Raw genomic sequence first — 55489 nt, forward strand, 5'->3', positions numbered from 1 at the left:
GGCGGCGTGGTGCTCGCCGGTGACCGCAGGGCCACCATGGGCAACATGATCGCCCAGCGCGACGTCGAGAAGGTCTTCCCGGCCGACGAGTACTCCGCGGTGGGCATCGCGGGCACGGCCGGGCTCGCCGTCGAGCTGGTGAAGCTGTTCCAGCTGGAGCTCGAGCACTTCGAGAAGGTGGAGGGCCATGTCCTCTCCCTCGAGGGCAAGGCCAACCGGCTGTCCACCATGATCCGCGGAAATCTCGGCATGGCCTTGCAGGGCCTGGCCGTGGTGCCGATGTTCGCCGGGTACGACCTGGAGCGCGAGCGCGGCCGGATCTTCTCCTACGACGTCACCGGCGGCCGTTCCGAGGAGCTGGGCTTCGCGGCCGTCGGGTCCGGTTCGATCTTCGCCCGGGGCGCGCTGAAGAAGCTGCACCGCGAGGACCTGACGGAGCGGCAGACGGCCACGGTCGTGGTGCAGTCGCTCTACGACGCGGCCGACGACGACTCGGCGACGGGCGGTCCCGATCTCGCCCGCCGGATCTTCCCGATCGTCACGGTGATCACCGAGGATGGGTTCCGCCGGCTCGGCGAGGCGGAGGTATCCGAGATCGCCAGGACGGTCACCGAGGGCCGTCTCTCGCAGCCGAACGGCCCGCTGGCCCCGGTGCTCTAGCCGCCATCGCGGCACACCGAAGATTTCCGACGGACAGGACAGGAAGGGACGAGTAGCCGGTGTCGACGCCGTTCTATGTCTCACCCCAGCAGGCCATGGCGGACCGCGCCGAGTATGCCCGGAAGGGCATCGCGCGCGGGCGTAGCCTGGTCGTGTTGCAGTATGCCGACGGCATCGTGTTCGTCGCCGAGAACCCCTCGCGGGCGCTGCACAAGGTCAGCGAGATCTACGACCGGATCGCCTTCGCCGCGACCGGGAAGTACAACGAGTACGAGAGCCTGCGCATCGGCGGCACCCGGTATGCCGACCTGCGCGGCTACACGTACGACCGCGAGGACGTGACGGCCCGCGGGCTGGCGAACCTCTACGCCCAGACGCTGGGCAACATCTTCTCCAGCGCCGCCGAGAAGCCCTACGAGGTGGAGCTGCTGGTCGCCGAGGTCGGTGAGACCCCGGCCCACGACGAGATCTACCGCCTGCCGCACGACGGCTCGATCATCGACGAGCACGGCTCGGTCGCCGTCGGCGGGAACTCCGACCAGATCGGCAGCTATCTCGACCAGCGCCACCGCGACGACCTCAGCCTGGGCGAGGCGCTGCGGCTTGCCGTCGAGTCGCTCACGCGCGACAGCAACGGCGGGGAGCGGGAGTTGACCGCCGATCAGCTCGAAGTCGCGGTCCTCGACCGGAACCGCGCGCAGCAGCGGAAGTTCAAGCGGGTGTCGGGACCCCAGCTGGCCAGGCTGCTCGACGAGGGCCAGACCACCCCGGCCGCCGAGGAGTCGCCCGACAGCGCCCCCGAGGACGGCGACGACGACGGGAAGTGACCGCGGGGGATCCCGCCCGTGACCCCCCTGACGCCCCGGTGCCCTACGGCGCCGGGGCGTTCGTCCGTCCTGGGGCAGGCGGGGCCGGTGGCGGCGGCGCGGTCGAGCCGCGCGGGGTCAGCGTGACGGGCAGTACGGTCGTTCCGCCGCGCTCGCCCGCGAGGGCCGCGAGCAAGGCCCGCATCCCCGCCGCCCCCAGCTCATCGGCGGGCAGGGAGACGGTGGTCAGCTCGGGCTCAACGGCGGTGGCCACGGCCAGGTCGTCGAAGCCCGTGACCGAAAGATCGTCGGGGATCCGGATGCCGAGGCGCCTGGCGGCCTTGCAGGCGCCCGCGGCCTGGAGGTCGTCGTCGCACACGAGCGCGGTGGGCCGGTGCGCGACGGCGAGGGCGCGCTCGGCGGCGACGAGGCCGCCCGTGACGTCGATGGGGGCGCGTTCCGTGGTGACCAGGCGCGCCCCTGGCACCGCGGCCAGCTCGTCGGCCAGCACCCGGGCCCTGACGCCGAATGTCCAGGACGGCACGTCGGCCGCGACATGGGCGAAACGCCGGTGGCCCAGGTCGAGCAGGTGCCGGACGACCAGCCGCATGCCGGTGGCGATGTCGGGGTTGACCGTGGCGGCGGCGCCGTCGCCCGGCTCGCTGTCCAGCATCACCAGCGGCATGCCGTCCCCGCTGAGCGCGGCCAGCGCGTCGGCGGCCATCGAGGACGCGAGCACCCCGTCGAGGGTCGCGCCGGCCGAGGCGAACGGGTCGGCGGCCCGGCCGATGCCGGTGGGCGGGGAGTAGAGCACCACCCCGACGTCGTGCTCGGCGGCGACCCTGACGGCGCCCGCGTGCATGCGGGCGAAGAACTCGTTGGTCAGCGCGGGCACCACCACGAGCGCCGTGCGGCTGCGGCCGAGCCTGAGGGTCCTGGCGGCGAGGTTCGGCCGGTACCCCAGCTCGCGGGCGGCCTCGCGCACCGCCGCGGCGCGGGCGGGCGAGACCCGGCCGCGCCACCGCTCGCGCAGCACGAGCGAGACGGTCGCCTGGGACACCCCGGCGCGCCGGGCGACGTCCCGGCTCGTCGGCCTCGTCGGCCTCGTCGGCTTCGACGGCATCGCGTTGCTCATGGCCGGCTCCTGTCGTCCTTGGCCCCCTCCGACCCCCCGCGATCTCCCGGAGCGTGCCCATCGTACGTACAATCAGCAGGCGTTATACGTAAAACTTCTCTGAGGGGCGGGCCCATGGCCACGGGCTATCTGGAGCTGCTGCGGTCACGGCACGTGCTGCGGCTGCTCACCGGCACCCTGGTCGGGCGGCTGCCGCACGGCACGGCGGCGCTGGCCATCGTGCTGTTCGCCCGGGCCGAGGGCGGCGGGTACACGCTGGTCGGCGCGCTGTCGGGCCTGCACGGCCTGGCCACCGCGATCGGGCAGCCGCTGCTCGGGCGGCTCGTCGACCTCTACGGGCAGCCCCGCGTGATGGTGCCAGCCGCGCTGGTCTCGGCCGCCTCCATGGGCCTGCTCGCCGCCGTCGGGATCGAGCCGCTTCCGCTGGCCTGCGCGGCGATCCTGATGGCCGGGCTGACCACCCCGCCGCTCGAGGGCGGCCTTCGGGCGCTGTGGTCGAGCGTGCTCGGCGACCCCGAGCGCGTGCACCGCGCCTACGCGCTGGACGCGGTCGCCCAGGAGCTGATATTCGCCGGGGGACCGCTCGCGGTGATGCTGCTCGTCGCCACGTGGTCCGAGGCCGCGGCCCTGCTGGTGATCAACGCCGTCGGCGTGCTGGGGGCGTTGTCCGTGCTGCTCTCCGGGCCGTCGAGGCGGTGGCGGGGGGCGCCGCGGGAGGCGCACTGGCTCGGCGCGCTGCGCTCGCGCGGGCTGCTGGCGCTCCTCGGCTGCTTCTTCTTCGTCGGGGGCGCCCTCGGCGCCATCTCCGTGGCCGCCGTGGCGTACGCGGACGCGAGGGGCGACGAGCTGGTGGCCACCTATCTGCTCTCCGCGCTCGGCGGCGGCGCCCTGGCGGGCGGGCTCTGCTACGGGGCGAGGCACTGGCCGGGCGGACCCGAGCGGAGGCTCGCGCTGCTGGTCACCGCGCTCGCCGTCGGCTATCTGCCGCTTGCCCTCGTACCCGCATCCGTGCCGGTGATGACGCTGCTCCTCGGGGTCGCGGGGATCTTTCTCGCGCCCGCGCTGGCCTGCGCTTTCGTGGTCATCGACCGGCACGCGCCGGCCGGGACCGTGACCGAGGCGTTCTCCTGGATGGTGACCACGTTCGGCGTCGGCGCCGCGCTCGGCACCGCCGTGGTCGGGCCCGCCATCGAGTGGGGCGAGGACGCGGCGGGGTTCGCCGTGGCGGGCGGCTCGGGCCTCCTCGCGGTCGCCGTGCTGGCCGCGACGCGGCGTGTTCTCGCAGCTCCCGGGGGTGTCCCCGGGCCCGCCGCCGGATCGCAAAATGATCGAAACGCCGCACTCGAACCCGGTTTCAGAAGCGGGCATCGGGCGTAATGTTCACTCATGGACCGCCGAATCTTCGGGCTGGAGAATGAGTACGGCGTCACTTGCACGTTCCGTGGCCAGCGCAGGCTGTCTCCGGACGAAGTGGCCCGTTACCTCTTCCGCCGAGTCGTGTCATGGGGCCGGAGCAGCAATGTGTTCCTGCGCAACGGCGCCCGGTTGTATCTGGATGTCGGTTCGCACCCCGAATACGCCACCCCCGAGTGCGACAACGTCACCGAGCTCATCACCCACGACAAGGCCGGCGAGCGCGTTCTCGAAGGGCTTCTCGTCGACGCGGAGCGGCGCCTGCACGAAGAGGGGATCGCCGGCGACGTCTACCTGTTCAAGAACAACACCGACTCCGCTGGCAATTCGTACGGCTGCCACGAGAACTATCTGGTGGCCCGACACGGGGAGTTCTCGCGGCTCGCGGACGTGCTGATCCCGTTCCTCGTCACCCGGCAGGTGATCTGCGGCGCGGGCAAGGTGCTCCAGACGCCGCGCGGCGCGGTCTTCTGCGTCAGCCAGCGCGCCGAGCACATCTGGGAGGGGGTCAGCTCGGCCACGACCCGCTCCCGGCCCATCATCAACACCAGGGACGAGCCGCACGCGGACGCCGAGCGGTACCGCAGGCTCCATGTGATCGTCGGCGACTCGAACATGTCGGAGACGACGATGCTGCTCAAGGTCGGGGCCACCGACCTGGTGCTGCGGATGATCGAGGCGGGCACCGTGATGCGCGACCTCACCCTGGAGAACCCGATCCGGGCCATCCGCGAGGTGAGCCACGACATCACGGGCCAGCGCAAGGTGCGGCTGGCCACGGGGCGCGAGGCGTCGGCGCTCGAGATCCAGCAGGAGTACTTCGAGAAGGCCCTGGACTTCTGCGAGCGGCGCGGCATGCGCACCGGGGTGACCGAGCAGGTCCTCGAGCTGTGGGGCCGCGCCCTCGAGTCCATCAGGGCGCAGGAGCTCGACAAGATCAACACCGAGATCGACTGGGTGATGAAGTACCAGCTGATCGAGCGGTACCGGGCCAAGCACAACCTCACGATGTCGCACCCGCGGGTCGCGCAGATAGACCTCGCGTACCACGACATCCATCGCCGCCGCGGGCTCTACTACCTGCTGGAGCGCAAGGGCCAGGCGCAGCGCATCTGCAACGACCTGAAGATCTTCCAGGGCAAGTCGGTCCCCCCGCAGACCACCAGGGCACGGCTGCGCGGCGACTTCATCCGCCGCGCCCAGGAGCAGCGGCGCGACTTCACCGTGGACTGGGTTCATCTGAAGCTGAACGACCAGGCGCAGCGGACCGTGCTGTGCAAGGACCCGTTCCGTTCGGTGGACGAGCGGGTCGAGAAGCTGATCGCGGGGATGTGACCGGCGTCCGGCGGCGCGCCCGCCGGCGTCGCGCGCGAAGGCCGTAGGGTGGGGCGGGACCAGTGGGGTCCCGCCCCCGCCCTCGTCTATCCCGAGTTGGACTCATGATCCCGATCGAACGAGCGCGCCGCCTCGTGGTGGTGCTTGCCGTACCCGCCCTGCTGCTGACCGCCGCCTGCGGCTCCGACGACGGCGGGTCGGAGTCCTCCGATCCGGAAGGGCCGGTGGCCACCGTCACGGGGGAGGCTGGCGAGCCGCCGGAGATCACGCTCGAGGACGGGGCCCAGGCGGGCTCCGAGTCCGTCGTGGAGGTGCTTTCGGAGGGGGACGGCGACGAGGTCCAGGACGGGGACTTCCTTCGGGTGGATGTCGTCGGCAGGGTCCTCGAGGCCGACATGGAGCTGCTCAACACCTGGAACGGCAACCCCCAGGCGCCCGAGGACGCCCCCAGGACCCAGTTCGTGGTCCAGGTGGGCGCCGCCGCGTCGATGCCCGAGGCCGCGACGACGCCCCTGGTGGGTACGAAGGTCGGCAGCCGGGTCCAGGTCGAGGGTCCGGTCTCGGACATGCTCGGCCCCGGCGCGGCGCAGGCGGGGATCGAGGAGGACGACGGGGTCGTCTGGGTCTTCGACATCGCGGCCGCGTCCGACGTCGACCCGGCCGCGCACGCCGAGGGCGACCAGGCGGCGGTCGATGAGGGCCTGCCCGAGGTGGAGGTCGGCGACGCGGGCCCCACGATCACCGTTCCCGAGGGCGAGGACCCGCCGTCGGAGCTGCGGCAGCAGACCCTCATCGAGGGTGAGGGGCCCGTGGTCGAGGCCGGGGACGGGCTGATCGCCCACTACACCGGCGTGCTGTGGGACGGCGGGGAGCAGTTCGACTCGTCGTGGGAGCGTGAGATGCCCTCGGGCTTCCAGATCGGCACGGGCTCGGTCGTCCCTGGCTGGGACGAGGGGCTGGTCGGCAAGAAGGTGGGCGACCGGGTGCTGCTGGTGATCCCGCCCGACCTGGGCTACGGCGAGCAGGAGGCGGGCAACGGGGCCATCCCGGCGGGCTCGACCCTGGTGTTCGTCGTGGACATCGTGGGCCTGGTCTGACGCCGCGCGCGTCCACCGCCCGCGAGACGTACGAGAGTCCGACAGGAGAGTTGTGGTGAACATCGACAAGCCCGAGGTGGACTTCCCCGGGGGCGAGCCGCCCGCCGATCTGGAGATCAAGGAGATCTGGGAGGGGGACGGGCCCGTCGCCGAGGCGGGGGCCGAGGTCTCCGTGCACTACGTCGGGGTGGCGTTCAGCAGCGGCGAGGAGTTCGACGCCAGCTGGAACCGCGGCACGCCGCTGCGCTTCCAGCTGGGCGCCGGGCAGGTCATCCCGGGGTGGGACCGCGGCGTGCAGGGCATGCGCGTCGGCGGGCGGCGGCAGCTGACCATCCCGCCGCACCTGGCCTACGGGGACGCGGGCGCTGGCGGTGGCCGCGTCAAGCCGGGGGAGACGCTGATCTTCGTCTGCGACCTGTTCTCGGTCTGAGCCGATCGTCACAAGCGGTACGGTGGGCCCATCCCTTCGGGGGTGGGCCCACCGCGTTGAGGAGAGAGGGCGACGCGTCGATGGCGATTGCCAAGGCCGAGCGGCTGATGAACCTTGCCCTGTGCCTCCTGGGATCCGGACGCCCGCTGAGCAAGCGGGACCTGCGTACCTCGATCGAGGCCTATCTCGAGGTGACGTCGGAGGACGCGTTCAACCGCATGTTCGAGCGTGACAAGGACGACCTGCGCGAGCTCGGCATGGTCATCGAGACCGTCGAGAGCGTCGAGGGCGACATCGGCTATGTCGCGCGCCGCGACCGGAACCAGCTGCCGCCCGTCACCCTGGACGCCGAGGAGGCGGCCGCGCTGGTGCTGGCCGCCCGGGTGTGGCAGCAGGCGCGGCTCGCGGGCGCGGCGAGCGGGGCGTTGCAGAAGCTGCGGGCCGCCGGGATGCCGCTGGCCGAGGAGGAGCCCGAGGGGTACGGCGCGCTGGAGCCGCGCGTGCCCGCGGGGGAGGCCGCGTTCGAGCCGCTGATGATCGCGTGCCGGGACCGCAGGCCCGTGACGTTCGCCTATCGCAAGTCCAACGCCGCCAAGCCGGAGAACCGGCAGGTCGAGCCGTGGGCCCTGGAGTGCTGGCGCGGCCACTGGTATCTGGCGGGCTTCGACCGCGACCGGGGCGCGGTGCGCGTCTTCCGGCTCTCCCGGATCGTCGGGCGGGTCAAGTCGCGGCTCGGGACGTTCACCGCCGAGGTGCCGGGGCAGGTGGCCGTCAGGGAGAGCGTGGCGCGCTGGGCGGGGGAGCACGCCACGGGGCAGGCGCGGATCCGGCTGCGCGCCGACGCGGGATACCCGCTGCGCGCCCGGGCCACCGAGGCGACCCCGGTGAACGGGGAGTGGGATGAGCTCGAGATCCCCTACGGGCACGGTCTCGGCGCCTGGCTCGCGGAGTTCGGCCCCGATGTGATCGTGCTCGAGCCCGCGGAGCTGCGGGCGGACGTGGTGGACCGGCTGCGGGCCGTGGCCAAGGGCTAGGGAGTGAGTGACTGACATGGCGACGACCGCCATCGACCGGACCCGGCGGATGCTCTCCCTGGTGACCTATCTGAGGGAACGCCCGGGCGCGCGCGTCGACGAGGTGGCGCGGGCGTTCGGCATCTCGTCCGACGAGCTGATCTCCGACCTCAATGTGCTGCCCATGTGCGGCACCAGCTTCAGGGGCGGGGACCTGCTCGACATCGACACCGACGGCGAGCACATCTGGTGGCACAACGCGGACGCCGTAGGCTCGGGCACCGGGCAGCCGCTGCGGCTCGCCGCCGACGAGGCGACCGCGCTGCTGGTCGCCGCGCGCGCCGTGGCCACGCTGCCGGGGCTGCGCGACGGCGACAGGGACGCGCTGCTGCGGGCCACCGCCAAGCTGGAGACGGCCGCGGGCGAGAGCGCGGGGGCCAGCTCGCGCCTCTCGGTGACGTTCGAGGCGGAGGGCGGGGTCTTCGCCGACGTGGACCGGGCCATCACCGAACGCCGCAGGCTGCGCATCAGGTACTACTCGCCGGGGCGCGACGAGCTGACCGACCGGGAGATCGACCCGATCCGGCTCTTCGCGGTCGGCCACACCTATGTCGAGGCGTGGTGCCGCAGGACCGAGGCGCGGCGGACGTTCCGCCTCGACCGGGTGGCCAGGATCGAGCTGCTCGACGTGCCCGCCGACCCGCCGCCCGTGGAGCCCCGGGATCTGAGCGAGGGGCTTGTGCAGCCCGCGCCCAGCGATCCCGAGGTGGTGATCGAGGTCGGCCCTGGCGGGCGCTGGGTCGCGGAGTACTACCCGCATGACGCGGCCGACGAGCTGCCCGACGGTGGCCTGCGCGTGACGCTGCGCACCCCCGACCCGGCCACGCTGCGCCGGCTCGCGCTGCGGCTCGGCGGCGACGGGCGGATCGTCTCGCCGCCCGAGCTCGCGGACAGCGCGCGGGAGGCGGCGCGGGCCGCGCTCGAGCTGTACGGGGAGGTGGCGTAGCGGTGTTCTGGCCGATGACGCAGCTGGTGCTCGCGTTCTGCGGGGTGGCCGTGCTCGGAGTGCTCGCGGTGCGCGTGGGGATCGAGGTGCGGCGCTTCGCCCGCGCGGTGGGCGAGGGCGCCGAACGGATCGGCGCGGCGGCCGACCGCCTTGAGCGCTCGGCGCGGCCGCTTGCGGCGCGCGGGGGGAGTGTACGGCGGACGTACGGCGGGAACAGCCCGGAAGAATAGGCGGATGCGCGGGCATTGCTTTGCGTTCACCCTTGCGCGTTAAGATTGCTGCTCGTGTGTCGGCCGATCCGGAATGACCGTGTCCGGGCGGCACGAAGGTCATTCCCCGGATGAGAGAGTAGACGGACGATATGGGCTCGATCTCACCTTGGCACCTGCTGGTCGTCTTCCTCGTCGTCGTGATCGTCTTCGGGTCCAAGCGGCTGCCGGACACCGCGCGCTCGCTCGGCAAGTCGATGCGCATCCTCAAGAGCGAGACGGCCGCCCTGAAGAAGGACGGCAAGGCGGGCGACGCCGGGGAGCCCGCGGACGCCGCGCCGCTGGCGCAGCGGACCATCCAGGCCGCCCCAGGGGACACCGAGAGCGCCCGCCCCGTGGACGAGCCGAAGCGCAGCGCCCAGGGCTGACGCCCCACCGGTGGCAGGAGTGAGGTCGGGCGGCCGGACGGGTTCCGGCCGCCCCTTGAGGTGAGGACGTGCCGGTGCCCAAGGCCGCGCGGAAGAAGCAGAAGGACCCCGAGGGGCGGATGCCCCTCACCGAGCACCTGCGTGAGCTGCGCAACCGGCTCGCCATCTCGGTGGGCGCGGTGCTGGCGATCACCATCGTGGCGCTCTTCTTCGCCAGGGACATCATGGAGATCCTCACGGATCTGATGCCCGACTGCGAGGAGGTCAACGACACCGCGGACGCGGTGCGGCAGTGCGACACCCAGCTCACCCAGCAGGGCCTCACCTCGCCGTTCGCCACCTACTTCCGGGTCTCGCTGCTCGTCGGCCTCATCGGCGCCGCGCCGGTCTGGCTCTACCAGGCGTGGGCGTTTATCGCGCCCGGCCTGCACAGGAACGAGAAGAAGTACGCGCGTGCGGTCGTCGGCGTCGGCGTGCCGCTGTTCCTGAGCGGCGTCTACTTCGCCTACTGGCTGCTGCCCCGGGCCATCCCGGTGCTGCTCGGCTTTAGCCCCGACGGCGTGCAGAACCTCGTGACCGTCGAGGAACTGCTCGACATCACGATCCGGATGGCGTTCGCGTTCGGACTCTCCTTCGAGCTGCCGCTGCTGCTCGTCCTGCTGAACCTCGGCGGCGTCGTCACCGGCAAGCGGATGCTCGGCTGGTGGCGCTGGATGGTGCTCGGCATCGCGATCTTCGCGGCCGCGATCACCCCGACCGACCTGATGTCGATGATCGCCCTCCAGGTCCCGGTCACCGGCCTCTACTTCATCGCCTGCGGCATCGCCCTGCTCAACGACCGGCGTCGCCAGCGCAACGACCCCGACGCCGAGCTCGACGACGACGAGGCGTCCGACCTCGACCTGACCCCGTCGGCCATCGAGCCGGTGGAGTCGGTGTCGGCGTCGCGCGACGACGGGGGCTCATCCCGGGTCAACGGGTTCGACGACGCGACCTGACGCGCGTGGGCGATGACATCACGCTGCTGGTGAATCCGGCGGCGGGCCGGGGCGGTGGCGCGCGCGCCGCCCTCGGCGCGGCCCGCGTGCTGCGGGCCGCGGGGTTCTCGGTGCGCGCCGTGACCGGCGAGGACGCGCCCGACGCGGCGCGCCGCGCGCGGGAGGCGGTGGCCGACGGCACGGGGGCGCTCGTCGCGGTCGGCGGGGACGGCGTGGTCTCGCTCGCGCTCGGCGCCGTCGCGGAGACCGCCACGCCGCTCGGCATCGTCGCCGCGGGCACGGGGAACGACACCGCACGCGCCTGCGGGCTGCCGATACGCGCCCCCGAGGCCTCGGCCACCCTGGTGGCCGAGGCCCTCGCGGCGGGCGCGAGCCGCCGCGTCGACCTGGGCCGGGTGGGGGAGACGTGGTTCGCCGGGGTGCTGGCCGCGGGCTTCGACTCCCGCGTCACCGACCGCGGCAACCGGATGCGCTGGCCGCGCGGCAGGCTGCGGTACGACGCGGCGGTGCTCGCCGAGCTGGCCGCGCTGCACGCGGTGCCCTGCCGGATCCGCCTGGACGGCGGTCCGTGGTGGGAGCGGGACATCACGCTGGTCGCCGTGGGGAACGGGCCGAGCTACGGCGGCGGGCTGCGGATCTGCGCCGGGGCAAGACCTGACGACGGGCACTTCACGGTGACGGTGGTTGGCCCCGTCAGCAGGACCACGCTGGTGCGCGTCTACCCCCGCGTCTACCGGGGCACCCACCTCGGCCACCCCGCGGTGTCCGTGTTCACCGCCACCCGCGTGGAGCTGGACGCCCCCGGCGTCACGGGCTACGCCGACGGCGAATCGCTCGGCCCGCTGCCGCTCGCGGCCAGGTGCGTGCCCGGCGCCCTGCGGCTGCTCGCGCCGCCCCCGGGGGCGGGCTCGGGGGGGTGAGAAGTCCTCGGGTCGGCGGGGGGTGGGGCCGGTAGGCTCGTAGGCACAATGACCGACCACCTTTCCCCTGCGCAGCGGTACGCCGCCGCCAAGCGGCGCGCCGCCGAGCAGGCCACCGCGCTCGCCCCGTTCCGTGAGCTCTACGACTTCGGTCTTGACGCGTTCCAGATCGAGGCGTGCCAGGCCCTCGAGGCGGGGAAGGGCGTGCTGGTCGCGGCGCCCACCGGCTCGGGCAAGACGATCGTGGGCGAGTTCGCCGTCCACCTCGCGCTCGACCAGGGCCGCAAGTGCTTCTACACCACGCCGATCAAGGCCCTGTCGAACCAGAAGTACGCCGACCTGGTCAAGCGGTACGGCGCCGACCGCGTCGGCCTGCTGACGGGGGACAACAGCGTCAACGCCGACGCCCCCGTGGTCGTGATGACTACCGAGGTCCTGCGGAACATGCTGTACGCGGGCTCCTCCGCGCTGACCGGGCTCGGCTATGTGGTCATGGACGAGGTGCACTACCTGTCCGACCGCTTCAGGGGCGCGGTGTGGGAGGAGGTCATCATCCACCTGCCCGAGTCGGTGACGCTGGTGTCGCTCTCGGCGACCGTCTCCAACGCCGAGGAGTTCGGCGACTGGCTCGACACCGTCCGCGGGGACACCGAGGTGATCGTCTCCGAGCACCGGCCCGTGCCGCTGTGGCAGCATGTGCTGGCCGGGCGGCGGCTGTACGACCTCTTCGAGGAGTCGGGCGAGAAGCGCGAGGTCAACCCCGACCTGCTGCGCATGGCCCGCCTGGAGAACACCAGGACGTGGGGCGCGCGCGACCGTTACCGCAACGGCAGGGACCGGCGCAGGGCGGCGGACCGGGAGCGCGAGCGGCGGCAGCGCGCGCGGGTCTACACGCCGAGCCGGGTCGAGGTGATCGACCGCCTCGACGCCGAGGGGCTGCTGCCCGCGATCACGTTCATCTTCAGCCGCGCGGGCTGCGAGGCGGCGGTGCAGCAGTGCCTGCACGCCGGTCTGCGGCTCAACGACGCGGTGGCGCGGGCGCGGGTGCGGGAGATCGTGGAGCGCAGGGCGGCGGCGATCCCTGACGAGGACCTGCACGTCCTGGGGTACTTCGAGTGGCTCGAGGGTCTGGAGCGCGGCATCGCGGCGCACCACGCGGGGATGCTGCCGACGTTCAAGGAGATCGTCGAGGAGCTGTTCGTCCGCGGGCTGGTCAAGGCGGTCTTCGCGACCGAGACGCTGGCGCTCGGGATCAACATGCCCGCGCGTTCGGTCGTGCTGGAGAAGCTGGTCAAGTGGAACGGCGAGCAGCACGCGGACATCACGCCGGGCGAGTACACGCAGCTGACCGGGCGGGCAGGGCGGCGCGGGATCGACGTCGAGGGCCACGCGGTGGTGCTGTGGCAGCGGGGGATGGACCCGGCGGCGCTCGCGGGTCTCGCCGGGGCGCGGACGTATCCGCTGCGGTCGTCGTTCAAGCCGTCGTACAACATGGCGGTCAACCTCGTGGGGCAGTTCGGGCGGCACCGGTCGCGTGAGCTGCTGGAGACGTCGTTCGCGCAGTTCCAGGCCGACCGGTCGGTGGTCGGGATCTCGCGGCAGGTGCGGCGGAACGAGACGGGTCTCGCCGGGTACCGGGAGGCGATGACGTGCCACCTGGGCGACTTCGGTGAGTACTCGCGGCTGCGGCAGGACCTCAAGGACCGGGAGGCGGAGCTGGCACGGCAGGGCGTGGCGCAGCGCAGGGCGGCGGCGCACACGTCGTTGGAGCAGCTCAAGCCGGGGGACATCATCCATGTGCCGACCGGGAAGTTCGCCGGTCTGGCGCTGGTGCTCGACCCCGGCATCCCGGCGGGGCGCAGCGCGGGGCGGCGCGGGATGGAGTTCCACGAGGGGCCGCGCCCTCTGGTGCTGACCGAGCAGCGGCAGGTCAAGCGGCTGGCCTCCATCGACTTCCCCGCGCCCGTCGAGCCGCTGGACCGGATGCGGATCCCGCGCTCGTTCAACCCCCGCAGCCCGCAGTCGCGGCGCGATCTCGCCTCCGCGCTGCGGTCCAAGGCGGGGCACGTCGTGCCGCGGCGGCACCGCAAGCAGCGGGCGGCGGCCGCCGACGACCCCGAGATCGCGCGGCTGCGTGCGGCGATCAGGACGCATCCGTGCCATGGCTGCGCCGAGCGCGAGGACCATGCGCGCTGGGCGGAGCGGTACCACCGTCTCGCGCGGGACACCCGTCAGCTCGAACGGCGGATCGAGGGCAGGACGAACACCATCGCCCGGACGTTCGACCAGGTGGCGGCGCTGCTGTCCGAGCTGGGGTATCTGCGGGACGACGAGGTGACCGAGGACGGCAGGCGGCTGGCCAGGCTCTACGGCGAGCTCGACCTGCTGGCAAGCGAGTGCCTGCGGGACGGCGTCTGGGAGGGCCTGGGGCCCGCGGAGCTGGCGGCGTGTGCGTCGGCGCTGGTCTACGAGGCGCGGTCGGCCGACGACGCGCCCGCGCCCGAGCTGCCGGGCGGGCGCGCGCGGGAGGCGCTGGCCGACATGGTGCGCATCTGGGGTCGCCTCGACGCCCTGGAGGACCAGCACAGCATCAGCCAGGCCACGGGCGTCGGGCAGCGGGAGCCGGATCTGGGCTTCGCGTGGCCCGCCTACCGCTGGGCGCGCGGGCACGGCCTCGACGAGGTGCTGCGCGACGCGGACATGCCCGCGGGCGACTTTGTGCGCTGGTGCAAGCAGGTCATCGACGTGCTGGGGCAGATCGCCGCCGCGGCGCCCGAGGGCGGCACCGTGCGGGGGAACGCCCGCAAGGCCGTGGACGCGATGCTGCGGGGCGTCGTGGCGTACAGCTCGGTGGGCTGAGCCGCGCGCCTTCGCGCCCGCCGGCGGTCGGGGTCAGCGGCGCAGGGCCGCGAGCAGCCGCGTCAGCGAGCCGCCAAGGCCCCAGCGCGCTGCCAGGGCGTCCAGGGCCCGCGGATCGCGCGGGGCCCCGGGCAGCGCGGCGTCGTGGTCGGCCAGCGGGACGTCGTCGGCGACCCTGATGACCCGGGGGGCGACGGCCAGATAGGGCTTCGCCTCGGTGAGCCGCCTGCGCTGGGCCGGGGTGAGCGCCCGGTCCTGGGTGTCGAGGGCGGCCAGGATCCCCGCCAGGTCGCCATAGCGCGCGAGCAGCCTGGCCGCGGTCTTCTCGCCGATGCCGGGCACGCCGGGCAGGCCGTCGCTTGGGTCGCCGCGCAGCAGCGCCAGATCGGCGTAACCAGGGCCGTCCACGCCGTACTTCTCGCGCAGCGCCGCCTCGTCGAAGGACGCCAGGGTGCCCATGCCCTTGACGGGGTAGAGCACGCGGACGCCGCGGGCGTCGTCGATCAGCTGGAAGAGGTCGCGGTCGCCTGTGACGATGTCCACAGGGCCCCGCGCGCGGCGGCTCAGGGTGCCGATGACGTCGTCGGCCTCGAATCCCGGGGCGCCGAGCCTGGCAATGCCGATGGCGTCGAGCACGTCCTCGATGACCGGCACCTGGGGGGAGAGCGTGTCGGGCACGGTCTCGGTGTCGGGGCCTTCGAGGGCCGCCTCGGCGACCCGGTGCGCCTTGTAGCTGGGGATCAGCTCCACGCGCCAGGCCGGGCGCCAGTCGGCGTCCATGCAGGCCACCAGGTCGTCGGGCCTGTGGTCGGTGACGAGCCTGGCGATGAAGTCGAGCAGCCCGCGCACGGCGTTCACCGGGGTGCCGTCGGGGGCGCGCACGGAGTCGGGTACGCCGAAGTACGCCCTGAAGTAGAGCGAGGCGGTGTCGAGGAGCATCAGTCGTCCGGTCACACCCCGGATCATGCCGCACGGCACTGACAGGCGGACGGGCACCGCTGTTCCCACATACTTTCGTTTGGTAAGCTAAATATTGACACTTTCTTGACGCTCCCTTGACCGTCATGTCGTGACCGAGCCATCCGACCGCCAAGGAGTGCGCCATTGGGACACGCCGACACGCTGCTCGCCATGGGCGGGGCCTTCGTGGCCGCCGCCTTCCTCGCCCGCCTCGGGGGCCGCATAGGTCTGCCGACGATTCCGCTGTTCATCCTGGCCGGCATCCTGCTCGGCCCCAACACCCCCGGGTATGTGCTGATCGAGGACGCACACGACCTGGAGATGCTCTCCGCCCTCGGCCTGGTGCTGCTGCTGTTCTACCTGGGCCTCGAATTCCACATGGACGACCTGAGGACCGGCGGCCGCAAGATGGCCATCGCGGGCTCGGCCTATCTGCTGCTGAACGTCGGGGCAGGACTCGGCTTCGGCTTCGCGCTGGGCTGGGGCACCTCAGAGGCGCTGGTGCTCGCCGGCGTGCTGGGGATCTCGTCGTCCGCGATCGTGACCAAGATCCTTGTCGACGCGGGCCGTATCGGGAACAAGGAGACCCGGCCCATCCTCGGCATCATCGTGGTCGAGGACATCTTCCTCGCCCTCTACCTGGCCGCGCTCCAGCCGGTGATCTCGGGCGCCGACGGCGTCACGGGGACACTGCTCGACATCGGGCAGGCGTTCGGCTTCCTGGTGCTGCTCGCGGTGGCGGCGCGCTGGGGGACCGGGCTGATCGGGCGGCTGTTCGCCACCAAGGACAACGAACTGCTCGTCATCTCCTTCCTCGGCGCGGCCGTGCTGGTGTCCGGGGTGGCCGAGAAGGTCGGGGTCGCTGACGCGATCGCGGCGTTCATGGTGGGCCTGATCCTGGGCAACACCGGATCCGGCGACCGCATCAGGGACCTGGTGCACCCGCTGAGGGACGCGTTCGCCGCGATCTTCTTCTTCGCCTTCGGCCTGTCCATCGCCCCAGGCGACCTGCCGCTCGTCATCTGGCCGGTCCTGATCGCCGTCGCGATCACGGTGACGATGAACGTGCTGGCCGGGCTGTTCACCGCGCGGATCTACGGCTTCGGGCCGCAGCCCACGGCCAACGTCGCCACCACGCTGCTCGCGCGCGGCGAGTTCGCGCTGATCCTCGCCACCATGGCGGCGGCGGCCGGGCTCGACAGCCGGCTCTCGCCGTTCATCGCCGGGTATGTGCTGATCCTGGCGGTGGTCGCGCCGCTGGCCGCAGGGCGCTCGCACTGGCTGGCGCGCTGTCTGCCGGGCGGCAAGGCCGCCGCGGCCGAGGGGCGGGAGGAGGATGAGCCCGCGGAGGAGCTCGCGGGAGCCGGGAAGGAGCGGTGAGGCGCCGAGGGGCGCGCGGCGCCTCGTCCCGCTCGTCCCGCTCGTGCCGCTCGTGCCGTCGCTGAGCGAGGCGCAGGGCGCCGCGTTCGCCGAGCTGGAACGCGCGCTGGTCGCCGGGTGCGGGCTGCCGCGCCCGGCGTGGCCCGCGGAGGCGGCGGAGGCGTTACGGGCGCGACCCGGTGCAGTGCGACCGGTGCGACCGCGTTTTCGACGGCGGCCGCGGCGTCCGACGTGTGCGCGGCTGAGGCGCCGCTCGCACGGATTCAGACCGTGGCCGCCCTCGTCAGGGCGCGGACCACGGAGGCGTCGGCCCCCGCCTCCGGGTGCCACTGGATCGCCAGCACGAAGCCGTCGCCGCCCGGGCGTTCGACGGCCTCGACCGTGCCGTCCTCCGCGAACGCCGAGGGGATCAGCGACTCCCCGAGGGCGTCGACCGCCTGGTGGTGGTACGCGGGGACCGAGACGGGGGCGGGGTGGACCTGGGCGAGCGCGGTGCCGGGGACCGGGGTCACCTTGTGCTCGGTGAAGGCGCCAGGGGCGCCCGTGTGGCCCGCTATGTGCTGGCGCAGGGTGCCGCCGAGCGCCACGTTGAGCAGCTGCATCCCGCGGCAGACGCCGAGCAGCGGCAGCCCGCTGGCCAGCGCCGCCTCGATCAGCGCGAGCTCCCACGCGTCGCGCTCCGGCGCGGGCGGGCCCGTGCGCGGGTCGCGTTCGGCGCCGTAGCGCGCCGGGTCCACATCGGGCCCTCCCGCGATGACCAGGCCGTCGAGGCGCGCCACCAGGGACGCCGCCACCGCGGGCGCGTCGTCGGGCGGCAGCAGCGCCGCGACGCCGCCCGCCCGCTGCACCAGCCGGTGGTAGGCGGCGGGCAGCAGGGCCGCGGGCTGGCGCCACACGCCCCAGCGCGCGTCGTTCTCCAGATAGGTGCTGATGCCGATCAACGGGCCGCTCACGGGCGGGACTCCCTTCAGTCGCGGGCCAGCTCGGCCTCGGCCGCGGCGAGCGCGGCGAACTCCTCCTCGGGGGCTGCGGCCACCAGCCGGTGCCTGCTGTAGAAGGCGAAGTACCCCGCCGCCACCGCGTACACGCCGAGCGCGATGAACGCCGCGTCCCGGTCCACCAGGAACGTCGCCACCAGCGCGGCGAGCGCGAGGACGAACGCGACACCCGAGGTCACCGCGCCGCCCGGCGTCCGGTAGGGGCGCGGCAGCTCGGGCTCGCGGCGGCGCAGCACGATGTGCGAGAGGGTCATGAAGGCATAGGAGATGGTCGCGCCGAACACCGCGACGTTGAGCATCCGCGCGCCGTCGCCGGTCGCCGCGGCCAGGCCGAAGCCCAGCGCGCCCGGGATCAGCAGGCCGAGGTAGGGCGACTTGCGGCGGCTGGTGAGCGACAGGAAGCGCGGCAGGTACCCGGCCCTCGAGAGCGCGAACAGCTGGCGCGAGCCCGCGTAGACGAGCGAGAAGAACGAGGCCACGAGCCCGGCGAGGCCCGCGTAGTTGACGAAGCGGCTCAGCGCCGTCGTCTCCCCCTCCGGCTCGAGCGCGGCCACCAGGGGGTTGCCCGCGTCCTGCACCGCCGTGGAGCCGCGCGCCCCGGCCGCGGCGAGGAAGGTCAGTACGGCCAGGACCAGCAGGATCCCCATCGCCCAGGCCATCGCCCTTGGCAGGGTGCGCGCCGGGTCCCTGGTCTCCTCGGCGGCCAGCGGCACGCCCTCGACGCCGAGGAAGAACCACATGCCGAACGGGAACGCCGCCCAGATGCCCATGAGCCCGAACGGCAGCCACGCGCTCGACCCGAACGCGTCGCCGTCCACCGGTATGTCGTCGAGACCCGACGCGTCGAACTCGGCGAACGCGCCGATCGCGAAGATCAGCAGCGCGGCCACGGCGATCGCGGTCACCACCAGGCTGAAGCGCAGCGCCTCGCCGACGCCCCACAGGTGGATGGCCAGGAAGACGACGAAGCAGCCCAGGTAGACGGGCCAGCTCGAGGTGAGCCCGAAGAGGTCGAGCGACTCGACGTAGTCGCCGATGAAGATGGAGATCGCCGCGGGGGCCAGCACGAACTCGATGAGGATCGCCGTCCCGGTCAGGAAGCCGCCCCAGGGGCCGAGGGCGCGCCGCGCGAAGCCGTAACCCCCGCCCGCCGTGGGCAGGATGGCCGCGAGCTCGGCCAGCGCGAAGACCATGCACGTGTACATCAGGCCCATCAGCACGGCGGCGATGGCCAGGCCGCCGAAGCCGCCCTCGGCCAGGCCGAAGTTCCAGCCCGCGTAGTCGCCCGAGACGACATAGGCCACGCCGAGGCCGGTCAGCAGCAGGGGGCCCGCGCTGCCCGCGCGCAGCGCGCGGCGGCGGAGATAGGCGTCCTCAGGGGTGTCGGTCATGGCCGCTCCTGCCTCGCTCCGCGACGCCGCGCGATGGATGGGGAACCCAGGGGGGTGGGTCAATGGTTTGGGCGCATACCATTGCGGCTCGCCAGCCGCGGCGCAAGACCCGGGGCGTTAAGCGGCGGTTACGGCTCGCCGTGGGAGCGCCGGACGGCTCAGGAGAGAAATCCCCGCAGCAGCGCGGCCGTTCCGGCGCAGTGCTCCCGCATCACCTCGCGCGCGCCGTCCGCGTCGCCCTCGGTGACCGCGTCGACGAGCGCGGCGTGCTGGGCCTGGGAGTGCTCGAGGTTGCGCACGAGCAGCGGGATGCGGTCGAGCAGCTCGTTGAGCGTCGCGCGCACCGCCGCGTACTGGGCGGCCAGCGAAGGCGATCCCGAGAGCTCGGCGAGCGTCAGGTGCAGCAGCGTGTCCGCGCGCCGGTACTCCGCGGGGCGCGCCTCACCCGTCGCCGCGAGCGCGGCCCGCAGCCTGCGCGCCGCCTCGGGGCTCGGCCCGTCGTCGGCGCACAGCCCGGCCGCGCCCACGTCGAGCACCTCGCGCAGCCGCAGCGTGTCCTCCATGTCCACGCCGACGTCGACCCCCGCGATCCGCCCTCGCCAGGCCGGGGACCCGCCGCCCGCCGCGCCACGGCCGCGCACGAACGTTCCTCCGTAGCGGCCGCGCCGACTCTCCACCAGGCCCTCGTCGGCGAGCGCCCTGAGCACCTCGCGCAGCGTCACCCGGCTCACCCCGAGCCGCGCGGCCAGCTCGCGCTCCGCGGGCAGCCTGCCGCCCTCGGGCACGAGGCCGAGCCGCAGCACCTGGAGGATCTGGGCCAGCGCCTCCTCGAAGCCGTTCCCCGCGCGCACCGGGCGCAGCGCCCCCGCCAGGCGGTCGGGCGGCGGCGCGTCCCCGCCCTCGTCCGTTCGACGTCTCCCAGCCATGCGCCCGCGCCCGCCCTCCTTCCCAATCAATGGTCCGCATGGATACCTTATGGCCTCAGGGCGAACCGACAGGAGGCCGCTGACGTGGCGAACGACGTGGCGAGGCGCACGCCCCCGCTGTCCACCGACAAGCTGCGGGTCCTCGTCGAACGCGGCGAGATCGACACCGTTGTCCTCGCCTTCACCGACATGCAGGGCCGACTCCAGGGCAAGCGGTTCGCCGCGCCGTTCTTCCTGGCCGAGGTCCTCGACCACGGCACCGAGGGCTGCAACTACCTCTTGGCCGTCGACGCCGACATGAACACCGTCGACGGCTACGCCATGGCGTCGTGGGAGCGGGGCTACGGCGACTTCGCGCTGCGCGGCGACCCGGCGACGCTGCGCCGTGTCCCCTGGCACCCCGGCACCGCCATGGTCACCGCCGACCTCGCCTGGCACGACGGCTCGCCCGTCACCGCGTCGCCGCGCCAGATCCTGCGCCGCCAGCTCGACCGCCTCGCCGAGCGCGGCTGGACCGCGTTCGTCGGCACCGAGCTGGAGTTCATGGTCTTCACCGACACCTACGAGCGCGCCTGGGACACCGGCTACCGCGGGCTCACCCCGGCCAACCGGTACAACGTCGACTACTCGATCCTCGGCACCGGCCGCGTCGAGCCCCTGCTGCGCCGCATCCGCAACGAGATGGGCGCCGCGGGACTGACCGTCGAGTCCGCCAAGGGCGAGTGCAACCTTGGCCAGCACGAGATCGCGTTCCGCTACGCCGACGCGCTCACCACGTGCGACCAGCACAGCGTCTACAAGACCGGCGCCAAGGAGATCGCCGCGCAGGAGGGCGTCGCGCTCACGTTCATGGCCAAGTACGACGAGCGCGAGGGCAATTCGTGCCATGTCCACCTCTCGCTGCGCGACGCCGATGGCGCCCCCGTCTTCGCCGACCCCGCCGCGCCGGGCGGGATGTCGGACACCATGCGCCACTTCCTCGCCGGACAGCTCGCCACGCTGCGGGAGTTCAGCCTGCTCCACGCGCCGAATATCAACTCCTACAAGCGCTTCCGCCCCGGCTCGTTCGCCCCGACCGCCGTCGCCTGGGGCCCCGACAACCGCACATGCGCGCTGCGCGTCGTGGGACATGGCCCGTCCCTGCGCCTGGAGAACCGGCTGCCAGGCGGCGACGTCAACCCCTACCTCGCCGTCGCAGGAATGATCGCCGCGGGCCTGCACGGCGTCGAGCGCCGCCTCGAACTCCCCGAGCCCTGCACGGGGAACGCCTACGCGTCCGACGCCGAGCAGGTCCCCGCCACGCTGCGCGACGCCGCCGCGCTGTGGGCCGGGAGCGCGGCCGCGCGCGCGGCGTTCGGCGACGATGTGGTCGACCACTACCGCACCATGGCCCGCGTCGAGCAGGACGCGTACGACACCGCCGTCACCGACTGGGAGCGCTACCGCTCCTTCGAGCGCATGTAGAGGACCAGCGACGCCCGTGAGGACCAGCAACGCCGTGCCGCGGAAGACCGAAGCGCCGGGGACCACCGAGGAGCCGAAGGCCCGCGAGATCGTCAACCCCACCACCGAGCGCGTCATCGCCACCGTCCCCGACACCCCACCGGCCGAGGTGGACGCCGCGGTGCGCCGCGCCGCCGAGGCCCAGCGCCGCTGGGCCGCGCTCGCCCCGGCCGAACGCGCCAGGCAGCTGCGCCGGTTCGCCGTCGCCGTCGACGAGGCGCGCCACGACCTCGCCCGCACCGAGGTCGAGGAGGCGGGGCACCCCGTGGCCGACGCCCTGGGGGAGGCGGAGAACGTCCGCGACCTGCTCGACTACGCGGCCGGGGGAGTGGAGCGGCTGACCGGGCGCCAGATCCCGGTGGCGGGCGGCGTGGACATCACCTTCGCCGAACCCCTCGGCGTCGTCGCGGTGATCGCCCCGTGGAACTTCCCCATGCCCGTCGCCGCCTGGGGCACCGCGCCCGCGCTCGCCGCGGGGAACGCCGTCCTCCTCAAGCCCGCGGAGGCCACCCCGCTCACCGCGCTCGCGCTCGAAGTGCTCGCGCAGGCAGCCGGGCTGCCCGACGGGCTCTTCCAGGTCCTGCCGGGCCCCGGGCCCGTCACGGGCGAGGCCCTGGTCGACCACCCGGGCGTCGCCAAGGTCGTCTTCACCGGATCGACCGCCGTGGGCAGGCGCATCATGGCCCGCTGCGCCGCCCAGGTGAAGCCCGTCACCCTCGAACTCGGCGGCAAGAGCCCCAACATCGTCTTCGCCGACGCCGACATCGAGGCCGCGGCGGCCGCCGCGCCCGCGTCGTTCCTCGACAACGCGGGCCAGGACTGCTGCGCCCGCAGCCGCATCCTGGTGCAGCGCCCGGCGTACGACCGCTTCCTCGCCCTGCTCGAACCAGCCGTGCGCGCCGTCACCGTGGGCGACCCCGCCGACCCGGCCACCGCGATGGGCCCGCTCATCTCCGCCGCCCACCGCGAGCGCGTCCGCTCCTATGTCCCCGATGACGCGCCGGCCGCCATCCGCGGCGCCATCCCCGAAGGCCCAGGCTACTGGTACCCGGCCACCGTGCTCGAGGCCCACACGGCGGGTGAGCGGGCCGCCGCCGAGGAGATCTTCGGCCCGGTCGCCGTCGTCATGCCGTTCGACGACGAGGAGGACGCCGTCCGCCTGGCCAACGCCACCGACTACGGCCTGGCCGCCTCCCTGTGGACCCGCGACATCGGCCGCGCCCTGCGCGTCTCCCGCGCCGTCGCGGCCGGGAACCTCTCGGTCAACTCGCACGCCAGCGTGCGTTACAGCACGCCCTTCGGCGGCTTCAAACGGTCGGGGCTCGGGCGGGAGTTGGGCCCCGACGCGCTGGCCGCGTTCACCGAGACCAAGAACGTCTTCCTCGCCACCGACGCCTGACGGACGCCCGACCGAAGGCCCAACCCCCGAGCGCTAGCCAAGGAGAAGACCCACGTGACACACCCCACCGCCGTCTGCCGCAGGCTGGTCGGCCGCACCGCCGTGGTCACCGGGGCGGGCAGCGGCATCGGCCTGGCCTCGGCCCGCCGACTGGCCGCCGAGGGCGCCCACGTGGTGTGCGCCGACGTCGACGCCGCGCGCGGCGAGGCCGCGGCGGCCGAGGTCGGCGGCCTGTACGTGCACGCCGACGTCACCGAGGCCGAGCAGGTCGAGGCGCTGTTCAGGACGGCCGACGAGACCTATGGCTCGGTGGACATCGCGTTCAACAACGCCGGGATCTCGCCGCCCGACGACGACTCGATCCTCACCACGGAGCTCGACGCTTGGCAGCGGGTCCAGCAGACCAACCTCACGTCGGTCTACCTGTGCTGCAAGGCGGCCATCCCCTACATGCGGCGGCAGGGCAAGGGGTCGATCATCAACACCGCGTCGTTCGTCGCCGTCCTGGGCGCGGCCACGTCGCAGATCAGCTACACCGCGTCCAAGGGCGGGGTGCTCGCGATGTCCCGCGAGCTCGGCGTGCAGTTCGCCAGGGAGGGCATCCGCGTCAACGCCCTGTGCCCAGGCCCTGTCAACACCCCCCTGCTGAAGGAGCTGTTCGCCAAGGACCCCGAGCGCGCCGCGCGCCGCCTGGTGCACGTCCCCGGCGGGCGCTTCGCCGAGCCCGAGGAGATCGCCGCGGCGGTGGCGTTCCTGGCGAGCGACGACTCCTCGTTCGTCAACGCCGCCGACTTCCTTGTGGACGGCGGGATTTCGGGCGCATATGTAACGCCGTTGTAGTCCGGGGTGGTGGCCGGAACGGCGGCGGTGTGAGAAGTTCACTGCGTGAGCGCGACGACTCCGCCCGGTTGGTATCCGGACCCAGGTCACACCGGCGACGGGCCCGCACCGGAACGCCGTTGGGACGGCACCGCCTGGACCGGTCAGACCCGGTCGGCCCGCGACGTCACCGTCGTGGACGGCGTTCCGACGCCGCCCCCCGAGCCCGCTGAGCCCCCCGAGCCCGCTGAGCCCCCCGAGTCCGCCGCGCCCGGCGACACGGCCCGCATGGCGACCCTGCCGGGCGAGAAGCCCCTGGCGCCGCCGCCCGCGGCGCCCCCCTCGCCGTACGCCACCGCGCCCTACGGCGCGTACGGGCAGGGCCCGGCGCCCACCCCGTATGGCGCGCCCCCCGGTGGCTACGCACCCCACCCGCCGCCCGCGCCCCCGGGCGGTGGGCAGCGCACGGCGCTCATCGCGGGCGCGATCGTGGTGGTGGCCGCCCTCGCGGTCGGCCTCGTGGTGCTGCTCGGCGGCGGCGATGACGAGGAGCCCGAGGGCCGCGGCCCGGCGCCGAGCGCCAGCGCGGAAGACCCGCGGGGCGAGCCCGCACCCGACGAGGACGACGGCGCGCCGCCCGACGAGCCGCCGCCCGCGGAGCCCGGCGAGCCCGGCGAGCCCGCCGACCCGGAGGAGGACCCGCGCGGAGACGGCGGCGGGAACGGCGGCGACGGGGGGCTCACCACGGCCACCGCGGGCGGCCTGGTCCTCCCGCTGCTCGACGGCTGGTCGGAGAGCCAGTACGACGGCGGCTTCGCCGTGACCACGGGGGACCACCCCTGCCCCGGCGACTCGGCCATGAACTGCGTGCGCGCGGGCGCGTTCGTCAGCATCGTGCCGGGCGCGGGCGACGTCCCCGCGCAGGACTACGTCAGCGCGGACATAGGCGCCAACGAGAGCGAGTCGTACAGCCCCGAGACCTATGGCTCGGTCACCGAGCGCGAGGAGGTGTTCTCCCGGGCCGTCACGGTCGCAGGACAGGAGGGGTATCACATCCGCAGCCGCATCGAGACGGCGTCGGGTACCGCCGCGTTCGTCGAGTCGGTGGCCTTCCCCGCCCCCGACGGCTCGGGCGATCTCGTCGTCCTGCGCCTCGGGTTCGACATCGGGGACGAGTCGCCCCCCGAGGAGGACATGGACCGCCTCGTGCAGGGCGCGGCGGCGACGTCCGCCCAGGGACCCGGTACCCGGGCCTGAGAACGCGCCCGTAAAGTGACCGGAGTCGAGCTGACCAGCGGGGCGTCAGGTGGCCGGGGAGTGTGCGGATGAACACCGAACAGGGACCGCGGCGTTCGCCGTTGCCGCCCCTGACCCCTCGAGGCGCGGCGGCTCCCACGAGACCGGGCGCGCCCCCGAGGCCCGCGGTGCCGCCACGGCCCGCCGCCCCGCCGCGCCCCTCGGCACCTCCCGACATCCCCGCGCAGCGCGCCGCGCCGCCGCCCGAGGGCGGGCCGCGCGGCGTCACCGCCCGCGCGTCGCTGCGCCTGGCCACCGCGGTCACGTGCCTGGTGCTCGGCACGGGCCTGCTCGGCGGCGCCGCGGCCGGGGCATGGCTCGTCGGCGACGGCGACGACCACTCGTCCGCCGCGGCCGCCCTCGACGAACGGCGCGACCTGTGGCGTGAGATACCCGTGGACGTGCTGTTCCCGCCCGAGATCACCGGCGAGGGCGCGGGCCCCGGCGGCTCCGACCGACTCTGGATACGCGTCGCCGTCGCCCCCGACGCGACGTGCGCCGAGGCGTTCGACCCGCTGCTCGCCGACGTCCTCGCCCCCGTCGGCTGCCACCGGCTGCTGCGCGCCACCTACGCCGACGAGACCCAGACCACCGTCACCACCGTGGGGCTGATGTTCACCGAGGCGGGGCCCGCCCGGATGGACGCCCTCGCCGCCCGCCTCACCACCGAGGGCCTCGACGCCCGCGCCGACCTCATGCCCCGCCCGTTCGCCGCGCCCGGCACCCCCGCCGAGGACTTCGGCGACGAGCAGCGCGGCGCCTGGACGATCAAGGCGCTGCCGGGACTTCCCGTCGTCGCCTACGCCGTCACCGGCTTCGCCGACGGCCGCCCCCTCACCGACCCGCGACCCGCCGCCGAGGCCACCGCCGAGGGCCAGGACACCACCGTCGCGCTCGCGGGGCTCGGCCATGACGCGGCGGGCATCGCCGAACGCGTCGAACGCGACCTGCGCGCGACCGCCGACCAGCGAGTCGAGGAGCACTGACCCCGTGACCGCAGAAGCGAACGCCGCAGGCCCGGCCACCGCCGCCCGGCGCGCCGTCCCCGCCCTGGCCACCCTGCTCGCCGCCGGGCTGCTGCTGCCGACGGCCGGGCCCGCGCGCGCCGACGCGATACGCGACCAGCAGCAGTGGGCCCTCGACGCCGTCAACGCCCCCGCCGCGTGGGAGACCACCCGCGGCGGGGGCGTCACCGTCGCCGTCCTCGACACCGGCGTCGACCCCACCCACCCCGACCTGGCGGGCGCGATCCGCCAGGGCCGCGACATGGTGGGCATGGGCGCGGGGCCGGGCGACGAGGAGTGGGCCTCGCACGGCACGGCCATGGCGGGCATCATCGCGGGCCGCGGCCACGGCGCCGGGCGCGGCTCCGGCGTGATGGGCGTCGCGCCCGAGGCCGAGATCCTGCCGGTGCGCGTGCTGCTCGAGGACGACGACCCGGAGCGGGACACGGCGCGCGAGACGCGTTCGGGCGCCCTCGCCGAGGGCATCCGCTGGGCCACCGACCAGGGCGCCGACGTCATCAACCTCTCGCTCGGCGACGACAGCGAGTCCGCCCACCCTGACCCCGATGAGGACGCCGCCGTGCGCTACGCGCTCTCCCATGGCGCGGTCGTCGTCGCGTCCGCGGGCAACGGCGGCGAGAACGGCGACCCCGTGTCCTACCCCGCGGGCTACCCCGGCGTGATCGCCGTCGCCGCGGTGGACCGGGGCGGCAGCCCCGCGGAGTTCTCCACCGAGCGCTGGTACGCGACCCTGTGCGCCCCCGGCAAGGACGTCATCGTGGCCGACCCCGACCGCGACTACTACACCGGCTGGGGAACGTCGGCGGCCGCCGCGTTCGTCTCCGGCTCCGTGGCGCTGCTGCTCGCCGCCCACCCCGATCTGACCCCGGCGCAGGTGCGGGACGTGCTCGTGGAGACGGCGGCGCACCCGCCGCCCGGGGGCCGCGACGACGCGCTGGGCAGCGGCATGGTGGACCCGGCCGCGGCCATCGCCGCGGCCGCTGGCCTGACCGCCAGGCCCCTGGCGCCCGCCGCTGGCCCCTACGAGGGGGAGTTCTTCGGGCCAGGGCCGAGCGACGGCGGCGACGGCGCGGGGCGCTCGGCCTGGCTCGCGCCGCTCTCGGGCGCGGCGGGGGTGGTGCTGCTCGCCGCGGCGGCGGCGTTGATGGGCGGCGGGACCGCCCGGATCAGGGAGCGGGTCAGACGCCTGACCGCGGGGCCTGGTCGGCCCTGACGGCCGACAGCGCGGCCTCGGCGGCGGCCTCGACCACGGCGACGCCCGCCTCCCACGAGAGGTGGCCGTCGGAGACGACGGCCACCAGATAGGGGCGCCCCTCCACGGTGACCCGGCCGATGCTGTTGACGTCCCACAGCCCGGTGCGGGTGCGCGGCAGCCAGCCGTTCTTCAGCTCGAAGCCCCCGTCGGCGCCCCCGTCCGCCGCGGCCGATATACCCCAGCGCTGCTCGGGCACCACCGTGGCCATCAACTCCCTGATGTACGCCTGGGAGTCGGCGTGCAGCGGCGTCCGCGCGCCATGGATCGCGCGCAGCAGGGCCAGCTGGTCGACGGCGGTGGTCTGGGTCAGGCCCCAGTGGCCCGCGGGGCCCGCCGAGGTGGCGACGAGGCCGAGCCGCTCGTTGGCCGCGTCGAGCCCGGCGCCCCCGCCGATCGCGAGCCACAGCTCGTCGGCCGCGTCGTTGTCGCTGCGCTGGATCATGACCTCGGCGAGCAGCCGCTCGCGCGCCGTCAGCTCGCGGCCCTCGTCCTGCGCCTTGAGCAGCAGGGCGGCCAGGATGTCGACCTTGACGATGCTCGCGGTGTCGAAGTGGTCCGCGCCGTACGCCGCGGCGACCTCCCCGTCGAGCGAGGTCACGGCCACCGAGAGGCGCGGCGGCGGATCGCCCACGAGGCGCGGCAGCGACTGGGCGAGCAACGCGTCCCGCACCGTCGAGCTGGGCACGTAGGGGGACGAACGGCCGCTCGTCCCGCCGTCCGGGCTCACCCCGCTCCCCTCCGTCCCCGCCCCCACGGCGCCCAGGTCGTCCACCGGTCTCTCCACCGCCTGCGGACCCCCCGCGGGAGGGACGGAGTCCCCGGCCGCGGTGACGGCCAGCAGCGAGCTCGCCAGGGCGGCGTTCACCATCAGGGCGGGCCGTATTCGCCGCGACAGTCTCATAACCGCACGGTATCCCGCACATGTGCACGAGTCATCGCCCGCTGAATGAAGAACGCGTAACAGTCGGTGACAGTAGTTCCGCAACGCCCGTGCCCCGGGGGCGCGTTGGGCCGCCCACGCGCCCCGCGCACGCCCCTCGCGGCCGCCCGGATACCCTCGACGCGTGCCGCTGAACATCCCCAGGCCCGCCTTCGCCGCCGACGACGGCACCGCCGATCCCGCCCTCGCCCGCGCGCTGGCCGACTGGGCGCGCGACCCCGGTACCGAGCCCGCCGTCCTGAGCGCGCTCGGCGGCGCCAGGCTGCTGGTCCCCGTCGTCGCCGTGCTCGGCGAGGCCGAGACGGGCGAGGACGGGCTGCGCAGGGACAAGAGCAGCGAGATGGCCGTGCTCACCCTCGCGCTCCCGGGCGGCCGCCGCGCGCTCCCGGTCTTCACCGCCACCGAGACCCTGGCCCGCTGGCGCTCCGACGCCAGGCCCGTGCCCGTCACCACGCGCCAGGCCCTGGCCGCCGCGGTGCAGGAGGGCGCGGGGGCGCTCGTCGTGGACATCGCGGGGCCCGTCGCCTACGAGCTCGCCGGGGCCGGGCTGCGCGCCGTCGCGGGCGGCGGCTCCCCGGCCTCCGCCCCCGCCGTGGCCGAGGCCGTGCGCGCCGTGCTGGCCACCGAGCCCGCGGTGGCCGCCGCCCACCTGGTGCCGGGCGGCGACGCGGACGCCACGCTGGCGCTGCGCCTCGACGGCCGGGCCGACGCCGCCCCCGCCATGACCCGGCTCGCCCGCGCGCTGGCCGGTGACGAGGTGCTGCGCGCCCATCTGGTGCGCGGACTCCAGCTGGCCGTGCTGCCCCCAGGCGCCGCGCTGCCAGGGGAGCCGACCTACCACCGCTGAACGCCGCCGCCTCCCGCCGCCGGAAGGCGTCACTCGCATGGCCCGGTCGGCGTGCGGGCGCCCGGCACGCGCCACAGACTGCGACGAAAGCCGTCGTCAGCCACGGGAGGGCGCCATGTCCGCCGAGACCGAACCCCAACCGCTAGCGGCCGAATGCGTGGGAACGCTGCTGCTCGTCTTCTTCGGAGTCGGCGCCGCGGTGGTGGCGGGCGAGTTCATCGGGTCGATGGGCATCGCCCTCGCGTTCGCCTTCGTACTGATCGGCCTCGTCTTCGCGTTCGGCGCGATCTCGGGCAGCCATCTCAACCCCGCGGTCACGCTGGGCATGCTGCTGGCCGGGCGCATGTCGCTCCAGAGCGCGATCATGTACTGGATCGCCCAGTTCGTCGGCGCCATCGCGGGCGCGGCGCTGCTCTTCCTGGTGGCCAAACAGGTCCCGGGGCTCGACACGAGCGAGGCGTTCGGCACCAATGGCTTCGACGACCGGTCAGCGGTCGGCCTGTCGCTCGGCGGCGCGTTCGTCGTGGAGATCATGCTGACGTTCCTGCTGGTCTTCGTGTGGCTCTCGGTGACCAGCACATCGCTGCTCAAGGGCTGGGAGGGCGTCCCCGTCGGGCTCACCCTCGGCGCGGTCAGCCTCGTCGGCATCCCGCTGACCGGCGCGTCGGTCAACCCCGCCCGCAGCCTGGCGCCCGCCCTCTTCGCCGCGGGCAGCGCGCTGGCGCAGCTGTGGCTCTTCATCGTCGCCCCGCTGGTGGGCGCGGCGGTCGCGGTGATCGTGCACCGGATCGTCCACCCTCAGCCGGACGAGTGGCTCACCGACTGGCGCCGCGCGGTGCCGGGGCGGCGACCGGCCCCGTGAACGCCTCCCCAGGACCCTGGCCCGGGTCGTCCGGCACCGCCGACGCCTCCCTGAAGGCCAGTTGCAGCGACTTCAGCCCGTCGCGCAGGGGCGCGGCGTGGTAGGAGCCCACCTCGGGGGCGGCCGCCGTGACCAGCCCGGCGAGCGCGGTGATCAGCTTCCGCGCCTCGTCCAGGTCACGGTGCCGCTCGCCGTCCTCGGCAAGACCCAGGCTGACCGCGGACGCGCTCATCAGGTGCACGGCGACCGTGGTGATCACCTCCACCGCGGGCACGTCCGCGATGTCCCTCGCCATGTCACCGACATTCGGAGTCATGTCACCGACGTTGGGGGTCATGCCGCCGATGTCGGGTCCCGCCTCGCTCATGCGGACCACCCTATGCGCCCGGTGGGGGGTGTCCCACGGCGGGTCGGGAGCACACCGCGCGGTGGTTCCGCAAGGGTGCTGTACCATGGAGGGTGACCGGCCGGACATCCGTGTGCCCGGCCCGCAAGTGGAGGCTCCGCTCTCCCACCTGATCGACCCCAGGGTCGGCAGGTCACCGGTCCTTTCGCGCCCCGCGATCTGCCGCGGTGGTGCTCCAGGTCTGTGTGGAGCCCCGCCTGTGCGTCGCCCGGGGCGTTTTTTCACGCCGCCGTGCGGCGGTCCACCAGACCTATTCCAGCACGGCTGCCCGCCAGGCATCCGTGCGGCGCAAACCGAGGAGGCCCCATCAGCGCCGAGCCCCGCATCAACGACCGGATTCGCGTCCCCGAGGTGCGACTCGTCGGTCCCAGCGGCGAGCAGGTCGGCATCGTGCCGCTTGCCAAAGCCCTGGAGCTTGCACAGGAGTACGACCTGGACCTGGTCGAGGTCGCGGCCAACGCCCGCCCGCCGGTCTGCAAGCTCATGGACTACGGAAAGTTCAAGTACGAGTCGGCCATGAAGGCCCGTGAGGCGCGCAAGAACCAGGCGCACACGGTGATCAAGGAGATGAAGCTCCGGCCGAAGATCGATCCGCACGACTACGACACCAAGAAGGGTCACGTCGTCCGGTTCCTCAAGCAGGGGGACAAGGTCAAGATCACGATCATGTTCCGCGGTCGTGAGCAGTCCCGCCCTGAGCTGGGCTACAGGCTGCTGCAACGACTTGCCGAGGACGTCCAGGATCTGGGCTTCGTGGAGTCCAATCCCAAGCAGGACGGGCGGAACATGATCATGGTTCTCGGCCCGCACAAGAAGAAGACCGAGGCCATGGCGGAGGCCAGGGAGGCCCAGGCCGCCCGCAAGGCCGAACGCCAGCAGGGGAAGGCGTCCGCCTGAGGCAGGGCGCCGCCCCCGGCGGCACGTGACAGTACGAAGGACGAGGAGAGAACGGCGACATGCCGAAGAACAAGACGCACACCGGCGCCAGCAAGCGTTTCAAGATCACTGGTTCCGGCAAGGTGATGCGCCAGCGCGCCGGTCGCCGTCACTACCTGGAGCACAAGCCGTCGACGCTGACCCGTCGCCTTGCCGGCACGACGGAGACGGCTCCGGCCGACGCCAAGAGGATCAAGAAGCTTCTCGGCAAGTGACCCGGGCGCCCTCCGCGCGCCGCGACGGCGGCGGAGCGCCCGAGAGCCGACCGGACCCCATCCGTTCCGGGCCGCGTGAGCATCCCGCGGCCCCCCTGCAAGGAGTACACACGTGGCACGCGTCAAGCGGGCAGTCAACGCCCACAAGAAGCGCCGGGCGATCCTCGAGCAGGCCAGCGGCTACCGCGGCCAGCGCTCCCGCCTGTACCGCAAGGCGAAGGAGCAGGTCACCCACTCCCTCGTCTACAACTACAACGACCGCAAGAAGCGCAAGGGCGACTTCAGGCAGCTGTGGATCCAGCGGATCAACGCCGCCGCCCGCGCCAACGGCATCACCTACAACCGGTTCATCCAGGGCCTGAAGGCCGCGGAGATCGAGGTGGACCGCAAGATGCTGGCCGAGCTCGCGGTCAACGACCCGGGCGCGTTCGCCGTGCTGGTCGAGACGGCGCAGAAGGCGCTGCCGAGCGACGTCAACGCCCCGAAGGCCGCCTGAGCCGCGTTCCACAACGCGACCGGACCCGCAGGCCGCCCGCCTGCGGGTCCCGTCGCGTTATCCCGCCCTCCCGCCGCGTGTCACGCCCCCTTCGAAGTGAGCCGCCTCCCATGGGCCCCGCCGCCGAGCTGATCTCCCCCCGTGCCTCCCGGGTCGCCGCCGCCAAGCGGCTGCTGCGGCGCGCCGCCCGCGGCAGGGAGCGGCGTTTTCTGGCCGAAGGCCCGCAGGCCGTGCGGGAGGCCGTGGCCCATAGGGACGGCGACGTGAGCACGCTCGTCGAGCTGTTCGCCACGCCCGAGGCAGCCGAGCGGCACCCCGACGTCGTCGCGGCGGCGCGTTCCGCCGGGGCCAGGGTCCACCTCGCGGCGCCCGCCGTTCTCGCCGACCTCTCCGGGACGGTCACCCCGCAGGGCCTGGTCGGCGTGTGCCGCTTCCTCGACCGGCCGCTGGCCGAGATCACCGCCGCCGCGCCCCGGCTGGTCGCCGTGCTCGCGCACGTCCGCGACCCGGGCAACGCGGGCACCGTGCTGCGCTGCGCCGACGCCGCGGGCGCCGACGCCGTCATCCTCACCGACGCCTCGGTGGACCTCTACAACCCCAAGGCGGTGCGCGCCTCCGCGGGCAGCATCTTCCACCTCCCGGTGGCCCTCGGCGTGCCCGTCGACGAGGCGGTCGCCGCGCTGTCGGGCGCCGGGGTGCGGGTCGTCGCGGCCGATGGGGGAGGGGAGCGCGACCTCGACGCCGAGCTGGACGACGGCGCGATGGGGCGACCCACCGCATGGATCTTCGGAAACGAGGCGTGGGGGCTTCCCGCCGGGACCCGCGCGCTGGCCGACGCGGTGGTCAGGGTGCCGCTGCACGGCCGCGCCGAGAGCCTCAACCTGGCCACCGCCGCCGCCGTGTGCCTCTACGCGTCCGCCCGCGCCCAGCGCGCCCCCGGCGGCTGCCGCTCCGCGGCCCGCGCCTGAACGGCCGGAAGGCGACCGCCCTTCGATGGCGGGCCCCGTGGCCCCAGGGCCTGTCTGATAATTCCGGTGGATCAGCGAGCGGCGGATGGCGCCCGCCTGGCAAGGCGCCGGATCGCGGCTCGTACGGTGGGGGCACCCCCGGACGGAGTCCGGGGGAGGTACTCGCGCGATGCGGCAACGCAGCCTGGGGGTCCCCCGGACGAACTCTGGGGGAGGGATGCCGGTCGTCGCGGGCCCGCCGGGGATGGTCAGACAGGCCCTAGTAGGGTGACCCGCACGGGAGAGGGGCGAACGGGGATGGACACCGCGCACGGTGCCGGGGAGCTCGATCTGGGGCCCGATGACCTTCCCGATGGTCTGGTGGTCGCCGACAGGCTCGGCCTGGTCAGCTGTTTCAACGCCGAGGCCGCGCGGCTCACCGGGCGCGGCGCCGAGGAGTCCATCGGCCGGCCGATCGAGTCCGTTCTGCCCCTCGAGGACCCCGAGGGCCGCCCGTGGTGGCGCCTGACGGACCCCTACCACGGCCTGGCCACCCGCTCGGGACAGCCGGAGCGCAACCTCCTGCTGCCCGGCGGGCGCGAGGTGCTGGTCGCCGCGCGCTATGTGCGCGTCGCCCCGGGGGGCGCGGTGCGGCGCCTGGTGGTGACCCTGCGCGGCACCGACGCCCGGCGGCGCACCGAGCGCAGCAACGCCGAGCTGATCGCCACCGTCGCGCACGAGCTGCGCTCGCCGCTGACCTCGGTCAAGGGGTTCACGGCGACCATGCTGGACAAGTGGGACCGCTTCACCGACGAGCAGAAGCGGCTCATGCTCCAGACCGTCGACTCCGACGCCGACCGCGTCACGCGGCTGATCACCGAGCTGCTCGACGTCTCACGGATCGACTCGGGGCGCCTGGAGATCCGCCGCCAGCCGGTCAGGCTCGACGAGGCGGTCCGCCGCCATGTGAAGACCATGATCAACGGCGGCTGCCCCGCCGAGCGCTTCGAGCTGCGGCTGAGCGAGCAGGTCCCCGGGCTGTGGGCGGATCCCGACAAGGTCGACCAGGTGCTCGGCAACCTCCTTGAGAACGCCGTGCGCCACGGCGGCGGAACCGTCACCATCGAGATGCACCACGTGCCGCCCACCCGTACGCGCCAGGAAGGCATGGCCGTGACGGTCAGCGACGAGGGCCCCGGCATCCCCGAGGAGGCGATGCACCGGGTCTTCACGCGCTTCTGGCGCGGCAGCGAGCGCGGCGGCACCGGGCTCGGCCTCTACATCGTCAAGGGCATCGTGGAGGCACACGGCGGCACCGTGACCGTCGGCAGGTCCGACGGCGGTGGCGCCCGCTTCCGGTTCATCCTGCCCGCGGGCACACCGGCGTTCCTCTCCTGAGCCTCGAAGCCCTGGAGCCTCCTGGCCGCCCGAGGAGCCCCGCCCGCGGGCGTCCACCGCGTACACGCGGCCGCGCGCGCCCCCTTAGACTCGGTCCCTGACCCCGGGAGCGCGGCGGGTCACGCCAATCGGAAGCACGGGAAGAGATGTCGGCACCCAACAAGTCGTACGACCCTGTCGAGGTCGAGGCACTGAAACCGGAAGAGATCGACCGCGTGCGGGACGAAGCCCTCGCGGCGTTCGCCGCCGCGGACAGCCTCGACGCGCTGCGGGAGGCCAAGGTCGCCCACGTCGGCGACCGCTCGCCGCTGGCCCTGGCCAACCGGGAGATCGGCGCCCTGCCCCCGCAGGCCCGCGCGGACGCGGGCAAGCGCGTCGGGCAGGCCAGGGGCGCGGTGAACAAGGCGCTCGCCGCCCGCCAGGCCGAGCTCGAGGCCGAGCGCGACGAGCGCGTCCTGGTCGATGAGGCGGTGGACGTCACGCTGCCGCACGACCGGGTGCCGCCGGGGGCGCGGCACCCGTTGACCACGCTCTCCGAGCGCATCGAGGACATCTTCGTGGCCATGGGCTACGAGGTCGCCGAGGGGCCCGAGGTCGAGACCGAGTGGTTCAACTTCGACGCCCTCAACATCGGCCCCGACCACCCCGCCAGGTCGACGCGCGACACCTTCTTCGTCGAGGGCGCCGCTGGCGGCCCCGACCTGGTGCTGCGCACCGAGACGTCATCGGTGCAGATCCGTTCGATGCTGGAGCGCACGCCGCCCATCTATGTGATCTGCCCGGGCCGCGTCTACCGCAGCGACGAGCTCGACGCCACGCACAGCCCCGTCTTCCACCAGGTGGAGCTGCTCGCGATCGACGAGGGCCTGACCATGGCGGACCTCAAGGGCACGCTCGACCACATGGTGCGCTCGCTGTTCGGCGAGGGCGTGCACACGCGGCTGCGCCCGCACTACTTCCCGTTCACCGAGCCGTCCGCCGAGATGGACATGCTCTGCTTCCGCTGCCGCGGCGAGTCCGCGGGGAACCCCGACCGGCCCTGCCGCACGTGTTCGAGCGAGGGCTGGGTCGAGCTCGGCGGCTGCGGCGTGGTCAACCCCAAGGTGCTGACCGCGTGCGGCGTGGACCCGGAGAAGTACAGCGGCTTCGCGTTCGGCTTCGGCATCGAGCGGCTGCTGATGTTCCGCCACAACGTCGAGGACATCCGAGACATGATCGAGGGTGACGTGCGGTTCACCCGCCCGTTCGGGATGGAGATCTGATGCGCGCCCCGCTTTCCTGGCTGCGGGAGTACGTCGACCTGCCTGCCGGGGTGACCGGCCGCGAGGTGGCCGAGCGGCTGATCGCCGCGGGCTTCGAGGTCGAGGCCGTCGACCGGCTGGGCGCCGACCTTTCGGGGCCGCTGGTGGTCGGCCGGGTGCTGGCCATCGAGGAGCTGACCGAGTTCAAGAAGCCCATCCGCTACTGCCAGGTGGACGTGGGCGCGGCCAACGGCACGGGCGAGCCGCAGAACATCATCTGCGGCGCCCGCAACTTCGCGGTGGGCGACAAGGTCGTGGTCGTCCTCCCCGGCGGCGTGCTGCCCGGCGGGTTCGAGATCACCGCCCGCACGACCTACGGCCGCGTCTCCGAGGGCATGATCTGCTCGGCGCGCGAGCTCGGCATGGGCGACGACCACGGCGGCATCGTCGTGCTGCCGCCCGAGTACGAGGTCGGCATCGACGCCATCGCGCTGCTTGAGCTGGTCGACGAGGTCCTCGACATCGCCGTCACATCCGACCGCGGCTACGCCCTGTCGATGCGCGGCCTGGCCCGCGAGACGGCCACCGCGTTCGGCCTGCCGCTGCGCGACCCCGCGCTGCTCGACGTCCCCGAGGGCAACGGCTCCGGCTACCCCGCCGTCGTCAGCGACACCGTCGCGTGCGACCGCATCGTGCTGCGCACCGTCACCGGGGTGCGGCCCGAGGCGCGTTCGCCGCTGTGGCTCCAGCGCCGCCTCCAGAAGGCGGGCATGCGGCCGATCTCGCTCGCCGTGGACATCACCAACTACGTGATGCTGGAGATCGGCCAGCCGCTGCACGCCTACGACCGCACTCGGCTCTCGGGGCCCATCGCGGTCCGCAGGGCGAGGGCGGGCGAGAAGCTGACCACCCTGGACGGCACCGCGCGCACCCTCGACCCCGAGGACCTGGTGATCGCCGACGACAGCGGCCCCATCGGCCTCGCGGGCGTGATGGGCGGCGCCGACACCGAGATCGCCGAGGTGGCCGATCATCCCCCAGCCCTGACGGCTGGGAGGGGCCCCCAGACCGAGTGGCCCGTGGGGACCACCGAGGTCGTCCTGGAGATGGCGCACTTCGACCAGGTCACCGTGGCCCGCACCGCGCGCCGCCACAAGCTGGGCAGCGAGGCCGCCCGCCGTTTCGAGCGGGGCGTGGATCCCGAGGCGGCCGCCGCCGCGGGCCAGCGGGCCGTCGACCTGCTCGTCCTGCTCGCGGGCGGTACGGCCGACCCCGGCGTCACCGTGGTCGCCGAGCCGCGCGAGCCGCGCACCGTCACCATTCCCGCCGACCACCCCGACCGGGTGGCGGGCATGGCGTACGGCAGGGAGGCGGTGGTGCGCCACCTCCAGGAGATCGGCTGCGAGGTGGCGGGCTCCGACGAGCTGACCGTCACCGTTCCCACGTGGCGCCCCGACCTGGCCGAGCCCAACGACCTGGCCGAGGAGGTCATCCGCCTCGCCGGGTACACCGCGCTGCCCGCGACGCTGCCGCGCCCGCCGGCCGGGCGTGGGCTGACCGCGAGGCAGCGGCTGCACCGCAGGGTCGGCAGGGCGCTCGCGGGGACGGGCCATGTCGAGGTGCTGAGCGCGCCGTTTGTCGGGCCCGCGCAGCTCGACGGGCTCGGGCTGCCGGACGACGACGCGCGCCGCCGCGCCGCGCGCCTGGTCAACCCCATCTCCGACGAGACGCCCTGGCTGCGCACCACGCTGCTGCCCGGGCTGCTCGACGCCCTGCGCCGCAACGTCGGCAGGGGCAGCGGCGACCTGGCGCTGTACGAGACGGGCCTGGTGTTCCGGCCCACCGGGGCCGAGGCCCCCGCGGCCCGGCTTCCGGTCGACGCGCGGCCGACCGACGAGCAGGTCGCCGAGCTGGAGGCGGCGCTGCCCGCCCAGCCGCGGCGGGTCGCCGTCGCGCTGGCCGGGGCCCGCGAGCAGGCGGGCTGGTGGGGCGGTGGCCGCCCCGCCGACTGGGCCGACGCGGTCGAGGCCGCCCGCACGGTCGCCCGCGAGGCGGGCGTCGAGCTGGCTGTGGAGAACGACCGGCACGCGCCGTGGCACCCGGGCCGGTGCGCCGCGTTGTACGCCTCGGTCGACGGGGCCAGGACCCTGGTCGGGCACGCGGGCGAGCTGCACCCCAGGGTGGTCAAGGCGCTGGGCCTGCCGGAGCGCACATGCGCGATGGAGGCCGACCTCGATCTGCTGGAACGCGCCACCCCCGGGCTGGTGGCGGGGCCGCGCGTCTCGTCGTTCCCCGTGGCCACGCAGGATGTGGCGCTGGTCGTGGACGCGTCGGTGCCCGCGGTTGACGTCGAGGCGGCGCTGCGCGCCGGGGCGGGGGAACTGCTCGAGTCCCTGCGGCTTTTCGACGTGTTCACCGGCGAGCAGGTGGGCCAGGGCCGCAAGTCGCTGGCCTACGCCCTGCGCTTCCGCGCGCCCGACCGGACGCTGACCGCGGATGAGCTGACCGAGGCGCGCGAGGCCGCGGTGGCCGCCGCGGTGGAGCGGACCGGGGCGACGCTGCGCGGCGGCTGATGGCCGGCTTCCCGCGCTGACGCGAGGGCCGCCTCACCGTCAGGTGCGGCGGCCCTCGCCGCGTTCGGGCAGCGGCCGGGCCGCCGACGCGCGCGTCAGGTCGCGCATCAGCTCCCCGCGCTCCGCGAGGCGGCGCGCGATGTCGGCCATGCGGATGTCGAGCGACGCCGGGTCGCCCCCCTCGGCCACCTCGTCGAGCTCGTCCCAGCCCACGGGCGCGGAGACCGTGGGCGCGGGGCGGGCGCGCAGGGTGTAGGGGGCGGCGGTCGTCTTGCGGGCGGCGTTCTGGCTGTGGTCGATGAACACCTTGCCAGGGCGCAGCCGCCTGGCCATCTCGCCGATCGCCAGCCCCGGCAGGGCGCGCGCCGCCTCGCGCGCCAGCTCCTTGGCGTAGTCGGACGCGCGCGCCGAAGGGGTGGGGCGCAGCGGGCACAGCACGTGCAGCCCTTTGGACCCCGAGGTCTTCGCGCAGGCCGCGAGGCCGTCCGCGGCCAGCCGCTCGCGCAGCCACAGCGCGACCCGGCAGCAGTCGGCGATCGTCGCGGGCGCCCCGGGGTCGAGGTCGAGGACCAGCCGGTCGGCCACCCCGGGGGCCTGGGCCCGCCACTGGTAGGTGTGCAGCTCGGTGACCAGGTTGGCCGCCCACATCAGCCCCGGCAGGTCGTTGACCACCACCTGCCGCAGCGGCTCGCCGCCGCCGGAGCGCGGGACATCGGCGACGTTCACCCAGTCGGGGGTGCCGGGCGGGACGTTCTTGGTGAAGAAACGCTGCCCCGCGGGCCCGTCGGGGTAGCGCAGCAGGCTCAGCGGCCGGTCGGCGAGGTGGGGGAGGAGCGCGTCGCCGTGGCTGGCGTAGTAGTGCAGCAGCTCGCCCTTGGTCGTCCCGTCCGGGTAGATGACCTTGTCCAGATTGGTCAGCGTCAGACGCCGCCCCTCGACGGTCACGACCGGCATACCCTGAGAGTGGCACGAAAGGGGCAGATGATGCGAACGGTATGGAAGGGGTCGATCTCCTTCGGTCTTGTCACCATCCCCATCAAGGTCGTCAGCGCCACGGAGAACCACTCGGTGTCCTTCCGCCAGGTCCACACGTCCGACGAGGGCAGGATCCGCTACCGGAAGGTGTGCGAGATCGACGGCGAGGAGGTGTCGGGCGAGCAGATCGGCAAGGCGTACGAGACGGCCGACGGCTCCCTCGTCCAGCTGACCGACGCCGACCTGAACGCCCTGCCGCTGCCCACCGCGAGAACGGTCGAGATCCTGGGCTTCGTTCCGGTCAGCAGCATCGACCCCTATCAGCTCGACCGCTCGTACTACCTGACCGCCGACGCGGGGGCGGCCAAGCCCTATGTGCTGCTGCGCGAGGCGCTGCGCCGCGCCGACAAGGGGGCGATCGCCAAGCTCGCGATGCGCGGGCGGGAGACCCTCGCGCTGGTGCGCGCGCTCGACGACGATGTGCTGGGCATGCACACGCTGCTGTGGCCCGACGAGATCCGCTCGGCGGGCGGGCTGGCGCCCGGTGAGCAGGTCACCGTCAGGGACGCCGAGATCGACCTCGCCTACACGCTGATGGACACCCTTGGCGAGGTGGACATGGCCGAGCTGCACGACGAGTACCGCGAGGCGGTGGAGGCGCTGGTCGACGCCAAGCTCACGGGCCGGGCGCCCGAGCTCGCCGAGGAGGGCGCGCCCGGCGGCGGCAAGGTCGTCGACCTGATGGCCGCGCTCGAGGACAGCGTGCGCAACGCCCGCCAGGGCCGTGGCGAGGGGGAGGCGGCGGCCGAGGGCGGCGAGGAGGCGACCGTCACGCCGATCAAGAAGACCGGCCAGAAGAAGGCCGCCCCGCGCAAGGCCCAGGAGAAAAAGGCGGCGGCGCGGAAGACCGCGGCGAAGAAGACCGCGTCCCGCGAGGAGGCGGAGGGCGGACAGGGTGCCGCCGAGAAGGCCCCAGCGAAGAAGGCGCAGGCCAAGAAGACTCAGGCCGGGAAGGCCCAGGCGAAGAAGGCGGGCGGGCGCAAACGCGCCTCCTGACGGCGTTCAGCGCTGGGCCTCGTACGCGTAGAAGCCCGCCCCCGACTTCCGCCCCAGGTGCCCGGCCGCGACCATGCGCAGCAGCAGCGGGGGCGGCGCGTAGAGCGGCTCCTTGTGTTCGGCGTACATCGACTCGGCGATCGAGGCGATGGTGTCGAGGCCGATCAGGTCGGCCGTGCGCAGCGGCCCCAGCGGGTGGGCGCAGCCGAGCTCCATCCCCTTGTCGATGTCGTCCCTGCTGGCCGCGCCGGTCTCCAGCATCCGGACGGCGGCCAGGAGATACGGCACGAGCAGCGCGTTCACCACGAAGCCCGCGCGGTCCTGGGCGCGGATCGCGTGCTTGCCCAGCACCCCGGAGACCAGCGCCTCGGCGCGGCGCACCGTCTCCTCGTCGGTGGTGAGCGCGGGGATCAGCTCCACCAGGCGCTGCACCTGCGCGGGATTGAAGAAGTGGATGCCGAGCACGTGCCCGGGGCGTGAGGTGGCCATGGCCAGGTTGACCAGGGGGATGGCCGAGGTGTTGGACGCCAGGATGGCGTCGGGGCGGGTCACCACCTGGTCGAGGACCTGGAAGATCTCGGCCTTGACCTGCTCCTGCTCCACCACTGCCTCGATCACCAGGTCACGGTCGGCGAACGTGCCGAGGTCCGTGGTGAACGTGATGCGTTCGAGCGCCGCGTCGCGCTCGTCCTCGCCGATCTTCCCGCGCTCGGCCGCCCTGGCCAGCGACGCCGCGAGCCGTGTGCGGCCGATCTCCAGGGCCTCGCCGGTGGTCTCCGCGACCCGGACGTCGAGCCCGGCCCGCGCGCAGACCTCCGCGATGCCCGCGCCCATCTGCCCGCTGCCCACCACGCCGACGCGCTCGATGTCGGTCACCTCATGCCCCTTCGCCGTTCCCTGAAGCACCGGACTCACCCGGACTCACCCGGACTCACCCGGACTCACCCGACGGTACCGTCCGGTAGGAAGCGGGGGACGACCGGCCGGTCGACCGGTCATCCCCGGGGCGCGCTCGGTCATCCGCGCCTGACGTGCGCCGTTCGGCCCGCGGTGGGTGTGTCGCGCGGACGTCGGGCGGGGACTTGGTCACTCTGTGCGGGGTAGGTGTGACATGGAGAGACGACAGGGGGCACACGATGGGACGAATCACCCGCAGGCGTCTGGCGTCGGCCGCGGTCGGCACGTTGGCAGGGGCCCTGACGCTCACTCAGGCGTCCGCCTCGGCGCGGTGGACGGAGCGCGCGCCGGCGCGAACGGGCGCGAACGGCGCGGCCGCGGCGCCGACAGGGACGCGCGGCATGTGGATCGCCACGGTGGCGAACATCGACTGGCCAAGCGCCGCGGGGCTCTCGCCCGACGAGGCGGGGGCCGAGCTGGCCGCGCTGCTCGACGTGGCCGTGGAACGGCGGTTGACGACCGTGTTCCTCCAGGTCAGGCCGACGGCGGACGCGTTCTGGCCGTCGCCGTACGAGCCGTGGTCGGCGCTGCTCACCGGCACACAGGGGCGCGATCCCGGGTGGGATCCGCTGGGCTTCGCGGTGCGGGAGGCGCACGCGCGCGACCTGGAGCTGCACGCGTGGTTCAACCCGTACCGGATCGCGCAGCACGGCGACCCGGGGCGGCTGGCGCAGGGGCACCCGGCCAGGGTCCACCCCGAGTGGGTGGTGCCGTACGGCGGGCAGCTGTTCTACAACCCCGGGCTGCCCGAGGTGCGGGCGTTCGTGCAGGACGCGATGATCCACGCGGTCGAGTCGTACGCGATCGACGGGGTGCACTGGGACGACTACTTCTACCCGTATCCGGTGGCGGGCGAGGCGTTCGACGACGCGGCGGCGTTCGACGCGCACGGCGGCGACTTCGACGACCTGGGCGACTGGCGGCGGCACAACATCGACCTGCTGGTGCGGGAGATGCGCGAGCGGGTGGCCGAGGCGCGGCCCGGGATCCCGTTCGGCGTCAGCCCGTTCGCGGTGTGGCGCAACAAGAGCACCGACCCGCTCGGCTCCGACACCCGCGGCGGCGTGCAGACATACGACGACCTGTACGCGGATGTGCGCACATGGGTCAGGGAGGGCTGGATCGACTATGTGATCCCCCAGGTCTACTGGCACATCGGCTACGCCGCGGCGGACTACGCGACGCTCGTGGCGTGGTGGGCCGATGTCGCGGAGGGCACGGATGTGGCCCTGTACATCGGCGAGGCGGTCTACAAGGTCGGCGACCCGGCCCAGCCCGAGGCGTGGCAGGACGCGGCGGAGCTGTCGCGGCACCTGACGCTGTGCGCCGAGCACCCGCGGGTGGGCGGGAACGTCTTCTACTCGGCGACGCAGGTGGCCTCCGACCCGCTGGGCGCGATGAGCCGGGTCGTCGACGATCACTACCGGGATTGACGCCGACTACCGGGATTGACGCCCACTATCCGGATTGAGCGGGGCGCCGGGTGGCGTGCGGGTCCGGCGTTGTATACGAAACGGCTGGGTGGCGGGGGGCGCGCTGGGTGATCGCGATGCAGGCCAGGACCGCGATCGCCGTGAGGGGGGCCGCCGCGGGGAGGGGTTCGGCCAGGAGGGCGGTGGACCAGACGAGGGTGAGCAGGGGCTGGGCGAGCTGGAGTTGACTGGCCCTGGCTATCCCGGCGCGGGCGAGGCCGCCGTACCAGACGAGCATGCTGAGGAAGCTCGCGCCCGCGGCCAGCCAGAGCACGGCGGCGAGCGACGACGCGGTGGGGCGGGGCGGCTCGGCCAGTAGCGCTACCGTGAATCCCGGCAGGGCGAGCGGCAGGCTGGCGACCAGGGCCCAGGAGATCACCTGCCAGCCCGGCAGCCGCCCGGCGAGGCGGCCGCCCTCCGCGTAGCCCGCCGCGCACAGCAGCAGGGCGGCGGCGAGGTAGAGGTCGCCGCGCGCGGGCGAGCCGCCGCTGTCCACGGCGGCGAACGCCACGACCGCCGCGGCGCCCGCCGCCGCGGCGGCCCAGAAGACGGGCGAGGGGCGCGCGCCGGTGCGGGCGGTCGCGTAGATCGCCGTCGTCAGCGGCAGCAGCCCGGTCACCACGGCGGCGTGGGCCGTTCCCGAGGTGGGCAGGGCGAGGGCGGTGAGCAGCGGGAAGCCGAGCACGCAGCCCGCGGCCACCAGCGCGAGCCCCGGCAGGTGGCGGCGCTCGGGCGGGGGGACCCGGGCGGCGGCCAGCGCGCAGGCGGCGATGAGGGCCGCGACGACCGTGCGGGCGAACGTCACGGTCCAGGGGCCGAAGCCTTCGAGCGCCCATGTCGTGGCGGGGAAGGTCAGGGAGAACGCGACGACGGCGAGCGCGGCCATCGCCAGGCCGCGGCCCACCGGAACCGCTGCTGTCCCCGAATCGATAGCGCTATTCTGTGCTCTCATGAATCAGAGTAGCAGTGACGTCCGGTTGGCCGCTTCCTTGCGTGAGGAGCTGAAGCGCTACCCGGCCGGGGGGAAGCTGCCGTCGAGCCGTGAGGTGATGGCCCGTTACGGGGTGGGCCCTGGCACCGTCGCGCGGGCGCTGGCCGCGCTGGTCGCCGAGGGGCTGGTGGTGACCAGGCCGGGGGCGGGCGCGTTCCGGGCCGAGCCGCGCGCCCTCCGCCCCCCGGTGGGCGATCCCAGCTGGCAGGAGATCACCCTGAGCGCCCGGCCCGCGCCCGACAGCGTGCCGCGCGCGGTGGACGCCGGGGGAGTGCTGGCCACCCTGCCCGCCCCGCCGCCCGGCGTGATCGAGCTCAACGGCGGCTATCTCGGGCCCGCGATCCGGCCCGAACGCGCCCTCGCCGCCGCGCTCGCCAGGGCGGGGCGGCGGCCGAGGGCGTGGGACCGGCCGCCCATGGCGGGACTCGGGGAGCTGCGGGCGTGGTTCGCGCGGTCGATCGACGGCGGCTCGGGCGCCCTCGCGCCGTCGGATGTGACCATCACCGCGGGCGGGCAGAGCGCGTTGAGCACCGCGTTGCGCGCCCTCGCGCCCCCCGGCGGCTCCGTCCTGGTCGAGTCGCCCACGTATCCCGGGATGCTGGCGTCGGCCCGCGCGGCCGGGCTGCGGCCCGTGCCCGTGCCCATGGACGCCGACGGCGTGCGCACGGAACTGCTGGAGCGTGCCTTCGCGGACAGCGGCGCGCGGGTGTTCGTGTGCCAGCCGCTGTTCCAGAACCCGACCGGCGCGGTGCTCTCGCCCGCGCGTCGGCGCGCGGTGATCGACGTGGCGCGCGCGGCGGGCGCGTTCGTGATCGAGGACGACTTCGCGCGCCGCCTCGCCCACGCCGACGCCGGGCCGCTGCCCGGACCGCTGGCCGCCGACGACCCCGACGGCACCGTGGTCCACGTGTGCTCGCTCACCAAGGTCACCTCGCCGAGCCTGCGCGTGGGCGCTCTCGCCGCGCGCGGGCCCGTGGTCGAGCGGCTGCGCGCGATCCAGATCGTCGACAGCTTCTTCGTCGCCCGCCCGCTCCAGGAGGCCGCGCTCGAACTGGTGGGCTCTCCGGCCTGGGACCGTCATCTGCGGGCGGTGGCACGGGAGTTGGCGGCCCGCCGCGACGCGCTGACCGCGGCGGTGGCCGCGGGGCTGCCCGCGCTGGCCGCGCCCCTGGTGCCCCGGGGCGGCTATCACCTCTGGCTGGGGCTGCCGCCGGGCGCCGACGAGACGGGGCTCGCGGCCGCCGCGCTGCGCGCCGGAGTGGCCATCGCCGCGGGGCGCCCCTACTTCGCCGCCGAACGCCCCGCCCCCCACATCCGCCTCAGCTTCGCATCGGCCGCCGGCGTGGGGGAGATCGCGGAGGGCGTGCGCCGCCTGGGACGCGCCTGGCGCGAGACCCAGGACAACGCGCCCGACACGCTGCCGTGACCACCGGTGACCCAGGGCCCTCGCGCCGGGTGAACGGGCGGGTGCCCTACCGCCGTCATATTTACCCCGCGGTAGTGGTGCGGTAATTCGCCTGCTCGTACGATCGCGCCATGCTGCTCACGCTGATAGCGGCTGCCCGCAGCTCAGCTGTCCTCGACACGCGTTTCGGCGACGACCGTCCGCTCGACGCCGCGGGCTGGCACGCGCTCGAACGGGCCATCCCGGTCCTGCTGCCGCTGGCCGCGGCCGAGCTGCGCTACTGTTCGCCGACCCCGAGCAGCAGGCAGACGGGCGACGCCCTCGGCCTGGCACCCCTCGCCCAACCCGCCCTGCGCGACTGCGACATGGGTCGCTGGCACGGCATGACCCTCCAGGAGGTCGCCGCCCGCGAGCCAGCCGCCGTCGAGGCATGGCTCGCCGACCCCAGGTCCGCGCCGCACGGTGGCGAGCCGCTGCTGGCGTTCGTCTCCCGCGTGGGCGGCTGGCTCGACACCCGGCCGCTCGGGGGCGAGGGGCGGATCGTCGCCGTCACCGAGTCCTCCGTGATCAGGGCCGCCATGCTCTACGCGCTCAAGGCCCCGCCGCAGTCGTACTGGCGCACCGAGGTGCACCCCCTGTCGGTCGTAAGCCTCAGCGGCCACCCTGGCCGTTGGAGCCTGCGGCTCGGCTGACCCGTTCGACGGTGCCGAGCGGCGCGGCGATCCCGCCGCCGCGCCCCGAGGGGGGCGCCCGACGGCGGCCGCGGGGCGCGCGGCACCATGGGGGCATGCGAACGCTACCTGTGCTCGTGTACGACGGGGACTGCGCGTTCTGCACCAGCTGCGTGCGGTTCGCCGAGCGGCGGATCGGGCCGCGCTGCGAGGCGACGCCCTGGCAGTTCGCCGACCTGGCCGCCCTCGGCACCGACGAACGGCGGGCCTCGCACGAGGTCCTGTGGATCACGCCGCCCGGGCGCGTCCACGGGGGCGCGCGTGCCGTCGCGAAGCTGCTGCTGAGCGCCGGGGGGCCCTGGGCGGTGCTGGGCGCCGCGCTGACCCTGCCGCCGATCAGCTGGGCGGCGCGCGGCGTCTACCGCCTGGTCGCGAACAACCGGCAGCGCATGCCGGGCGGCACCCCCGCCTGCACCGTCCCCCCGGCCCGCAGGCCGCCCGCCGACTGAACGGCCCGCGGCGCGGGCGGCGTTCGGCCCGTGGCGTTCGGCCGGTCAGCCGGTCAGCTCCTCGGCGAGCAGGTCCATCAGCAGCCCGTCGTGCCAGGTGCCGTCGGCGCCCCGCTCGTACCGGCGCATGACGCCGACGCCGCGGAAGCCCACCTTGCGGTAGCACGCGATCGCCGCGGCGTTGTCCGCGGCCGGGTCGATCGAGAGCCGGTGGTGGCCATGGGCGTCGACCAGGTGCCGGGCGAGCGTTCTGAGGGCGTCGGTGCCAAGGCCCAGGCCGTGCACGGCGGGGTCGATGAAGATGTCGATGCTCGCGTGCCGGTAGTCCGGGTCCTCCTCGGCGCTCCACTGGATCAACCCGACCGTGGCCCCCGCCCGTTGGATCACCAGCCGCTCGGCGTCCGGGTCGGCGAGCTCGTCCGCCACCTCGGCGGCGAGGTCGTCGCCGCCCCGCCACCACCGTCTGACCTCGGGCGTCGCCCGGATCCTGGCCAGCTCGGGCACGTCGTCAGCGGTGGCGGGCCGCAGGGTCACCAGGGCCCCGCGCAGTGTGGTCCGCATGGCGCTCACACCGCACCGCTGTCCGCGCGGCGGCGCGCCACCCAGATCTCCTCGCTGGGCCACCGTCGCGCCCAGTGGGCCGACACCTCGGCGTAGCCGCGGTGCGCGGCCCGTGGCGCCCGGATCTCGACCAGGTCGAGCACATCGAAGCCGCTCGAGCGCAGCAGGCGCAGCATGTCGCCGTGCGGCAGCACGAACTCCACCCGGTCGCCGTGGTCGATGCGGCGCATGCCGAACAGGTCGCGTCGCAGCTCGGCGGCCGCGGGCCCCTCGGGGCGCGCGCACAGCGCGAACAGCGGGGAGTAGCGCCCGAACACCAGCCGCCCGCCCGGCACGAGCAGCCGCGCGGCCTCGGGGATCCAGCGGTAGGGGTCGCACCACAGCGACGCCCCGAACTCGCTGATCGCCAGGTCGAACGACCCGTCCCCGTACGGGACTTCCTCCGCCGAGGCCCGCACGAGCGGGAACGCGACGCCGAACCCCTCCTGCATCGCCCGCGCCGTGGCCAGCTGCTCGGCCGAGATGTCGACGCCCACGGGGCGCCCCCCGCGCCGCGCGAGCCACGCCGACACATACGCCGTGCCGCAGCCGAGCTCGACCACCCGCGTCCCCGTCAGGTCGTCGGGCAGCAGCCGCAGCTCCGACTCCGGGGTGGCCCACAGGCCCCAGCGCGGCTCGCTGGCGGCCCACTGGTCACGGGCGAGCGGCCCATGGGCGGCGCCCCCCGCCCCGTCCCAGTACCTCTGGTTCAGCTCGGTGTGGTCGAGAGGGTCTTCGGCGGCGGTCATGGGGGTATTGCACCGGCTCGAAGGGCCCCGGGGCAACGCAATTGACGGCGGGTCTCACACCGGCGTCCCGCGCTCGCCGACCCGGCCGGGGGAGAACCGCGCGGCCGCGCGCTCGTAGCACCGCACGAACAGCGGGTCGGCGACGCCACCCCTGGCGAAGCGGTCGCCGAACCTCTCGTCGTACGCGCGGAAGCACCTGGCGTCCTGGTGCAGGAAGAGGATGTCGTGCAGCGCCATGTTCCTGACCACGATCAGGGGATCGGCGAACGGGACACGGGGAACGCGGGGTTGCGCGCCGCGGGCTCCGCGCAGTGCTCGTGGAACTGGCCCACCATCACGCCGAGCGCCACGAGTTCGGGCTTCAGCTCCGCCTGCACGCGGTCCAGCAGGTGGCAGCCCGCGCGGCCGAGCCGGGGGAGCGCCACGACGAGCGACCGCAGCGCCGCGTTCCCGTGGTCCCACGCCCTGCCGCGGAACCGCGCGACCGCGTCAGGACCAGGGCGCGCAGCGCGGCGGGGTCCTCGCCCTCCGCCTCGTCGTCCCGCTCGACGGCGATCGCGCCCGCCCGCCGCGCGGACTCGACGAACGGGCAGACGGGGCCCGTGCGGCCGAGCTCGGCGTGGTCGCGCATCAGATAGGCGCGGAACCACGCGTCGACCAGCTCGTCGACCGCGCCTGGCGGGTCGGCCCCGCGCGGTCGGCCCAGGGTCAGGACCGCGCCGCCGGGCAGCGGCAGGCGTTCCGCCACGTCGAAGCCGCAGCGGTCGAGCAGGGCCGCCAGCTCCCGGGCGCCGCGCTCCCTTCCAGCGGCGAACAGGCACATCATGTAGAGGTCCATCACGGCCGCGTCCCACGACTGTTCGCCCCGCGCGCCCGTCTCGGGCGCGGCCATCTCGATGACGGCCAGCCTGCCGCCCGCCCCCAGGGCGCGCCCGCACGCGCGCAGGACGGTGGCCGCGTCGTCGTCCCCGTGGTCGTGCACGATGTGGCGCAGCAGCACCAGGTCGCCCGCGGGCAGCTCGTCGGCGAGGAAGTCGCCCGCGCGGAAGGCGAACCGGTCCGCCAGACCCGCGCGCGCCATCCGCGCCAGGGCGGGCTCGCGGGACTCGGGGCGCTCGAACAGCACCCCGCGCGCCCCGGGGTGGTGGCTCAGCACGCGTTCGAGCAGCGCGCCGTCCCCGCCGCCGACGTCCACGACGACCTCGGGCCGCTCGGGGCCGAGGGCCGCCAGGATCCCCGGCACCTCGGCGCGCAGCCCGGCGGCCTGCGAGGCGTCGAACACCGACCTGAGGCGCTGGTCCCCGCTCAGATAGGGGAAGAACGGGGCACCGGCGACCTCCTCGAACACGGGCCGCCCTGACCGCACCGCCCGCGCCATCCCGTCCCACGCCCTGCCCACGGCGTCCGCGGCGAGCAGCGCGGTCGGCCCCGCCGTGCCCGGAGTGTCCGAACGCAGCTGGTGCCCGAGCGGCCCGAGGGCGAACGTGTCGTGGGCGGTCTCATCGACGACCCCGAAGGCGACCAGCGCCCGCAGCAGGCGGCGCAGCGAGTCCGCGTCCGCGTCCGCAGACCGCGCCAGCCGGTCGACGGGGTGCCCGGCGTCCCGCATCGTGTCGGGCAGCCCGAGCAGGACGAACGCCTGCACCGCCCTCGACACGATCTGCCTCAGGATCAGGCGGCGGACGTCGTGCGTCGTCATCGGTCGTCCGCCCGCTCGGCGAGCAGGCGCTTGAGCTCGTCGATCCGCTCGGCGAGCTCGCCGTCGCGCCCGGTGACCATCATCCAGATCATGCGGAGGTCACCGGCGAACGCCGCCTTGGAGTCGGTGAAGCCGACCGGCATGTTGCGCTCGAAAATGAAGTGGCTGGGCCAGGCGATGGAGAAGAACACCGGCACGCCGAGCAGCGTGCGACGCAGCCGCTTGCCCTTGGGGGCCGTCGCGGCGGTCGCCAGGGCCGCGCCCATCGCGGCGACGTGGCCCCACCGCGTGCTGGCCTTGGTGTGGGCCAGGAGGTAGCGGTCCCAGCTCGACAGCTCCACCGGGGCCGGGGCGGCGGAAGCGTCGAGGGCGGCGGAGGCGTCGGCGGAGGCGTCGAGGGCGGCGGAGGCGTCGGCGGAGGTGGCGGAACTGCTCACGGACGGCTCCGACTCGTCGATCGTGGTCATCGTCAAGTCCCTTCTGGTCATACGCGATTGCGTGGGGCGTTGCGTCGGGCGTTGCGTCGGGCGTTGCGTGGGGCGTTGGGTCAGGTGTTCTCGGCGACCCGAGGGACGCGCACGGGGAGCCCGTCCCTGGGCCGCAGCGCCGCGAACCCGTCGAGGCGGGGCGGGCGTTCGTCGGCCAGCGCCACATCCCCCGCCTGGAGCACGGCCGCGAGCACCGCGGGCACGATGACCGCGGCCATCCCGCTGCCGGGGCACCGGCGGCGCGGCGAGCCATAGGGGAAGTAGGCGGAGGGCGGCACGGCCGCCGCCGCGCCCGTCCTGTCCCACCGGCCAGGGTCGAAGTGCTCGGGGTCGGTCCAGGACTCGGGCGAGCGGTGGGACGTGAACTGGCTGAGCATGATCCGGCTGCCCGCGGGGATGCGGTGCCCATGCAGGTCGAACGCCGCGACGCAGCGGCGGGCGCTCGCCACCACCGGTGGATGGATCCGCAGGGCCTCGGCCACCACGTGGCCCAGGTACTTCAGCCGCCGCGCGGTCGAGGCCCGCACCGGCTCGTCACCCAGCTCGCGGGCGACCTCGCGCCGCGCCTCGGCCAGCACCTCGGGGTGGGCGAGCAGGCCGTGGAGCGACCAGCCGAGCGCGGAGCTGGTCGGGTCGTAGCTCGCGACGAGGAGGCTGACCACGGTGTCGCGGACCGTGTCGTCACCCGCGGGCAGCCGGGAGTGGACCTCGGGCCGCAGCAGGAACCCGATGGGGTCGGCCGGGTCTGGGGTGGCCGTCCGCCCGGCACGTCGGCGCGCGATCTCGGCGCGCACCACCCGGTCGACGCGGCCTAGCGGCCCGCGCAGCCGCAACCGGCCGAGCCGTGGCGCGTTCCACACCAGCAGCGTCAGCACGGACGAGCGGTTCAGCACGGTGTGCAGCCGCTCGAGGGTGGCGTCGAGGGCGTCGCCCTCGCGCGCGATGACGCCGGGGCCGATGAACGAGTCGACCGACGCCAGCCGCACCGCGTGCCGCAGCTCGGCGTACGCGTCCACCGTCCCGCCGGGCGGCCAGGCCGCGACGCGCTCGCGCACCCGGTCGAGCACGCGGTCGGCGTAGGTGTCCACGCGCTCGCGGTCGAACAGCGGGCGCAGCACGTGCCGCATGGCGCGGTTCTCGGCGTTCGGCAGGGCCACCAGGGCGGTGTCGCCCGCGATGGCCTGGAGCCCGCCGTAGGAGAACTCGAAGTTCTCCGTGCTGCCGAGCACCAGCTCGTTCGCCTCGGCGCCGAACAGGAACGTCCAGCGTAGCGGTCCCGCGCCGACCGCCGCGACGGGGCCGTAGGTCCGGTGCAGATGGCTCATCCCGGCCGCCACCGAGTCCCTGAAGCTGCCGAGTCGCGCGGCGCCCGGCGCACGCGCCGCGCGGTGCGTTCCAGCGCGGTCGCGTCGGGGACGCCCAGGCAGTGCCGGGTGATGATGTCGGCTGACTCGGCGCTGACGTTGGTGTGCGGTCCCTCGTACCAGTGGCCGTCGTCGTGCTGGCGGGCGAGAAGGTTGTCGATCCCGCGGGCGAGGACCTTCTCGGCGTCGATGTGGGCGGCGGTGGTGTCGGTGGTGGTGTCGGTGGTGGTGTCGGCGGCGTGGGTGTCGTTCATGGGGCGACCGGCTCCCCTTCCCTGCGGGCCGATCGGTGGACGCACCGGGGCGGTGCGGGCGGTGCGGGGAGCCTGTGCGGAACGAGTGCCACGAGTGCTTCCTTCCGGGAGGGCAGACATCGGGCGACGATCCCCAGTTGTAGCCCGCGCCCCCCGGGGACGGGTCCCGCCTCCCGCGTGCTAGCGGGGCAGGGGTGGGCCGGATTCCCATTGCATAAAACTGTGGTGCTACGTATAGTTATCCTGTCACTCAGGAGGAGGCGATGGCCGTGCGCGCTGCGGTGGCGGGTGCCAGTGGGTATGCGGGGGGCGAGGTCCTGCGGCTGCTGCTCGGACACCCCTCGATGGAGATCGGGGCCCTGACGGGCAACGCGAACGCCGGGCAGCCGCTGGGGGCGTTGCAGCCGCAGCTGCTCCCGCTGGCCGACCGTGTGCTCGAGCCGACCTCGGCCGGGGTGCTCGCCGGGCACGATGTCGTCTTCCTCGCCCTGCCACACGGCCAATCGGCCGCCGTCGCCGAGCAGTTGGGCGACGGGGTGCTCGTCGTGGACTGCGGCGCCGACTTCCGCCTGGAGAGCGCGGCAGAGTGGGAACGTTACTACGGCTCACCGCACGCCGGGACCTGGCCCTACGGCCTGCCCGAGCTGCCGGGCGCGCGCGAGGCGCTGGCCGGGACGCGGCGCGTCGCGGTCCCCGGCTGCTACCCCACCGCGGTCACCCTGGCGCTCTTCCCCGCCTACGCCGCCGGTCTGGTCGAGCCCGAGGCCGTGGTCGTCGCCGCGTCCGGCACCTCGGGCGCGGGGAAGTCGCCCAAGCCGCACCTGCTGGGCAGCGAGGTCATGGGCTCGCTCAGCCCCTACGGCGTCGGCGGCGTCCACCGGCACACCCCCGAGATGGCGCAGAACCTCTCCGCGGTCGCCGGGGAGCGCGTGACCGTGTCGTTCACTCCCACCCTCGCGCCCATGCCCCGGGGCATCCTTGCCACGTGTTCGGCCAGGGCCAGGCCGGGCGTCACCGCGGCCACCCTGCGCGAGACCTATGCCAAGGCGCTGGCGGCCGAGCCGTTCGTCCGCCTGCTCCCCGAGGGCCGGTGGCCCACCACCGCGGCCGTCGTGGGGTCCAACGCCGCGCTCGTGCAGGTCGCCCTCGACGAGGTGGCGGGCAGGGTCATCGCCATCAGCGCCATCGACAACCTCACCAAGGGCACCGCGGGCGGCGCGGTGCAGAGCATGAACATCGCCCTCGGCCTCGCCGAGGACCTGGGACTTTCCACGATCGGAGTCGCACCGTGAGCGTTACGGCAGCACAGGGGTTCACCGCGGCGGGGGTCGCCGCGGGGATCAAGGCACCGGGGGAGGGCGGCGCCCGCCGCGACCTGGCGCTCGTGGTCAACCAGGGCCCCCGCACCGCCGCCGCGGGCGTCTTCACGGCCAACCGCGTCAAGGCGGCGCCCGTCGTCTGGTCCGAGCAGGTGCTCAAGGGCGGCCAGGTCTCCGCCGTCGTGCTCAACTCCGGTGGCGCCAACGCCTGCACGGGCCCCCTCGGCTTCCAGGACACGCACGCCACCGCCGAGCGCGCCGCCGAGGTGCTCGGGCTGAACGCCGCCGAGATCGCCGTCGCCTCCACGGGCCTGATCGGCCTGCGGCTGCCGATGGACAAGCTGCTGCCCGGCATCGGCACGGCCGCGGCCGAGCTGTCCCCGCACGGCGGCGAGAAGGCCGCCCTCGCCATCATGACCACCGACACCGTGCACAAGACCGCCGTCGCGCGCGGCGACGGCTGGACCGTCGGCGGCATGGCCAAGGGCGCGGGCATGCTCGCCCCCGGGCTCGCCACCATGCTGGTCGTCCTCACCACCGACGCCGACGTCGCCGCCCCCGGCCTCGACGCCGCGCTGCGTGCCGCCACCAGGACGACGTTCGACCGCGTCGACTCCGACGGCTGCATGTCCACCAACGACACCGTGCTGCTGCTCGCCTCCGGCGCCTCGGGGACCGTGCCCGAGCCCGCCGCGTTCGCCGAGGCCGTCCGCGCGGTGTGCGCCGACCTCGCCCTCCAGCTGGTCAAGGACGCCGAGGGCGCGTCCAAGGACATCCGCGTCGAGGTCACGGGCGCCGCGAGCGAGGAGGACGCCGTCGAGGTGGGCCGTTCCATCGCCAGGAACAACCTGCTCAAGTGCGCCATCCACGGCGAGGACCCCAACTGGGGCCGCGTCCTGGCCGCCATCGGCACCACGGCGGCCACCTTCGATCCCGGGCAGCTCAGCGTCGCGATCAATGGCGTGTGGGTGTGCAAGAACGGCTCCTACGGCGAGGACCGCGACCAGGTCGACATGCGCTTCCGCGAGGTCACCATCACCGCCGACCTCGCCGCGGGCACCGAGTCCGCCGTCATCTGGACGAACGACCTCACCGCCGACTACGTCCACGAGAACAGCGCGTACTCCTCATGAGCGCCCCCCACACCCCCCGCCCGCCCCGCAAGCACACCGCGCTCCCCAAGGCGCGCATCCTCATCGAGGCCCTGCCCTGGCTGACGCGGCACCACGGCAAGACCGTCGTCATCAAGTTCGGCGGCAACGCCATGGTGGACGACGCGCTCAAGGCCGCGTTCGCCCAGGACGTGGTGTTCCTGCGGCACGCCGGGCTGCACCCCGTCGTCGTGCACGGCGGCGGCCCGCAGATCAGCGCCCAGCTCGAACGGCTCGGCCTGGACTCGGAGTTCCGCGCCGGGCTGCGCGTGACCACCCCCGAGGCCATGGACGTGGTCAGGATGGTGCTCGCGGGCCAGGTGCAGCGCGAGCTGGTCGGGCTGCTCAACCGGCACGGCCCCCTCGCCGTCGGCATGACCGGCGAGGACGCCCACCTGATGTCCGCCGTCAAGCGCTACGCCGACGTCGACGGGGAGCGCGTCGACCTCGGCCGGGTCGGCGAGGTCACCGCCACCGACACCGGCGCCATCGAGGCCCTGCTGCGCGACGGCCGCATCCCGGTCGTCTCCTCCGTCGCCCGCGGCGCCGACGACGACCACGTCTACAACGTCAACGCCGACACCGCCGCCGCCGCGCTGGCCGCCGCGCTGCGCGCCGAGACGCTGATGGTGCTCACCGACGTCGAGGGCCTTTACGCCGACTGGCCCGCGAGCGACGAGGTCATCAGCAGGCTCACCGAGAGCGAGTTGGAGAAGCTGCTGCCCGACCTGGCCAGCGGCATGGTGCCCAAGATGGAGGGCTGCCTGCACGCGGTGCGCAGCGGCGTGCGCACCGCGCGGGTCATCGACGGGCGCGTCCCGCACGCCATCCTGCTGGAGATCTTCACCGACGAGGGAATCGGGACGATGGTCGTGCCCGACGGGGACGGCGAGGGAGAGCCGACATGAACGCCACAGCCCACACCGACATCGCCGGGGCCGACGCCGACACCGCCGGGGCCGCGTCGGGCAACGCCGCGCTCACCGCCCGCTGGCAGGGCGCCCTGATGGACACCTACGGCACCCCCAGGCTGCCCCTCACCCATGGCGAGGGCGCCCGCCTGTGGGACGCCGAGGGGCGCGAGTACCTCGACTTCGTCGGGGGCATCGCCGTCAACTCCCTGGGCACGGGACACCCCGCCGTGGTGCGCGCCGTCAGCGAGCAGGTCGCGCGCCTCGGCCATGTCTCCAACCTGTTCGTGGCCGAGCCGCCCGTCGCCCTGGCCGAGCGGCTGCTGGCGCTCGCGGGCCGCGAAGGGCGCGTCTTCTTCTGCAACTCGGGCGCCGAGTCCGTCGAGGCGGCGTTCAAGATCGGCCGCCTCACCGGGCGTTCGCACATGGTCGCCACCGAGGGCGGGTTCCACGGCCGCACCATGGGCGCCCTCGCCCTCACCGGGCAGCCCGCCAAGCAGGACCCGTTCCGCCCGCTGCCCGGCGGTGTCACCCATGTCCCCTACGGCGACGCCGACGCGCTGCGGGCCGCGGTCACGACCGACACCGCCCTGCTGATCCTCGAGCCCATCCAGGGCGAGAACGGCGTGGTCGTGCCGCCCGACGGCTATCTCGCCGAGGCCCGCGCGATCACGCGCGCCACCGGGACGCTGCTGGTCCTCGACGAGGTGCAGACGGGCATCGGGCGCACCGGGCACTGGTTCGCCGGGCAGGCCGAGGGCGTCGAGGCCGATGTGATCACGCTCGCCAAGGGCCT

At 74.1% G+C, this 55489-nt stretch carries 54 protein-coding genes and 1 pseudogene (2 of these 55 only partly in view); 38 read left to right on the plus strand and 17 right to left on the minus strand.

Annotated elements, in window-relative coordinates:
- Positions 1-660 carry the 3' portion of a proteasome subunit beta gene (prcB, locus tag DEH69_RS01010; RefSeq protein WP_113684935.1) on the plus strand. 186 nt of this gene lie to the left of the window's left edge, so the window shows 660 of its 846 coding nt (coding positions 187-846); its start codon lies off the left edge, out of view; its stop codon occupies positions 658-660.
- Between the two features lie 59 nt (positions 661-719).
- The gene (gene prcA, locus DEH69_RS01015; protein ID WP_113684936.1) at positions 720-1487 is read left to right on the plus strand and encodes a proteasome subunit alpha; all 768 of its coding nucleotides are present in this window, start codon (positions 720-722) and stop codon (positions 1485-1487) included.
- A 43-nt stretch (positions 1488-1530) separates the two neighbouring features.
- Here prcA and DEH69_RS01020 read toward each other — a convergent pair whose 3' ends face one another.
- The gene (locus DEH69_RS01020) at positions 1531-2601 is read right to left on the minus strand and encodes a LacI family DNA-binding transcriptional regulator (RefSeq protein ID WP_113684937.1); all 1071 of its coding nucleotides are present in this window, start codon (positions 2599-2601) and stop codon (positions 1531-1533) included.
- 114 nt (positions 2602-2715) lie between these two features.
- On the opposite strand from DEH69_RS01020, the gene DEH69_RS01025 reads away from it, so the two are divergent.
- From DEH69_RS01025 to DEH69_RS01075, 11 genes are all read left to right on the plus strand, one after another.
- A complete protein-coding gene (locus DEH69_RS01025; RefSeq protein ID WP_113684938.1) occupies positions 2716-3978 on the plus strand; it encodes an MFS transporter in 1263 nt (420 codons plus the stop codon).
- A gap of 9 nt (positions 3979-3987) precedes the next feature.
- Positions 3988-5349 (plus strand): Pup--protein ligase, encoded by a 1362-nt coding sequence (gene pafA / locus DEH69_RS01030; RefSeq protein WP_113684939.1) that lies wholly within the window; start codon positions 3988-3990, stop codon positions 5347-5349.
- A gap of 104 nt (positions 5350-5453) precedes the next feature.
- Positions 5454-6446 carry an FKBP-type peptidyl-prolyl cis-trans isomerase gene (locus DEH69_RS01035; RefSeq protein WP_113684940.1) on the plus strand — a complete coding sequence of 331 codons (993 nt, stop codon included), beginning with the start codon at positions 5454-5456 and terminating at the stop codon, positions 6444-6446.
- 55 nt (positions 6447-6501) lie between these two features.
- Complete coding sequence (locus DEH69_RS01040; RefSeq protein ID WP_113685116.1) at positions 6502-6876, plus strand: FKBP-type peptidyl-prolyl cis-trans isomerase; 375 nt, start codon at positions 6502-6504, stop codon at positions 6874-6876.
- A gap of 80 nt (positions 6877-6956) precedes the next feature.
- Positions 6957-7910, plus strand: coding sequence for a YafY family protein (locus DEH69_RS01045; RefSeq protein ID WP_113684941.1), 954 nt, complete (start codon positions 6957-6959; stop codon positions 7908-7910).
- A 16-nt stretch (positions 7911-7926) separates the two neighbouring features.
- On the plus strand, positions 7927-8895 hold the full coding sequence (locus DEH69_RS01050) for a YafY family protein (protein WP_113684942.1): 969 nt from the start codon (positions 7927-7929) through the stop codon (positions 8893-8895).
- A 2-nt stretch (positions 8896-8897) separates the two neighbouring features.
- Entirely contained in the window at positions 8898-9125 is a 228-nt protein-coding gene (locus DEH69_RS01055) for a hypothetical protein (protein WP_113684943.1), read from the plus strand.
- Positions 9126-9256: 131 nt separating this feature from the next.
- Complete coding sequence (tatA, locus tag DEH69_RS01060; RefSeq protein ID WP_113684944.1) at positions 9257-9532, plus strand: Sec-independent protein translocase subunit TatA; 276 nt, start codon at positions 9257-9259, stop codon at positions 9530-9532.
- 74 nt (positions 9533-9606) lie between these two features.
- The gene (gene tatC / locus DEH69_RS01065) at positions 9607-10530 is read left to right on the plus strand and encodes a twin-arginine translocase subunit TatC (protein WP_113685117.1); all 924 of its coding nucleotides are present in this window, start codon (positions 9607-9609) and stop codon (positions 10528-10530) included.
- A 5-nt stretch (positions 10531-10535) separates the two neighbouring features.
- A complete protein-coding gene (locus DEH69_RS01070; protein WP_113684945.1) occupies positions 10536-11450 on the plus strand; it encodes a diacylglycerol kinase in 915 nt (304 codons plus the stop codon).
- A gap of 48 nt (positions 11451-11498) precedes the next feature.
- Positions 11499-14309, plus strand: coding sequence for an RNA helicase (locus DEH69_RS01075; protein WP_113684946.1), 2811 nt, complete (start codon positions 11499-11501; stop codon positions 14307-14309).
- 33 nt (positions 14310-14342) lie between these two features.
- On the opposite strand, the gene DEH69_RS01080 is transcribed toward DEH69_RS01075, so the two are convergent.
- Positions 14343-15275, minus strand: coding sequence for a 5'-3' exonuclease (locus DEH69_RS01080; protein ID WP_181727198.1), 933 nt, complete (start codon positions 15273-15275; stop codon positions 14343-14345).
- 165 nt (positions 15276-15440) lie between these two features.
- Here DEH69_RS01080 and DEH69_RS01085 point away from each other — a divergent pair, with 165 nt between their 5' ends.
- Entirely contained in the window at positions 15441-16649 is a 1209-nt protein-coding gene (locus tag DEH69_RS01085; RefSeq protein WP_113685118.1) for a cation:proton antiporter, read from the plus strand.
- A 263-nt stretch (positions 16650-16912) separates the two neighbouring features.
- On the opposite strand, the gene DEH69_RS01090 is transcribed toward DEH69_RS01085, so the two are convergent.
- The 3 genes from DEH69_RS01090 to DEH69_RS01100 all read right to left on the minus strand — a co-directional run bounded on the left by DEH69_RS01090 (position 16913) and on the right by DEH69_RS01100 (position 19964).
- Positions 16913-17602 (minus strand): gamma-glutamyl-gamma-aminobutyrate hydrolase family protein, encoded by a 690-nt coding sequence (locus DEH69_RS01090; RefSeq protein ID WP_113684948.1) that lies wholly within the window; start codon positions 17600-17602, stop codon positions 16913-16915.
- 14 nt (positions 17603-17616) lie between these two features.
- Positions 17617-19038, minus strand: coding sequence for an ethanolamine permease (gene eat / locus DEH69_RS01095; RefSeq protein ID WP_113684949.1), 1422 nt, complete (start codon positions 19036-19038; stop codon positions 17617-17619).
- 158 nt (positions 19039-19196) lie between these two features.
- A complete protein-coding gene (locus DEH69_RS01100; protein ID WP_113684950.1) occupies positions 19197-19964 on the minus strand; it encodes a FadR/GntR family transcriptional regulator in 768 nt (255 codons plus the stop codon).
- A gap of 96 nt (positions 19965-20060) precedes the next feature.
- Between DEH69_RS01100 and DEH69_RS01105 the strand changes: the two genes are divergently transcribed.
- The 6 genes from DEH69_RS01105 to mycP all read left to right on the plus strand — a co-directional run bounded on the left by DEH69_RS01105 (position 20061) and on the right by mycP (position 27219).
- Positions 20061-21428 (plus strand): glutamine synthetase family protein, encoded by a 1368-nt coding sequence (locus tag DEH69_RS01105; RefSeq protein ID WP_113685119.1) that lies wholly within the window; start codon positions 20061-20063, stop codon positions 21426-21428.
- Positions 21429-21462: 34 nt separating this feature from the next.
- A complete protein-coding gene (locus DEH69_RS01110) occupies positions 21463-22866 on the plus strand; it encodes an aldehyde dehydrogenase (protein WP_258534373.1) in 1404 nt (467 codons plus the stop codon).
- Positions 22867-22920: 54 nt separating this feature from the next.
- Entirely contained in the window at positions 22921-23706 is a 786-nt protein-coding gene (locus DEH69_RS01115; protein ID WP_113684952.1) for a 3-oxoacyl-ACP reductase, read from the plus strand.
- Positions 23707-23751: 45 nt separating this feature from the next.
- Positions 23752-24942 carry a DUF2510 domain-containing protein gene (locus DEH69_RS01120; protein WP_113684953.1) on the plus strand — a complete coding sequence of 397 codons (1191 nt, stop codon included), beginning with the start codon at positions 23752-23754 and terminating at the stop codon, positions 24940-24942.
- 167 nt (positions 24943-25109) lie between these two features.
- Positions 25110-25967 (plus strand): hypothetical protein, encoded by an 858-nt coding sequence (locus DEH69_RS31185; protein ID WP_113684954.1) that lies wholly within the window; start codon positions 25110-25112, stop codon positions 25965-25967.
- A gap of 4 nt (positions 25968-25971) precedes the next feature.
- On the plus strand, positions 25972-27219 hold the full coding sequence (mycP, locus tag DEH69_RS01130; protein ID WP_258534355.1) for a type VII secretion-associated serine protease mycosin: 1248 nt from the start codon (positions 25972-25974) through the stop codon (positions 27217-27219).
- Here the strand turns inward: mycP and DEH69_RS01135 are convergent.
- Complete coding sequence (locus DEH69_RS01135; protein WP_113684956.1) at positions 27185-28162, minus strand: serine hydrolase; 978 nt, start codon at positions 28160-28162, stop codon at positions 27185-27187. The two genes, mycP and DEH69_RS01135, sit on opposite strands and share 35 nt — an antisense overlap.
- A gap of 163 nt (positions 28163-28325) precedes the next feature.
- On the opposite strand from DEH69_RS01135, the gene DEH69_RS01140 reads away from it, so the two are divergent.
- Both DEH69_RS01140 and DEH69_RS01145 read left to right on the plus strand, forming a co-directional pair.
- On the plus strand, positions 28326-29048 hold the full coding sequence (locus DEH69_RS01140; protein ID WP_113684957.1) for an SseB family protein: 723 nt from the start codon (positions 28326-28328) through the stop codon (positions 29046-29048).
- A 115-nt stretch (positions 29049-29163) separates the two neighbouring features.
- Entirely contained in the window at positions 29164-29910 is a 747-nt protein-coding gene (locus DEH69_RS01145) for an MIP/aquaporin family protein (RefSeq protein ID WP_113684958.1), read from the plus strand.
- Here DEH69_RS01145 and DEH69_RS01150 read toward each other — a convergent pair.
- Positions 29864-30247: a DUF1844 domain-containing protein gene (locus DEH69_RS01150; protein ID WP_113685120.1), complete on the minus strand. Its 384-nt coding sequence runs from the start codon at positions 30245-30247 to the stop codon at positions 29864-29866. The genes DEH69_RS01145 and DEH69_RS01150 overlap by 47 nt on opposite strands.
- Positions 30248-30580: 333 nt before the next feature.
- Here DEH69_RS01150 and infC point away from each other — a divergent pair, with 333 nt between their 5' ends.
- The 7 genes from infC to DEH69_RS01185 all read left to right on the plus strand — a co-directional run bounded on the left by infC (position 30581) and on the right by DEH69_RS01185 (position 38122).
- Positions 30581-31213 (plus strand): translation initiation factor IF-3, encoded by a 633-nt coding sequence (infC, locus tag DEH69_RS01155; protein WP_113685121.1) that lies wholly within the window; start codon positions 30581-30583, stop codon positions 31211-31213.
- A gap of 59 nt (positions 31214-31272) precedes the next feature.
- Positions 31273-31467 carry a 50S ribosomal protein L35 gene (gene rpmI, locus DEH69_RS01160; protein ID WP_113684959.1) on the plus strand — a complete coding sequence of 65 codons (195 nt, stop codon included), beginning with the start codon at positions 31273-31275 and terminating at the stop codon, positions 31465-31467.
- A gap of 112 nt (positions 31468-31579) precedes the next feature.
- Positions 31580-31963 (plus strand): 50S ribosomal protein L20, encoded by a 384-nt coding sequence (gene rplT, locus DEH69_RS01165; RefSeq protein WP_113684960.1) that lies wholly within the window; start codon positions 31580-31582, stop codon positions 31961-31963.
- A 110-nt stretch (positions 31964-32073) separates the two neighbouring features.
- Positions 32074-32931: an RNA methyltransferase gene (locus DEH69_RS01170; RefSeq protein ID WP_113684961.1), complete on the plus strand. Its 858-nt coding sequence runs from the start codon at positions 32074-32076 to the stop codon at positions 32929-32931.
- Positions 32932-33228: 297 nt separating this feature from the next.
- Complete coding sequence (locus DEH69_RS01175) at positions 33229-34308, plus strand: ATP-binding protein (protein ID WP_113684962.1); 1080 nt, start codon at positions 33229-33231, stop codon at positions 34306-34308.
- A gap of 146 nt (positions 34309-34454) precedes the next feature.
- Positions 34455-35570, plus strand: coding sequence for a phenylalanine--tRNA ligase subunit alpha (gene pheS, locus DEH69_RS01180; RefSeq protein WP_113684963.1), 1116 nt, complete (start codon positions 34455-34457; stop codon positions 35568-35570).
- Entirely contained in the window at positions 35570-38122 is a 2553-nt protein-coding gene (locus DEH69_RS01185) for a phenylalanine--tRNA ligase subunit beta (RefSeq protein ID WP_113684964.1), read from the plus strand. The genes pheS and DEH69_RS01185 overlap by 1 nt, the downstream gene beginning before the upstream one ends.
- A 39-nt stretch (positions 38123-38161) precedes the next feature.
- Here DEH69_RS01185 and ligD read toward each other — a convergent pair whose 3' ends face one another.
- Positions 38162-39076 (minus strand): non-homologous end-joining DNA ligase, encoded by a 915-nt coding sequence (gene ligD / locus DEH69_RS01190; protein ID WP_113684965.1) that lies wholly within the window; start codon positions 39074-39076, stop codon positions 38162-38164.
- A 30-nt stretch (positions 39077-39106) separates the two neighbouring features.
- Here ligD and DEH69_RS01195 point away from each other — a divergent pair, with 30 nt between their 5' ends.
- Positions 39107-40153 (plus strand): Ku protein, encoded by a 1047-nt coding sequence (locus tag DEH69_RS01195; RefSeq protein ID WP_113685122.1) that lies wholly within the window; start codon positions 39107-39109, stop codon positions 40151-40153.
- 6 nt (positions 40154-40159) lie between these two features.
- Here the strand turns inward: DEH69_RS01195 and DEH69_RS01200 are convergent, their stop codons facing one another.
- A complete protein-coding gene (locus DEH69_RS01200; protein WP_113684966.1) occupies positions 40160-41029 on the minus strand; it encodes a 3-hydroxybutyryl-CoA dehydrogenase in 870 nt (289 codons plus the stop codon).
- Positions 41030-41289: 260 nt separating this feature from the next.
- Here DEH69_RS01200 and DEH69_RS01205 point away from each other — a divergent pair, with 260 nt between their 5' ends.
- Positions 41290-42543 carry a glycoside hydrolase family 10 protein gene (locus tag DEH69_RS01205; RefSeq protein WP_113684967.1) on the plus strand — a complete coding sequence of 418 codons (1254 nt, stop codon included), beginning with the start codon at positions 41290-41292 and terminating at the stop codon, positions 42541-42543.
- Between the two features lie 25 nt (positions 42544-42568).
- Here DEH69_RS01205 and DEH69_RS01210 read toward each other — a convergent pair whose 3' ends face one another.
- On the minus strand, positions 42569-43468 hold the full coding sequence (locus DEH69_RS01210; protein ID WP_258534374.1) for a DMT family transporter: 900 nt from the start codon (positions 43466-43468) through the stop codon (positions 42569-42571).
- A gap of 64 nt (positions 43469-43532) precedes the next feature.
- On the opposite strand from DEH69_RS01210, the gene DEH69_RS01215 reads away from it, so the two are divergent.
- From DEH69_RS01215 to DEH69_RS01225, 3 genes are all read left to right on the plus strand, one after another.
- Entirely contained in the window at positions 43533-44999 is a 1467-nt protein-coding gene (locus tag DEH69_RS01215; RefSeq protein WP_113684969.1) for a PLP-dependent aminotransferase family protein, read from the plus strand.
- A 110-nt stretch (positions 45000-45109) separates the two neighbouring features.
- The gene (locus tag DEH69_RS01220; protein ID WP_113684970.1) at positions 45110-45670 is read left to right on the plus strand and encodes a histidine phosphatase family protein; all 561 of its coding nucleotides are present in this window, start codon (positions 45110-45112) and stop codon (positions 45668-45670) included.
- 95 nt (positions 45671-45765) lie between these two features.
- Positions 45766-46158 carry a thiol-disulfide oxidoreductase DCC family protein gene (locus DEH69_RS01225; RefSeq protein WP_113684971.1) on the plus strand — a complete coding sequence of 131 codons (393 nt, stop codon included), beginning with the start codon at positions 45766-45768 and terminating at the stop codon, positions 46156-46158.
- Between the two features lie 45 nt (positions 46159-46203).
- Here DEH69_RS01225 and DEH69_RS01230 read toward each other — a convergent pair whose 3' ends face one another.
- The 7 genes and pseudogenes from DEH69_RS01230 to DEH69_RS31190 all read right to left on the minus strand — a co-directional run bounded on the left by DEH69_RS01230 (position 46204) and on the right by DEH69_RS31190 (position 51312).
- Entirely contained in the window at positions 46204-46719 is a 516-nt protein-coding gene (locus DEH69_RS01230; RefSeq protein WP_113685123.1) for a GNAT family N-acetyltransferase, read from the minus strand.
- A 5-nt stretch (positions 46720-46724) separates the two neighbouring features.
- Entirely contained in the window at positions 46725-47507 is a 783-nt protein-coding gene (locus DEH69_RS01235; RefSeq protein WP_113684972.1) for a methyltransferase domain-containing protein, read from the minus strand.
- Positions 47508-47561: 54 nt separating this feature from the next.
- Positions 47562-47932: pseudogene (locus DEH69_RS33540) on the minus strand (DUF6875 domain-containing protein).
- Positions 47869-49206 carry a methyltransferase gene (locus DEH69_RS01245; protein ID WP_113684974.1) on the minus strand — a complete coding sequence of 446 codons (1338 nt, stop codon included), beginning with the start codon at positions 49204-49206 and terminating at the stop codon, positions 47869-47871. The pseudogene DEH69_RS33540 and the gene DEH69_RS01245 overlap by 64 nt, the downstream one beginning before the upstream one ends.
- On the minus strand, positions 49203-49673 hold the full coding sequence (locus tag DEH69_RS01250; protein WP_113684975.1) for an Mpo1-like protein: 471 nt from the start codon (positions 49671-49673) through the stop codon (positions 49203-49205). Before DEH69_RS01250 ends, DEH69_RS01245 begins: the two co-directional genes overlap by 4 nt.
- Before the next feature lie 80 nt (positions 49674-49753).
- On the minus strand, positions 49754-51019 hold the full coding sequence (locus tag DEH69_RS01255) for a cytochrome P450 (RefSeq protein ID WP_181727199.1): 1266 nt from the start codon (positions 51017-51019) through the stop codon (positions 49754-49756).
- The gene (locus DEH69_RS31190) at positions 51016-51312 is read right to left on the minus strand and encodes a hypothetical protein (RefSeq protein ID WP_181727200.1); all 297 of its coding nucleotides are present in this window, start codon (positions 51310-51312) and stop codon (positions 51016-51018) included. Before DEH69_RS31190 ends, DEH69_RS01255 begins: the two co-directional genes overlap by 4 nt.
- Positions 51313-51575: 263 nt before the next feature.
- Between DEH69_RS31190 and argC the strand changes: the two genes are divergently transcribed.
- The 4 genes in view from argC to DEH69_RS01275 are tightly spaced (each overlapping or abutting the next) and all read left to right on the plus strand, a layout consistent with a single transcriptional unit that may run on beyond the window.
- Positions 51576-52604: an N-acetyl-gamma-glutamyl-phosphate reductase gene (gene argC, locus DEH69_RS01260; RefSeq protein ID WP_113684977.1), complete on the plus strand. Its 1029-nt coding sequence runs from the start codon at positions 51576-51578 to the stop codon at positions 52602-52604.
- A complete protein-coding gene (gene argJ, locus DEH69_RS01265; RefSeq protein ID WP_113684978.1) occupies positions 52601-53764 on the plus strand; it encodes a bifunctional glutamate N-acetyltransferase/amino-acid acetyltransferase ArgJ in 1164 nt (387 codons plus the stop codon). The genes argC and argJ overlap by 4 nt, the downstream gene beginning before the upstream one ends.
- A complete protein-coding gene (gene argB, locus DEH69_RS01270) occupies positions 53761-54690 on the plus strand; it encodes an acetylglutamate kinase (protein ID WP_113684979.1) in 930 nt (309 codons plus the stop codon). The genes argJ and argB overlap by 4 nt, the downstream gene beginning before the upstream one ends.
- Positions 54687-55489 carry the 5' portion of an acetylornithine transaminase gene (locus tag DEH69_RS01275; protein ID WP_113684980.1) on the plus strand. 448 nt of this gene lie beyond the right edge of the window, so the window shows 803 of its 1251 coding nt (coding positions 1-803); the start codon lies at positions 54687-54689; its stop codon lies off the right edge, out of view. Before argB ends, DEH69_RS01275 begins: the two co-directional genes overlap by 4 nt.

The organism is Streptomyces sp. PT12 (assembly GCF_003311645.1).
Taxonomy (GTDB): Bacteria; Actinomycetota; Actinomycetes; order Streptomycetales; family Streptomycetaceae; genus Streptomyces.

What these genes read in the sequence shown, in the direction of transcription:
- DEH69_RS01085 (WP_113685118.1), top strand. Translation starts at nt 15,441, where the DNA reads ATGGGCGGGGCCTTCGTGGCCGCCGCCTTCCTCGCCCGCCTCGGGGGC.
- DEH69_RS01220 (WP_113684970.1), top strand. Translation starts at nt 45,110, where the DNA reads ATGCTGCTCACGCTGATAGCGGCTGCCCGCAGCTCAGCTGTCCTCGAC.
- ligD (WP_113684965.1), bottom strand. Translation starts at nt 39,076, where the DNA reads ATGCCGGTCGTGACCGTCGAGGGGCGGCGTCTGACGCTGACCAATCTG.
- pheS (WP_113684963.1), top strand. Translation starts at nt 34,455, where the DNA reads ATGTCGGCACCCAACAAGTCGTACGACCCTGTCGAGGTCGAGGCACTG.
- DEH69_RS01025 (WP_113684938.1), top strand. Translation starts at nt 2,716, where the DNA reads ATGGCCACGGGCTATCTGGAGCTGCTGCGGTCACGGCACGTGCTGCGG.
- argB (WP_113684979.1), top strand. Translation starts at nt 53,761, where the DNA reads ATGAGCGCCCCCCACACCCCCCGCCCGCCCCGCAAGCACACCGCGCTC.
- rpmI (WP_113684959.1), top strand. Translation starts at nt 31,273, where the DNA reads ATGCCGAAGAACAAGACGCACACCGGCGCCAGCAAGCGTTTCAAGATC.
- DEH69_RS01225 (WP_113684971.1), top strand. Translation starts at nt 45,766, where the DNA reads ATGCGAACGCTACCTGTGCTCGTGTACGACGGGGACTGCGCGTTCTGC.
- DEH69_RS01035 (WP_113684940.1), top strand. Translation starts at nt 5,454, where the DNA reads ATGATCCCGATCGAACGAGCGCGCCGCCTCGTGGTGGTGCTTGCCGTA.
- DEH69_RS01215 (WP_113684969.1), top strand. Translation starts at nt 43,533, where the DNA reads ATGAATCAGAGTAGCAGTGACGTCCGGTTGGCCGCTTCCTTGCGTGAG.
- DEH69_RS01255 (WP_181727199.1), bottom strand. Translation starts at nt 51,019, where the DNA reads ATGAGCCATCTGCACCGGACCTACGGCCCCGTCGCGGCGGTCGGCGCG.
- DEH69_RS01020 (WP_113684937.1), bottom strand. Translation starts at nt 2,601, where the DNA reads ATGAGCAACGCGATGCCGTCGAAGCCGACGAGGCCGACGAGGCCGACG.
- DEH69_RS01100 (WP_113684950.1), bottom strand. Translation starts at nt 19,964, where the DNA reads ATGGCTGGGAGACGTCGAACGGACGAGGGCGGGGACGCGCCGCCGCCC.
- argC (WP_113684977.1), top strand. Translation starts at nt 51,576, where the DNA reads ATGGCCGTGCGCGCTGCGGTGGCGGGTGCCAGTGGGTATGCGGGGGGC.
- DEH69_RS01175 (WP_113684962.1), top strand. Translation starts at nt 33,229, where the DNA reads ATGGACACCGCGCACGGTGCCGGGGAGCTCGATCTGGGGCCCGATGAC.
- DEH69_RS01170 (WP_113684961.1), top strand. Translation starts at nt 32,074, where the DNA reads ATGGGCCCCGCCGCCGAGCTGATCTCCCCCCGTGCCTCCCGGGTCGCC.
- DEH69_RS01250 (WP_113684975.1), bottom strand. Translation starts at nt 49,673, where the DNA reads ATGACCACGATCGACGAGTCGGAGCCGTCCGTGAGCAGTTCCGCCACC.
- tatA (WP_113684944.1), top strand. Translation starts at nt 9,257, where the DNA reads ATGGGCTCGATCTCACCTTGGCACCTGCTGGTCGTCTTCCTCGTCGTC.
- DEH69_RS01135 (WP_113684956.1), bottom strand. Translation starts at nt 28,162, where the DNA reads ATGAGACTGTCGCGGCGAATACGGCCCGCCCTGATGGTGAACGCCGCC.
- DEH69_RS01205 (WP_113684967.1), top strand. Translation starts at nt 41,290, where the DNA reads ATGGGACGAATCACCCGCAGGCGTCTGGCGTCGGCCGCGGTCGGCACG.
- eat (WP_113684949.1), bottom strand. Translation starts at nt 19,038, where the DNA reads ATGACCGACACCCCTGAGGACGCCTATCTCCGCCGCCGCGCGCTGCGC.
- DEH69_RS01210 (WP_258534374.1), bottom strand. Translation starts at nt 43,468, where the DNA reads ATGGCCGCGCTCGCCGTCGTCGCGTTCTCCCTGACCTTCCCCGCCACG.
- DEH69_RS01185 (WP_113684964.1), top strand. Translation starts at nt 35,570, where the DNA reads ATGCGCGCCCCGCTTTCCTGGCTGCGGGAGTACGTCGACCTGCCTGCC.
- DEH69_RS01195 (WP_113685122.1), top strand. Translation starts at nt 39,107, where the DNA reads ATGCGAACGGTATGGAAGGGGTCGATCTCCTTCGGTCTTGTCACCATC.
- DEH69_RS01150 (WP_113685120.1), bottom strand. Translation starts at nt 30,247, where the DNA reads ATGACCCCCAACGTCGGTGACATGACTCCGAATGTCGGTGACATGGCG.
- pafA (WP_113684939.1), top strand. Translation starts at nt 3,988, where the DNA reads ATGGACCGCCGAATCTTCGGGCTGGAGAATGAGTACGGCGTCACTTGC.
- DEH69_RS01080 (WP_181727198.1), bottom strand. Translation starts at nt 15,275, where the DNA reads ATGATCCGGGGTGTGACCGGACGACTGATGCTCCTCGACACCGCCTCG.
- DEH69_RS01145 (WP_113684958.1), top strand. Translation starts at nt 29,164, where the DNA reads ATGTCCGCCGAGACCGAACCCCAACCGCTAGCGGCCGAATGCGTGGGA.
- DEH69_RS01230 (WP_113685123.1), bottom strand. Translation starts at nt 46,719, where the DNA reads ATGCGGACCACACTGCGCGGGGCCCTGGTGACCCTGCGGCCCGCCACC.
- DEH69_RS01245 (WP_113684974.1), bottom strand. Translation starts at nt 49,206, where the DNA reads ATGACGACGCACGACGTCCGCCGCCTGATCCTGAGGCAGATCGTGTCG.
- DEH69_RS01075 (WP_113684946.1), top strand. Translation starts at nt 11,499, where the DNA reads ATGACCGACCACCTTTCCCCTGCGCAGCGGTACGCCGCCGCCAAGCGG.
- DEH69_RS31190 (WP_181727200.1), bottom strand. Translation starts at nt 51,312, where the DNA reads ATGAACGACACCCACGCCGCCGACACCACCACCGACACCACCACCGAC.
- DEH69_RS01235 (WP_113684972.1), bottom strand. Translation starts at nt 47,507, where the DNA reads ATGACCGCCGCCGAAGACCCTCTCGACCACACCGAGCTGAACCAGAGG.
- DEH69_RS01050 (WP_113684942.1), top strand. Translation starts at nt 7,927, where the DNA reads ATGGCGACGACCGCCATCGACCGGACCCGGCGGATGCTCTCCCTGGTG.
- DEH69_RS01045 (WP_113684941.1), top strand. Translation starts at nt 6,957, where the DNA reads ATGGCGATTGCCAAGGCCGAGCGGCTGATGAACCTTGCCCTGTGCCTC.